Origin of the sequence: Viridibacillus sp. FSL H8-0110 (assembly GCF_038003565.1) — a bacterium.
GTDB lineage: Bacteria > Bacillota > Bacilli > Bacillales_A > Planococcaceae > Viridibacillus > Viridibacillus arenosi.
Genome location: NZ_JBBOPJ010000001.1, coordinates 3,748,645 through 3,806,315 on the forward strand (window position 1 = coordinate 3,748,645; position 57,671 = coordinate 3,806,315).

Genomic DNA, 57,671 nt, shown 5'->3' on the forward strand with positions numbered 1-57,671 from the left:
CAAGAAAATTTGGGTGATTAGCTTTGATAGGCTATAATATATAAATAATTTAATTGTTGGAGAGGTTTTACATGAAAAAATTTATATATGTCATTGTGTTCTTTTCGTTCTTCGATTTGTTTACACAACTACCTGTCATGAGTACATTTGCTGAATCGCTTGGAGCATCGGCCTTTATAACAGGTTTGGCGGTTGGTATGTATTCATTGTCTAATACATTTGGTAACATCATTTCAGGGTTTTTAACGGATCGCAGAGGTCCATATAAAATCTTGATAGCGGGATTATTCACTACTGGTCTAGCTTTGTTGCTTTATACGTTCGCTGATGCACCGATCATGCTCTTAGTTGTTCGCTTTATCCACGGCTTAGTTGCGGGTTTAATCGTTCCAGCAGCATTTACTTTTTTAGCAAATGAAACTGAACAAGAAAAACGTGGTAAGAGTAGTGCTATATCAGGAGCATTTGTAGGTATTGCTGCCATTACTGGCCCTGCATTTAGTGGTATTTTAGCTAGTCGGACAAGCGTGCCATTTGTTTTTAACATTACTGCTGCATGCATGCTAGTGCTCGCTTTTCTATCCATCTTTATCTTAAAATCAACTCAAGTAAAAAAAGATTCATCGACTAGTACCCACGTTCCTATTCGGGCGTTCTTCAAAAATGCAGGCACACTTAAAGCCTTTATAGGCGCATTTTTCCTTATGTTTTCTCAAGGAGCTATCGCTTATTTATTACCTTTAAAGGTACAAGAATTAGGTTTTGATTCACGTTTGAGCGGAACTTTAATGAGTACATTTGGCATTGTTGCTGTTCTTGTATTCTTACTACCGACTAATAGAATTTTCGATAGAGTCAAGCCGATCAAAACATTAGCACTTGGTATTAGCTTGATGGGATTAAGCCAACTATTAATTAGCCAGGCAGATTCAAATACATTACTTTATATTGCAATGGCTTGTTATGGCTTTGGGTTTGCCTTCTTATTCCCTTCATTAAATTCGTTACTGATTGATTCGACAACAGTTGAAGTTCGAGGCAAGGCTTATGGTTACTTCTATGCGTTCTTCTCATTAGGAGTAGTTGCGGGATCTTCCCTTTTAGGTTGGTTGTCACTTGGAATCACAGGCGGCTTTATTTTTACAGGAATCCTATTACTGTGCTTTGCTGGTGTTACATTATTAGATCGGAAAACTGCTTTAGCTTGAGATTCAGCCAGAGATTTAAATATCTCTGGCTTTTTTTGTGGAAATTATTGCTGAATTTCTTATTAATCTCAATATCAAAAAACTCCCCTTTGCCCAAAGACAAAGAGGAGTTTATTTTGATTAAGTCAAACTTTTAGAAATGGACTTGAATACTTCAACCGGTAAAATTTCTGTGTATTTTCATATAGCTTAGTAGAAACTTCTTCAAATGACAGCTGTTTAATCGAAGCAAGCTTCTCAATAGATGCTCTTATCATGATTGGGTGTGTCATCTTACCAGAGAAAGTCCCTTCAAACGGCCAGGGTCCATCTGTTTCAACCATCATTTGCTCTAATGGATAATGCTTTACGAGCTGCTGAATTTCCTTTTCATACAATACATCAGGTGTTATGGAGATAAAATATCCATTTTTAATCATCCGTTTGACTACTTGTGTATCCCCTTTAAACCAATGAAAATGTGCAGCAGTTACATTATATTTTTCTAATAAACCACAAACTATGTGCGCATCTTCATATACAGCATGCAAAATAATCGGCTTATCCATTTCTGCTGCAAGTGCTATGAACTTTTCTAGTAAGTCGATATATGGTTGATATAGGAGTTCTTTTTCTTGCTTTAAATAATAAGGAAGCCCTACTTCACCAATTGCAACCATTTCATCGTGATGCGCTCTTATCCATTCAAATAATTGAGCTTGCTCACTTTCTCCCAACATTACTTGTTCAGGGTGAAAGCCAAATGCAGGTAGAATGCGCTTATCATTTCGAGCTAATTTTAAATTGACCTTACTTGATGATAAGTCAGTAGATACTGCTATTAGGTGTGTCACATTAAATTGAGCCATTTCTTTTAAAATTATCTTTCGTTGTTCTTCATTGTATTGATCAAAATGGATATGAGCATCGATTATCAGCTTCACTCACCTACCTCAATTTCATCCTTCAACATATTAAAAAGTTTCTGTTTGAGTTGGAAGAATTCATTTGTATTTAAGAGACTTTCCTCTCTCGGTCTTGCAAAGGGAACTTTTATCTCTTCTTTTATAGTGGCTGGGCGCTTCGTTAGTATATAAATTCTATCTGCTAAAAAGATTGCCTCTTCAATGCTATGCGTGACGAATAGCACTGACTTTCGATTTTCTTCCCATACTGATAGAAGCCATTTTTGCATTTCAATTCTAGTAAATTCATCTAACGCTGAAAATGGCTCATCTAGGCATAATAAATTTTGTTTACTGAGTAACGCTCTTATAAAAGCTACGCGTTGCTTCATACCACCTGATAATTCAATTGGGTAGGATTTCTTAAATTCTCGTAACCCTACTTTTTCTAGCCATTCACTAGCTTCTTCATAATTTGGTTTACCTGATAATTCTTGCATCAGTACGACATTTTCAATGACGGTTCTCCATGGGAAAAGAGATGGTTGCTGAGGCATATAGCCGATTAAGCCTTTTTGTCCATGAATGATTTTGTCATTCAAAGAAATAGTTCCTTCATCTGGCGTAGCCATTCCACCTATTAAATTGAAAATGGTGCTCTTCCCACTCCCTGAAGGCCCCAGTAATGCAACAAATTCTCCTTCTTCTACATGTATAGAAATATCATGCAAAACCTGTGTTGTACCAAAAGACTTTTCGATATGATCCATTTTAAGTAACATTGTATTCACCTCTCCAGTTTGCCTTTAATTACTAATCTTTCAACCACACGTAGCAAACCAAATACGATGACACTTAATAGCATGATGGTGAAAATAGCTACAAACACACGATCTGTACGGAACGAGGATTGAGATAATGTCATGTATACGCCAATCCCTTTTTTTGCACCTAGCCATTCCGAAATGACTGCCCCCATGACACTATAAGTCGCAGAGATTTTCAATCCCGAAAATAAGGATGGAAGTGAATGTGGCAATTCTAGTTTCCAAAATAATTGGCTTTTCGATGCTCCCGCCATTTCCATATAGTACTTGAGCTCAGGAGCGGTATTTTTAAAGCCATCTAATGCAGCTACAACGATTGGGAAAAAGCAGACTAAACTTATAATGATTAGTTTTGGTAATAATCCAAAGCCAAACCAAATAATTAACAGCGGTGCTAAAACAATGATTGGAATATTTTGCGATAGAATTAGTAACGGATAAACAAGTTTCTGAACTTTCGGCATCATATGTAGGGAGACCGCTATGATAAACCCAACTAAGCTTCCAATTGTAAGTCCTAATATTGCTAACTGAGTTGTTGATAAAATATCGGTTGAAAAAGTAGGAATTGCTTTAATCGCTTCTGAAAAAATAGCTGTAGGTGCAGGTAATAACCAACCCGGTACTTCTTTTAATTGAACAATCAATTCCCAACTACATAAAATGAAAAGGAGCAAAAAAATCGCTCCTCCTTTTTCACGTATCCATTTCATTATCTGTATTTCTCCGTTAATGTACCTAGTTCGATACCAGATGGTTGGTAAAGCATTTTCACTTGAGTGATGACGTTAACGCTACCTAGTTCAATCATCTTTTCATTCATCACACGAATGATGTCTAGCAGTTCAGAAAGTTCACCTTCCATTGTTGTTTCAAGCGGATGCACTTCATAGTTCACACCAGCATCGTCGATAATTTTGATAGCTGCATCTACAAAAGGAATAACATCCTCGTATGTTTTTGTTTTTGGAATGATTTGTACACTGATTAATGAATTAGCCATTTATTTCTCCTCCTTATTGTGGTAAAAATTCGTTTGTGAACGCATTTTCAGGTTCGAATTTACCTTCTAATACGTTATTTTCACTCATCCAATTTGCATAGTTTTCCCAAACTTCAAGTTTCTGCTCTCCCCATTGTCTTGCATCATCTTGATATTTGTCAGCTAGCCATTGTTGGCTTTTCTTAACTAACTCTGCATCTAATTCTGGGGCAGCTTTTAGTAAAATATCTGCAGCAGTTTCTGGATCTTTTATAGCGAATTCATATCCTTGTGAAGTTGCTTTAGTAAATGCCTTCACTGTATCTGGATTACTTTGGATCATTTTTTCGTTAGTTGTAAGAACTGGAGTATAGTAATCTAGTTTGTCACTATAGTCTGTTAAATAGAGCATATTTATTTTTTCTCCACGCAGTTCCGCTTCGACACCTGTCCATGCATAGTAAATCCATGCAAAATCTACATCTTTTTTGACCATTGTAAAGAAGTCTGCATCTCCAGCGTTGATAATGTCTAGCTTCTTACTATCTGCATTCTCGATTTTCATAAGAGAATCAAGTACAGCTTTTTCGATTGGAGAACCCCAACCACCATAAGTCTTACCTTCGAAATCTTTTGGTGATTTAATATTTTTATCTATTGGGGAAGCAAAGCCCGATGTATTGTGTTGAATAATAGCTGCAATTGAGACTAGTGGAACTCCTTGGACTCTTGCTTGCGTAATCGATTCTTGCGCTGTAATACCGAATTCGGCTTTTCCTGAAGCGACTAGTTGATCTGCTCCTGTTTCACCTGGTTGAATGATTTCTACATCCAAGCCTTGATCTTTAAAAAAACCTTTTTCTTTTGCTACATACAAACCAGAATGATTTGTATTTGGTGTCCAATCTAAAACGACAGTTACTTTTGTTAATTCGTTTTTTGAGTCGTTGTCACTTCCTTTTGACTCATTTGATTGGCAACCTACTAAAGCGAATAATGCTACAAGGAGCAGCATACATTTTTTCATTTCCCTTGCCTCCATCTATATTATTTTGACAAGTTCCATGCAAAAAGAAAAACGCCCGGAACTATTCCGGACGTTAACATACACTCTAAAATTCAATGATACTCGAGATTTTAGCTGATGTTCCCTCCGCTGGTGTTAACCAGATCAGGTTCTAAGGGTCAGCATCTATCGGATACATTCTCAGCTGGCAACACCAGCCCCCCCACATTCTTGCACATATGAACTTTTCTCATCTATTATATCAAAAAAACAAAAGATTCCAATATTTATTTGGAAACGATTGTTTTTGGGTTTTGGAATTTGGTGGTTTCTCTTGGGATTGTTGTGTGTAGTTGGTGGTTTGTTGCTCTGTCTTGGGCGTTTATTGCGCTAACTCTGATGTTTGTTGCACTAACTCTGGTGTTTGTTGCGCTAACTCCAGTGTTTGTTATTTAGCAGAATATTCACGTCCTAAGTACTCTCTAATTGCTAACTACAATTTTATTAATAGATTATTTCGTTGGCAAATCTGCACCGAAAATCGAAACAGTTTGGCGATCTGGAACGAATCCATGTCCATTCCATTTTAATATTGTTTCTACATAACCCAAACCATCTGCATGGTATCTACCTGCGATTTTTTGGTACGCCAAAAATTCATAGTTGCCGTCCCTTGCGTAATCTATAGGATAGAATCCGCTAATTGGATCGACCCACCCTTGTATCGGTTCTTTAAGTGTACCGTCTGTATTATAAATTTCAGATAAGTATACTTTTCCTTTATATGTTAGATCTAAGATATATTTTTTCGCTGGATAGGAGCTAGTTACACTTGCTTTGTAATTATCGAGATAATTAACTTCATATTTTGAAAGTTCATTGTATGCTTCTGAGTCAAATACTTGGCGCATTTCCCCATTCACATATGTAAATATATATGCGAATATAATGCCGCCACTACCCCCTGAATCAATGACAACTAAAATGTCATCTACATGATTTCCTGTGTAATCCCCAAGCGATATAGTGGGGTTATAACCTGCATTTTCTTTTAACGGGATTTGTTCATAAAAATTCGTTCTTTCATTAAAAACAACTAAAGTAATGTTCTTTAAATACGGACTTCCTTCGGTTTTCTCACCAGTTAGAAGAATTGTATCAATTAAGCCATCTCCTGTGACATCACCTCTTTTTTTAACGATGACGGTTTGAGCGACCACTTGATGTTGCTTCAACTGATTTAAAATTTGTCTTCTTTTTTCTAGTAGGGTTTCTTTAGATGGATATGGTGAATTAAATGACAACGTTTTATCAATTGATGTAAGTGCCTGATCTAAATCTCCCGACTTCATCTGAGCATCTGATAAATAGTACCAATAAAAGGGATAATCATTATTCTTTAATAGATTCTTATAGTATGCTTCTACTTTTTTGAAATAATATGGGTAAACATCTTTTGCCTTTACAAATCCCTTACCATTAAAACGATAGACAGCTATTTTATAGGCCTCACCCGTATCATGAACCCAGAGAGCTAGCTCATATTTACCATCCGAACCTTCCGTACTTGGCATATCCTCTACTTGCAATTTACTATAGACCATATTATTAGTTGGTATATGGACAATACCTTTATTTGTCCATTGCAGTAGGTCTAACTTCGACCAAATACTACCTATTTGCCAACCCACAATTAAAGTATTAATACTATTATTTACTAATGGCACTGCTATTAAATTCGTTATTCCATATCCGCTTCCTTTAATGTCTGCTATCGGAACCCATTCATTATGTTGTTTCTTTAATATCTTAATATAATTTCGACCTTGATAATTGTAGGCTCCGATTAATTCTTCAATATGATCTCCATCTATATCTGCTAGCAGTATCGCCGGCTTTTTTTCAGGTTGATGCAATTCTAAAATGGTTGCCGTTGAAGGTAAAAACCTCATCAGTATATCTGCATATTCTTTCAATATCTCCCCACCTTTCAATCAATTATATGCATGCTTCTTTTAGATAATTTGCATCTTTATTGCACTTCTAAAGCGTTTTCACCTCTGAGGCATAATAATATCCCCTGACTCAATTGAATCAGGGGATGCTATATAGTCGTATTAATATATGTGAAATCTATGTGTGCATGACTATCCTCGTTCTATTTTTATTACCAGCGGTTTCCGCGTTGAATTGGATGCCATGGATGCCACGGGTTCCATGGATTCCATTGTTGCCACGGAAACCAAGGTTGCCATGGATTCCATTGTTGCCAATGATGTCCCGGATGCCAGTTTTGACCGTGGTGCCAGTCGTTTCCTTGGTGCCACATGTTACCTTGGTTCCATTGCTGCCCACGCCAAAAATTTGAACTTTCGTTTTGCCACTGTCCTCCTTGAAAAGGTTGAACCATTCAATTTCACTCCTTTTTCTTTTCATTCTTTGTAAGATATGTATAAGGACACAAAATGGTCCGAAATAGTGATTAAAAAAAAGAGTTTCCTCTTTATTTTTGACTTTTTTAAAATTTTCAAAAAGATGTTATCACTCCAGCAAGATCAATTTTCAGAAAGATGCTAAAAACCCCCTTCTCAAAAGAGATAGGGGGTTCAATACTCAATAGCGTTTATTTCTCAACATTGATATACAGTTTACCCTTCGCTTCTTGACGTGTTTCATTTTTGAAATTGTCAACAGCTTTTACTTCGATTACTGCTCCTTTAGCTACTGTTCCTGATGGTACTGTCCAATAGCCTACGTAATGACCGTTTGCTTGTTCTGACATAGGAAGCTCAGTCGCATTTTGAATTTGTCCATTAACATTTGTTAGCGGCATATGGATGACGAAAGTAGCTTTTAATCCTGCTGCACTATCAAATTCAATTTTAACACTTTTCCCTGTTTCCAAATTAAGGTCTTCTACTGGTGTTAAATTTTCAATGACTGGTGCATCGTAATTTGCTGTGATGCTAATTTTCTTTGTTACTTTATTGTTCGCTTTATCGCTAGCTACTACTTTAATTTCATTTACACCATTGTCGAGAAGAATACGTTTTGAATATTTTCCGTTGACCACAGGTGCGTCTTTTCCATTTACACGGACCCAATCTAGATTCGCATCATCGACAGTACCTTCAACTGTTACTGACTCACGATTTGTTTTATCCCCGTCAAGCGGACTTTCGATTTTCAGTTCAGGTTTCATCGTGTCTAATACAACAGTGACAGCTTCCGATTCCCCTATTACTCGCTCATCAAGAGTTGCTACTGCTACGAATTCATTTGAACCCTCTGATAATTTAGCATCGATTGAGAATTTACCATCTGCTCCAACGACTGCCGTTCCAACCTCTTGATCATTTTGTTTTAATTTAATCGTTGTTGTCGGTGAAGCTGTTCCTTCGATTTTTGTTGATGCTTCATTTGTCACTGATTTTGTTGCTGGTGAAGTTATAACTGGCCCCTGTACTTCATAACTTACACGAGCACGAATCATGTAGTTACCTTCTTCAGCAGGTGATGGTGACCAAGCATCGGAAACACCTTGGTAGCTACGTCCCGCATTTTCTCCGCTTTCATCTGTTGCAAGTCCAGGTGTATTCGGACTAGCAAACGTTTGACGATATACCATGTAGAAATCGCCTTTTACAATAATATTGTGATCACTTAAATCAACAACTGTCCAATCACCATTACGTAGAGCTGTTGCATCAATCGGCCCCGCAATTTTCTTACCAGGTGATCCATCAGCTCCAGTCGCGTCCCACACTTCAACTGCGAATGCAGTACCACCTGGAACTGGCCATTCAGTGTCCCAGAATCGGAATACGCCATCAGTTACAATGCCGTTTTCCTTTCCTTCAGGAAGAGACATTTTCACCGCCCAAGCGTTTCCAGCTGCATTAAATGCACGTGCATTTTCAGGAGTACCATCATCATAGCCAATTTCGCCACCCGGATAAGTGTAGAAAGGTTTTAACTCAATATCTTGAGTCGTAGCTTGTTGGCCAATTTTAATAGTTGTTTCTTGGCTATAGAAGCCACGAGCAACAACTTTTAATGTGTAGTCTCCTTCATATGCAGTCAATGAATAGTTACCTTTTGCGTCTGTAGTAACTGGCGTAATATTGGCATCTTCAACTAGTAAGATAGTTGCTCCTGCTACGCCTTCACCTGTTGATTTGTCAGTGATTTTACCACTCACTGTATTTTGTGCAACTTCATTCAATGTGAAGTTTGCAGTTGCCATGCCATCTGCTTCGATCGAAACAGATTGCTGTTTAGATGTGAACCCATAAGCTTCTGCTTTCGCAGTGAATGTTCCGGCACCATGTGTTAATGAATATGAACCATCAGCAGGATTTGAATACACTGAACGGCCAGATTCAAGAATACTTACTTGAGCACCTAAAGGTAAAAGCGTTGGATTCACAATAGCTTCTTCTACCGATGGTTTTTCTTTTGTAGGCAATACCGGACGAATAGTCTTAGGATCAACCCACTCTTTCATAGCTTCTTTATCTTTATCTTTTCCTACATTTCCTTTGTTACTGCTATTTTTATCGCTAGCGTTATTAGATTTATTGCCATTTACATTTTTGTTTTTGTCCTTATCTTTAGACACTTTACCTGTTTGTGAGACATCCACTAACCCGATATCATCAATATACCAACCTTCTTTATTAACACTTCCATCAGAGAAAGCATTAAAACCAATGTAGATGCGTTGACCTGCATAAGCTGATAAGTCAACTTCTGCATTTTTCCAACCGTTTGAAGCACCTTGAACCATCATTACTTGTGTCCACTCTTCTCTATCTGTTGAGACAAAGACATGTCCATAATCCCAAGCTCTTCCCGATGTAGATTCCTCGAAGTTATGCCATTGTTTGAACTGTAAATAAGAATGGCCTTGTGGTAAATCAACTGGAGGCATCACGAGTGTTGCGTTCATTTGGCTGTCATAGTTACCAGCTAAATTTGTAGCATACACTTTTTCACCAGATGCAGCTTTTCCTGGACCAGACGTTGGTGTTCCCCACTCCCAGCTGTTTTTATTGCCAAACGAAGTCCAGCCAGTAGGTTGTTTTTCTAGGTTTTCAAAGTACCCTACTGTGATACCAGGTTTTACTTGTACTACATATTCTTCACTATTCACTTCGTTATTACCGAAGTCATTGACTGTCCACTTGTACTTGAATGAATCTACTTTAATCGCTTCACCAGGAATCGTTACACCGAACTCCCCTGATTTATAATCGCCTGATTTATGAGTTGCAGTAATTGCTTTCCAAGCACCATTAACGTCTTTGTAATTTAAGATAACAGATGAAACACTAATGTTATCTGTTACTGAAGCTGTCAAATCTAAATCCATCCCTGCAAATGCTTCTACAGGACTTTTATGTTTTAGTACTGGCGCTTCATTGTCATCACCTTGTTTTGTCACTTGACCTTTTAACGTACCTAGACCAGTAATTATTGAAGAAACTGCTGCCTGAGCATCTACTAATCCATAACCATAGCCATGATTTGGTGTTTGTGGATATTCAGAGTCAGTTAATGGAATTGCTGTATCAAGTAGAATTTGTTCCATTTCATCAACTGTTAAGTTCGCATTTACTTGACGAAGAAGAGCTAATACCCCTGATACCGCTGGGCCAGCCATCGATGTTCCATTCCAGCCACCTTCATAGCCACTACCTGGAACAGTTGATCGAATGTTCACACCAGGTGCTGAAATGTCTGGCTTGATTTGATCATATGGCGATGGTCCACGAAGTGAGAAACTTCCTACTTTGTTATTAATATCAGTTGCCCCAGTTGCAAATGCCTCTGGGTAATTAGCTGGTGCAGCAACAGAACCCGGTCCACCTGGATTCGTTCTCGTTGTGTTACCTGCCGAGAATTCAGGGAAAATTTCTGCAGCACGCCAATTGAGCACTACATCTCGGTACCATTCATCAAGACCTGGACCACCACCCCAAGAGTTATTCACAATATCAGGAGCCATATCAACACGTGCATTTCCATTAGCATCAGTTGGCGCTAGAATCCATTGTGCCGCTGCCAATAGATCCGCATCTGTACCACCTTCTGATGTAAATGCTTTGACCGCAATGTATTTCGCACCAGGTGCAACCCCAACTTGGTTAGATCCATTTGGTTCACTACCAACCATTGTTCCTGTTACGTGTGTACCATGTCCAATATCATCATACGGAGTGGTGCGTCCAACAGTTGCATCAAACCAGTTGAAGTCATGTGAAACTTGTCCATTAGATGCATTAAAACCACGATATTTTTGCTTTAATGCCGGGTGATCCCATTGCACACCAGTATCAATACTTGCTACCACTGTTCCTGTTCCATCAATTCCTTTTGCCCAAACTTGAGGTGCTTTAACACGTTCAACGTTCCACTCAACATTTGCAGTTTTTGATTTAGGTGCAGGAGTCTCTTTTGTCTTTGTTGTAAATAATTGACGTTTTTCATTTGGTAATACTTTTTCTACTTCTGCAAATGTCGCCACTTTTTCAGCAATCTCTTTTGTTGCCGTAACAGCCATCCCATTAACGATATAGTAAGATGTGATATCTTTTGCATTCCCTTTTTTCTCTTCTTGTTCAAGGAATTCTTTGACTGTTTCTTGTGATTCAAGTGAAGTTGCCTTTAAATCAGATACAACTGCAGATCGTTGAGCGAGCTTAGCTTGATGGGCCGTCATTTTATCTGCCTTTGCGTTTTTCTTCGCTTCATTAGCTACTTTATTTGCAGTAGATTTTTCCTTGAATTTGATAAGGAATGTTACCTTGTCATCATCTTTAAAATTATTGAGTAATCGATCGCTTAACTTGTCTTTCACGAGAGTTGTGTTAGAACTTGAATCTCTGAAAGATTGATGAAGCTTATCAGTCGTTTTTGCACTAGCAACATTTGGAGCGACTAAAGAAAATGCCATGAGTACAGATGCAGCGATGCTAAATGCTTTGACAGAACTACTTTTTTTCCTCATTTTCATTCCTCCCCTAATTTTATAAAGATATTTGTTTTTTGTTAGAAGCTGATAGCCTTTTTAAGTCACCAAAAAAAGACCAAAGAAAAACACCTTTGCCTCCTTTCCCAAACAGACATTTAGGTAAACAGAATCAATGGTGCTAAATATCAATCTCTAGTTGTAACTACAACTATATAAGATTACAATTCAAATTTTTGTCATTTTTTATCGATTTTTTTCTCCATTTTTATAAATAATAGTAATTTACTATTAGATTACAGGTCTTAAGTCCTCGAAAAATCATTTCAATGCTTTGTAGCTATTTATAAAAAGTGCGTAGAAATGTTGATGTAACAATATTTCTACGCATTTAATATATTTATGTTAAATTTATTAGATTTTCAGATTAATTGTAAAATGCCTAAATACACCTATAAAATAAAAAAGAGGGCAATATGTCTGTTAAATTTCAAAATCAATGAATAGTACTAAATAATTATCTCTATTTTTAATTTCGTTGTCTTTTCACTGTATATTAATTCCACATAAACTCTTGATAATAAAGAGTTATCACTACATTTTCATCCAAATCCATAAGGTCTTTATTTGCTTATTTTCATATTCATTAAAATTTGAAACATCAATTTATGCATTGCATTTTCAAAGGACTAATATCCTAACCACAATAAAATGAAAGGATAGCCTTAAAAACAAGCAATCCTATTTTTTTATCTAGGAATGCTAAAAAAAGATATAAGAACTCATTCAAAATTTATGTACAGATAATTTATAGATGAGGTAAGAGTCGATATTTATTTAATGGATAAACTCTACATTTGAAAAGACTCTTTATTTATTAAATGGATCATTTATTAATGATTTTCATGATATTTTTAAAAAAGAATGGGGATAATGCAATAAAAAACCCCCTAATTTTTAGATTAGGAGATTGTTTTAATACTGATTTCTTTACAATAACTTTAATTTGTTGAAACCTTAATTAAGCATGTCTATTACTCTGTAATTTTATTCAAGTAAACATTTTTCAATTGGTTTAATACTGGTAAAAAATAACCTCTTTCAACGTTTTAAAAAATAAATTAAAATCGACAGAATTTTACGAAAATTAATGTTATTTGAACCTTAATAGGAATGGATATGTAGGTTTAATGCCTAAAAACAATGACTGTTGAGGAAAACATAAAAACCTTTATGCTAAAACCTTAAATTTTGTAATATTATGACTATTAATTATACTGAACATCTAAATTAATTATTAGCAGAATATTCACGTCTTACTATTAGTGAATTCTAGCGCTCAGCTAATTTGAGAACGTTTAATAACTCTATTTTCATGATTAAAAATTCCATTTAAGTTGTCAATTCAACTCGAAATACCAACGAAAAGCTGACAATTCAGAAAAATGTTTCGACAAATTTTAATTGTCTAGACAACTGTGGATAACTTTATGCACACTATACACACCGGCACTTCTATATTCCCCCAATATATCCATAAGTTAATCACAAATTATCCACCAAAACCTGTGGATAAAGGGGTGGTTGTTTTGAGCAAAGCAATTTGCTACATTATTTATAGCAAAGTTAACTATCAATATATTCCATCTTATTTTGATTTAGAACTAGACTCACAAAAATATGGAGGTGAACTAATTCGTGAGTAAATTATCAGACGATTTACTGATTAAAGCTTATGTTACGGCAACTACTAGCATGTTAAACCCAGAATTTATTTACTTATTAAAAATTGAAATTATGCGTCGCTCTCTAATTAAAAAAGTCCCGTGTTAAACTAATACAGCATTATAAAAATGTTGCGTTAGCTTTACTTATTCTTAATAGTCATTTCAATATAAGTAGCTATTTATTTCTTCGTTTGAACACCAAGTTAAATTAGAGATCCTTTTAAAGATCGTCATATATTTCAACTTTTAGATATACTTATAAAGTGACCTATTACCCTGTGTCCCATTATTGATAGTTTATCTGCTAATTATTCGGAAACTCATTAAAGATGGCACTATTTCCTTTGAAGATTCAAAAAAATAGTGTTATTAGTTGAAAATAGTGTTTCCAAGTAATAAACTTCATACAAAAGCGAAAATACGTAGAATGTATGGACTTGATAAAGATATCTGGACAATATTAGATTCAGCTACTATGTATACAAAATTGACAGAGTAACCTTGTCCTATTACCCTGTCAATTCTTCAAGAGCATTGTCTACTCATTTTAATACCTCAACATGAAACTGAATGACGAAAAACGTATGTATGTGCAGTTAGATTCAATCTACTCTTCTCTAATAATTTCAGATATAAACTAGCAAGATCTTCTTATAATTCCCCTTCCATAAATTATCCTTAAATAGTTTATACAAAAGCACTATTTCTTCTGTAACTCTTCTAATTTTTCTATTAATAAATTTTGACCTATTTATTTAAAAACATCCTTAATTCAACAGTCATATCAAATAAATCGTTATAGTCACGCTTATTTTTCTACTAATCCCCTACAAGTCATATCTATTGCAATTGGTTTCACGACCATACATAATTCAATACAATTTAACGGCTCACATTATTATATTAGTATCACATTATAAACTTATGTTTTCTGTAATGAATGAACTACTTTCTTTGATTTACTGAAAAATTTTCAAATTGTAGCAAATGTTTATTAATTTTATTGATTGCTAAGGTAGGTTTCAGATTCAAAAACTAACTAATATAAAAAAATGTATTAGTCTGTTTTGAAAAATCTTGTTTTTTACAAATTTATAATAGGGACTTACTTTATATATCTAATACTCTTATTTTATAACTATTTTTGATGAAATTTTTTATCTGAATTATCTCTTTTGTCAAAATTTATTTTAAAAGAAAACTCTTGCAATTTGAAATTTTATGATATAATCGCTTGGAATTTAGTTCACAAATGATGGGGAGAGATTTTTTATGATATTAAGAGACTTTTTTATGTATTTATCCGAAAATCGCACACTAAATGCAGCTGCTCAAAGATACGGTTTAAAGATGGGGGCACAAAGTGTAGTAGCCGGTACTAATATTAAAGAAACGATTGATAGTATTAAAGAATTAAATAATCATGGTATTGCATGTACAGTTGATAACTTGGGTGAATTTGTTTTTGAAAAATCAGAAGCTATCGCTGCTAAAAATCAAATTTTAGAATTAATTCAAGCAATTCATGATCATGGGGTAGATGCTCATATCTCTTTAAAACCTTCACAGTTAGGTTTAGACATTGATATTGACTTCTGTTATGAAAATTTAAAAGAAATTGTTGCTCTAGCTGATCAATACGGTATTTTCGTAAACTTTGATATGGAGAATTATGATCGCTTACATCCTTCTTTTGAGTTGATGGAGCAGCTAAATAATGAACATCAAAATATCGGTACCGTTATTCAAGCATACTTCCATGAATCTGATGAAAATATCGAAAAATATAAAAACTATCGTTTACGTATCGTAAAAGGTGCTTATAAAGAACCTGCAAATATTGCTTATCAAGATAAAGCTGAAATCGATGCAAAGTATATTAAATTGATTGAGTATCACTTACTGAATGGTAAATTCACTTCAATCGCAACACATGATCACCGTGTCATTAACCATGTAAAACAATTTGTTAAAACAAATAATATTCCAAATGATAAATTTGAGTTCCAAATGCTTTATGGTTTCCGTAAAGATATGCAACTTCAATTAGCAAAAGAAGGCTATAACTTCTGTACTTATGTTCCATTTGGTCGTGATTGGTATGGATACTTTATGCGCCGTTTAGCAGAGCGTCCTCAAAACTTAACACTTGTTACAAAACAAGTTTTCAATAAAAAAACAAATACTGCGATTGGCTTAGCTGCATCAGCATTCATCGTTGGTCGTCTATCAAAACGCAAATAAAAAAATCCCGCTCAAAAGGCGGGATTTTTTTATTTTTTCTCATCAGCATCTTTCATTCGCTTCATGCGATATTGTAAACTTTGTCTTTTCAAACCCAGCTCTTTTGCAGTTTTTGAGACATTACCACCAAAAAATTCAAGTGCCTTCACCACATAATAGTCCTCTACTTCACGGATATATTGGTCGAGTGGGCGGAGATCCTTAACTGTTTGAACGATAAACAATTCACTTTGCACATTATTTTCCTGACGATGAATATCTTGAACCTTCCATCGGAAATATGCTGGTAACATCTCATAAGTAATACTTTCCTCAGTAGTAATAAGAGATGCTATTTCGTCTAATAACACTTCTAGTTCCTTCAAGTTTCCTGGCCAGTCATATGACAAAAAGATTTCTTCCACTTCATCCGTTAGTCCCTGCACAAAAGAGCCAAAGTCTTGTCGATGTCTCGAAAAGTAATCATTCACAAATGGCATAATATCTTCTTTCCGTTCTCTGATTGAGGGAACACGGATTGTAAGTGATGAGAAGAAAAAGTATAAACTTTTCGATAGCTTACCATCACTAATAAGTTCAATAGGGTCTCCACCAATACTAGCTATAAAGACGTGATTCTTTGTTTCATGGATTTTCAATAATTCTACGATTCTTTCCTGTGCTGACATTGATAAATACTCAATCCGTTCACCGAAAAAAGTAATGTTATTATTTTCAGTTATATATTTTTCTAGTTGTGCAATTACTGCTTCTTCGTCTCTTCTGCAAATGAGTGTAATAAACTGCTCATTTGGCATTGAAAGTGAATGGTGTATTCCTTCAGCAATCATATCCTTACCCGTTCCTGATTCCCCTATGAGCATTACCGAAATACGGCTAGTCGCAGCTACTTTTGCTGTTGAAATTACGTTTTTCATTGATGCTGAAACAGCTGTAATTGTTTCAAATGTTAAAGGTTGACCATAACGTCGAAGTGGCTGATACATCATGAATTCTTGTGTAGAAATATCTCTAGCAAATTCTACTGCTCCAAGAATTCTCCCCTCTTTTTCAATTGGCAATATATTATTGATCGTCGTAATTTCCTGCCCTTTTCGATTCCAGAAAGTTTTTTTATGATTCCTAATCGGTTGACCTTTATGTAACACTTGTAGCAATAGACTCTCTTCAGCTTCAAAATTAATAATTTCCCTTGCAGAGCGTTTTTTAACCTCCACATCTGTTATACCCTCAAGCTCTTTCATTTTTTTATTATAAATTACCGGCATTCCATTGGCATCGATTGCACTAATACCGATATCACTCATTTCTGTAATAAATTCATACACTTGAAGCAGACCATTTAATTCCAATTTTATAGACCCCTTTAAGTTTTTTATAATTTTTCGAATATTTTTATTGTAATATGCCAAATGATATTGCATTATTATATATATACTTTTCAGAAAAGTGCAAACTCATTTTGCACCTTACAACTTAGGGGGAGAAAAAATAATGATTCCATACAAACATGAACCATTTACAGATTTCACTTCGAAAGAGCATGCAGATGCATATCAAATTGCATTACAACAAGTAAATGAACAACTAGGACAAGAATATCCTTTAATCATAAACGGTGAAAAAGTAACAACTGAGCAAAAAATCTCATCTTACAATCCTGCTAAGAAATCAGAATTAGTTGGTGTTGTATCAAAAGCTGACCAAGAATTAGCTGAAAAAGCAATGCAAGCTGCACATACTGCCTTTGGGGAATGGCAATATACTCCAGCTGAAGTAAGAGCTGATATTTTATTTAAAGCAGCTGCAATCATCCGCCGTCGTAAACACGAATTCTCTGCTTGGTTAACATTCGAGGCTGGTAAACCATGGAATGAGGCTGATGCTGATACTGCTGAAGCAATCGATTTCCTTGAGTATTATGGTCGCCAAATGTTAGCGATTAAAGATGGTCAACCAGTTGAAAGTCGCGTTGGAGAATTTAACCGCTATGACTACATTCCTTTAGGTGTTGGTGTCATCATCTCTCCTTGGAACTTCCCATTTGCAATCATGGCTGGTACTACGGTAGCAGCAGTTGTTACTGGTAACACTGTACTTTTAAAACCTGCTTCAACAACACCGGTTGTTGCTTACAAATTCATTGAAGTATTAGAAGAAGCTGGACTTCCAGCAGGTGTTGTTAACTACATCCCAGGTTCAGGTGCTGAAGTTGGCGATTATTTAGTAGATCACAAGCTTACTCGTTTCATCAGTTTCACTGGTTCTCGTGATGTTGGTCTTCGTATCAATCAACGTGCTTCTGTAGTAAATGAAGGGCAAATTTGGATTAAACGTGTTATCGCTGAAATGGGCGGTAAAGATACGATTGTAGTAGATAAAGAGGCTGATTTAGAATTAGCTGCTCAATCTATCGTTAAATCTGCATTCGGCTTTAGTGGTCAAAAATGTTCAGCATGTTCACGTGTAGTAATTGTGGATGAAGTTTATGATGAAGTAGTAGCACGTGTTGAGGAATTAACAAAAGCATTACAAGTCGGTAATCCTGTAGATCCTACTAACTATACTGGACCAGTTATTGATGAAGCTGCATTCAATAAAATTACTAGCTACATCGAAATTGGTAAAGAAGAAGGTCGCTTAATCGCTGGAGGTACTGCAGACCAATCAGAAGGCTATTTCGTTCAACCAACAGTATTTGCTGATGTATCTCCTGAAGCACGTATTATGAAAGAAGAAATCTTCGGACCAGTTGTAGCTATTTCTAAAGCTTCTAATTTCGAAGAAGCAATCGCAATTGCTAATGACACTGAATATGGTTTAACTGGAGCTGTCATTTCAAAAAATCGTGCTAACATCGAATACGCACGTCAACGCTTCCATGTTGGTAACTTGTACTTCAACCGTGGCTGTACTGGTGCTATCGTAGGATACCAACCATTCGGCGGTTTCAATATGTCAGGTACAGATTCAAAAGCTGGCGGTCCTGATTATTTACAACTTCATATGCAAGCAAAAACAACTTCAGAAACACTATAATTTTTTCTAAAATATAATAGAAGAAACTCTAGTTTTTTACGCTCGACGTGTGATAATTCATGCGTCGAGTTTTTGTTTTACATAGAATTATTAATGATTAGGATTGCCCGAAATTTTTGTGAAGCGGAAAAATTATTATGATATTTCCGTTGTAATTTGTATTTAAAAATAAAAATAACTTGAGTAATAGTAACATTTGTACCATCGTTCAAGTTATTTTAGAATTATCCATTATTTAGTGTTCAGGATACTAATGTAATCAATGAGATTTCAACATATTATTATTTTCATAAAAAAATCCAATTTATTACAAACATATTTTATTGCGTAGATTGGATTAATCAGTCTTGAGCTCCAGTTTCACATTCCTATTTTTCATATCTAAACTCATCTTGATTAGTTCATCTCTTTCAATCATCCGGACATGATTCTTTTTTGCGAGTATTAAGGCTTGTTTTGTATATGTACTATTCGTAATTACCCAAGCTACTGTTGCATTGTACATCTTAATAGCTGGGATTATCTCCTGTACTGCTTTAACACCGACTGTTTGCTTATATCGCTTTGCTTGTACAACAATAACTTGCTGTTCTTTTTTTAATATTAGATCTGCTCCATAGTCTCCAGTTGCAGATGTATAGGACACTTTGTAGCCTTGGCTCTTAAATATTGTACCAACATATTCCTCAAATTGCCTTCCAGTCATCTTATCGATTTCTTGTATCCCAGATTCCTTCATCTTCTTGTTAAACCTAATAGACCTCCAAATCGAGAATATTATAATAACAATAATACATAATCCAACTGCAACAAAAACACCCGTCAAAGTGTTAGTAGTAAACCAGCCGATTATCGCCGCTATAAGTACTAAGAGTCCCATTAATTCATCAATCATTTTTTGTTCCTTTTTCGTACGATTCCGCATTAAAACCCCTCCCATTAAATCTATTAACAACCCACTCTAATATACCTATTATACCTTAAAATGTAATTTTATTATATTTAATAGTTACTATTTAACTACTAATTATTCTACAAACCTATAAATTAGATACATCCGTGTGTAATAGTACCTTAGCAATTCTCTGAACTATCTAATTCTTCGTTTTATATTGACAATTAAATTTTAAGCTGATAAGCTATAAAACATATCCAAATTCGATGAAGAGAATAAGTACGAATGGACACTTAATCTATAGAGAGTCGACGTTTGCTGAAAGTCGATGTTTAAGTCCTTTTCTGAAATCATCTCCGAGAAGCAAAATTGAACCTGATGTAAATTTTGCCGGCAAATCCTCCGTTACCTTGGGATCACGTATGATAGTACGGTGGCTGAGTGCTGGATTTTTTGTGAACACAAAATTCCGGAATTAGGGTGGTATCGCGAGTAATCTCGTCCCTTTTTATAGGGGCGAGTTTTTTTTGTGCCTATTTTCACTGAATATGGATTACTATTTTGAAGGAGTGAATGAAATGAAAAAATCAACAACTTTATTTATTGGATTAATGTTATTCTCAATGTTCTTCGGAGCCGGTAATCTAATTTTCCCACCGTTTTTAGGCGCTAATGCAGGAACAAACTTTCCACTCGCAATTACTGGTTTTATCGTAACTGCTGTCGGTCTTCCTCTACTTGTATTAACAGCTCTATCTTTTGTTGAAGGAGGAGTACGTTCACTAGCAAGTCGCGTTCATCCTATTTTCGGAATCGTATTTACTATCATCGTATATTTATCAATCGGACCATTTCTTGCTATCCCACGTAATGCAACACTTGCATACGAAATGGGGTTAAAACCTTTTATATCTGATTCTCCTTTTGCGCTAATCGGCTTTACGGCTTTATTTTTCCTTTTAGTATTTTTAGTTAGCTTAAATCAAAGTAAAATGATGGATCTTATGGGCAAGATCATTACACCACTTCTTTTACTTAGCATGGTAATTTTAGTTGTAGTAGGTTTTGTTCGTTTACAAAATGGCGCATTAGCCCCTGCAACAACAGAGTATGCTCAATCTCCTTTCCTAAAAGGTTTTTTAGAAGGATATAACACAATGGATGCACTAGCTGCACTTGCGTTTGGTATTGTTATTTTGACTACATTAAAGCAACAAGGAGCTACTGAAGGTAAAATGCTTCGAAGAGAAATGCTGAAAGCGGGTCTTTTAGCCGGATCTTTACTTGCTGTTGTATATTGCTCACTAGGCTATATTGGTGTGAAAATGGCAGGAACAAGTACATTTGAAAACGGTAGCGACATTCTATCTTCTGCTTCCTATTTATTGTTCGGACAATGGGGCAACTTATTATTAGGTATTATTTTCGTTCTAGCTTGCTTTACTACATGTGTTGGATTGGTGTCTGCTTGTTCAAACTATTTCAATTCATTAGTTCCTAAATTTAGTTATAAGAAAATCTCTTTATTCTTTTCATTGATTGGTTTCGGGTTAGCTAATTTCGGACTTAGTACAATTTTATTGGTAAGCGTTCCTTTTTTAGTTGCTGCTTACTCATTAACAATTGTCTTGATCGTGATTTCTCTTTTCCATCCGTTATTCAAAGGTTCTTCGTATGTTTATATTTCAGCAATGGCACTTACTGGAATCGTTGCACTATATGACGGACTAAAAGCATTTGGCTTCACGTTTGGTGTAGTAGATAAATACATGAGCTATCTTCCATTTGCAGATCTTGGATTGGGATGGATTATTCCTGCTATTGTCGGGACTGCTATTGGATTTTGTCTATACCTGTTTAAGGGCAAATCTCCGGTGAATGTTTCAAGGCCTGTTGGAAAGTGATTCTTTATAGTAGCGACTACCCGCAGTTCGTTGGGTAGTCTTTTTATTTGTAGAATTAATGGATTTGGGATGCAGAAAGTAGGTTGAGTATTGATTGTTGCGCTATCTTTGTTGTTTGTTGCGCTAAGTGCGCTGTTTGTTGCACTATCTCAGTTTTTTGTTGCGCTAACTAGGCTGTTTGTTATTTAGCAGAATATTCACGGCTTTATGTTCAGTGTTTTTCTTGATTTTGTGCATGAAAAACCAGCTTTTGTTGGTTTTATTTTTTGAATAACGGTTGATTGTAATCATAGTGATTGACACGCGATTTTGTACTCCCTATTGAAGTTAAATTCATCTTTTTGAAGAGTCTTGATATTGTAAATTTATCTTCTATTTGTAGAAATTCTCTGCACTCTTTGTTTGTGATGGTAGGTTTAAACAGTTGAAACCAATCGAGCATAGTTTGCTCGAGGATGACTTGCTTCGGTGCTTTACAATTAGAGCAACACTGGCCTCTTCTAGATGAATACTCTACCAGTGCACCACATGGGCAGATCATGCCTGTGTTTAAACTTTCAGGTTGTAGGTTGTATTTGTGACATAGGGGAAAGGGATTGTAGGGCTTGATATGTGTCTTTAGTTGATTGCAAAGCAATCGGAATTCTTCAACGTTGAGTTTGTGTGGGAGAGAGTTAAGCTGTTCTAGAAAGATGGAGATTTCTTTGTTGAACAGTAATTGCACTTTTTTGGGGCGTTTTTTTATAAATGTGTTGGTATTTGGCATGACAATTTTATAGTAAATCGGGATTTCATATTTGTTATTTTGAAGCCAATATTTCAGGCTACATACTGCACGAATAATTTGACTTTGTGGACATTCGTATATTCGTTTTTCACCATTTACTATTTGGACTAACTGATAAGGATTTTCGTGGAATCGTAATACACCTCGCATGTTTTTCACTTCTAATATGCAAATGTAGCTTGGAGTGATAATGAGCGAGTCTATTTGTACAAAGCGAAATTTTGAAACTTGTAATTCAACATTAGGAAAGTAGACATATGGCAGTTTAAAGTGAGTTTCTTGAACGAAATGGTCAACGCGCAATTCACCTTTATAGCCTGCTAAAATACGCTCGGTGTCTTGCCGTATACTGTTGATGACTTGATGATGCGTGTTCGGGACTCGATAAAGGAGCCGATTGAGTGCTTGAATTTGTAGCGGAACAGGTCTTGTAATAATGATGAAGATTCACTCCCTCTCAACTATAGTTAGATAGAATCTATCATAATATGGAAAATATTTCAATAGAGAGTTGGGGATTATTGCGCTAATTCTGCTGTTTGTTGTGTTAAGTGCGTTGTTTGTTGTGCTAACTCATCTGTTTGTTGCGCTATCTCACCTCTTTGTTATTTAGCAGAATATTCACGTCCTACTTTGCCTCTTTTCTCCGTTTTGAGGTAGCTTATTAATGAGAAATTCTCTAGTTTCATCATGTTTTGGATAGTTGCCGATAATAGCTGTTATTTGAGGATTGGATCGCAGCCGATTTTGATCGCTGCTCGAATTTCTGGGATTGTTGTGCTAATTCGCCCCTTTGTTGCACTAACTCATCTATTTATTGCACTATCTTCATTGTTTGTTGCACTATTTCTTCCGTTTGTTGCACTAATTGCGCTGTTTGTTGCACTATCTCAGTTGTTTGTTGCGCTAACTCCGCTGTTTGTTATTTAGCAGAATATTCACGGCTTTAGAGGCTTTAATTTCCCCCTAAAGACATAATGATTTTACGTTTCTTTAACTGGAGGGTAAAGGTAGGCCTTTTTCATTTTGGAGTAGTGAGCGATTGGATAATTCTCTTTGTCATCATATTTTATATAGGAAGCGATTGAATTTTCATGGATGGTATATGCGGCTTTTTGCAAAGTCCATGGAGTGTGGTCATTATCTATTCTGAGTAACTGGTCGTCTATTTTTGTCCAGCTGTGATAACGTTCGCTAAGCCAACATTCGAGTTGACTTCGTTCGATGGGCCCAGAAATTGGTTCATATGAAGCTATTAGTGTTTCGTAATTCGTTTCTATATGTTTACTTCTACTATATAAAGTAATTGCATTTTCGTTCTTTTTCAAAGTAATATTTGCTTGTCTAAAAGGCATAAAGTTTTTATAATTCACTAGTTTTGCGATTAGTTGATTATTGGCATCTATGCTTAAGAAATATACGCCAGCCTTTTCTTTATAAGTGACATATGTGCGGACATTTAATTCTAAAAAAGAACTGATACCAGGTATTGATGGTATAAACCTTGGGCGATTCTCTTTTACTTGAAAAAACACTAAACTGATCCATGCTTTATTGTTAAAGAGCTCGAGTTCTAGTTCTGATGGGATGTATTGACGTAAATCTTCAGCTGGAACTGGCCAATGTAGAAATAATATATCGTGCCATTCTTGGGTTATGATCCATGATCTTTTGTTCATTTCATAACTCCTTTCAATAATTTCACAATGCTTATTATTCCCTTTGATGAATACATTCAAACGAGTAAAAAAAACCTAAACTCTGGAGAGCTGAGGTTTTTTTATGTGAAGCACATAGATTAAGTTTTAAGTCCTTGTTATTGTTGCATACTAATCGAAGTACCATCACTTTTAACATATACGGTTCCGTTTCTTGTGACAAAAACTTTCGTTCCTAATTTCTCCAAGGCGCTAACTGTTTTAGCTCTTTTCCTTCCACTGGTGATGACAGCGAATTTTGGATTCACCATGCTGTAAAATTCCAATGTATTATCTTCAAATTTCCCATGATGTGGGACTTTTAAAAATGTATGCTCAACTACGCTATGTTTCATTATTTCATCCATGCGTTCTTCTTCTGCATCTGCTGTTAATAAAAAGCTGTTGCTTCCATGCTGTACGCTTACTATAAGTGAATAATCATTTTCTATTTTGTATTTACTTTTTTGAGGTGGGTATACTGTGAATTCAGCGGTACCGGCTGTAAAGGAATACGTAGAGGTTAAAGCTTTAGGAGTGATGTGATTTGCTGTAATGGCATGTTTGTACTCTAGATACTGTATACTGCTACGCTTATAATTAGGCGTAATAATTTCTTGGACGTCTACACTATTGATGATTGTATCTGCCCCACCAACATGATCTTTATCAAAATGAGTCAAAATGAGGTAGTCAATTTTTTCTATATTATGCTTTTCTAAATACGCGACAATTTTTTTACCATGCTTGTCTTCTCCAGTATCAATCAATATCGTTTTGCCACCGGACATTAAAAGCATGCTGTCCGCTTTCCCAATTTGAAAAATCGTCATATCTAATAATGTTGTCTCACTACTTGCAGCAGTTTTCGTGTGGAAAGAGGAGCAACTTATTAAAGTCAGAATGATCAGCACTGCTATGTACTGAAACATCAATCTTTTGCTTTTGGACAAATACTGATTCATATCACCACTCCCCTTTTTTCTTCGAATTAATGTACGTGTAGTATCCTCTAAATGAGTTGAATTATGACGTGAAAAAATCCCCTTATCTAATGATGAGGAGATTTTCGTTATTACTATTGGGACTATTCGTACATTAAAGATTATTTAGCTGATTGGTATTAGAATTCAATACTTCCTGTACTCTTTGTACATATGGATTCTTATCATACGTAAAATATAACTGACTAGAGAGCCTAACGGGATCACCAAAGAACAGTCTTTCATATAGTGTTTGTCGTGTGCCGAAAGAGCTCATAGTCATATCCCAAGCTAGACGGAATATTTTAACGCGATTTTCTGCAGTGTCAGCCTTCGATTGCAAATATTGATCTAAATCTTTTCTTATACTTGATTGGAATGAATTTTCAGTTGGGATTGACATTAACCCGCTTGCTCCCAAGATTTGAATGATTTCAGCAAATCTCGGATAGACCTTAGGAAATACATTTATAGATATTTGTAACGTTGTACGATCTGGTCTCATAACGCCCGATTCATCCAACTTGGCTTCTGCTTCTGACTTCATGACCAGTGCTTTCATTGTTTCCAATGCAACAATAATTTCAGAAGCCTTTTCTTGAACATGTAGGTATTCACCGATATTAATGGTATCGATAATTGATTGTACTACTCCCAAAACAAATTCAGTTTTTATAATCTGTCTACATGCTACTTGATGCAATGCGAAAGGTTGGAAAGCACTAGCCATCATAAAGTTATTGGAAACATCCAAATTGTTATAATAAAAAACGCGCTCCCAAGGAACTAATACATTATCAAATACCACAATCGTATCCATTTCATCATAACGAGAACTTAATGGGTAATTAAATGTTGAATCTCCCCCAACAAAAGACTCTCTGCATAGAAATTTCAATCCTTTAGTGTTACTTGGTATCGAAAAGGCAAACCCCTTTTCCTCCTCCAATATTCCAGCAGCCGACATCACTAATAATTCTTCAGTAATGCCACCCTGTGTTGCTAGCAACCGTGCACCTTTTACAATAATACCTTCATCGTTACTATCTATTACTCTTGCAGCAATAGGCTCTGTTGTAGCCTCCAAATAATATTGCCCTCTATTTACCTGAGGGTCCACAAATGTATGTGTTATCGATATATCATTTTCTCGTGCATACTCATAGAACCCTCTTAAATTTTCAGGAAAGCAGTTTTCTTTCCCTTCTAAAAATTGAGCAGATGATGCAAACGCCATTAACGTTGTATTCATATAATCTGGACTTCTGCCCATCATTCCATTATTTGATTTTGCCCATTGTTGAATCATTTCTCGTCTTTTAGCTAAATCCGCTTTCGTTTTAGGTTGTAGATAAGACAGACCTACTGGGTTTCCAGTAGATGGTGATGGATATGTGAGGATACTTTTTAATAAATTATCATGTTGCATCTCATATAATGACGCCTGACTTTTCATGATTCCCTTGAAAGCAGGGTGCTCGGAAATATTACCTGTCACTTGCTTACCATCAACCCAAACATTTGTTTTCAGCTTGTTAATTCGGTCAATATATTGTTTGCCGGTTATTGCTGTCATACGCACACTCCTAAATTATACTCGCTAATGGTGAAATAGCTGTATGGTTATATACATTCAACTATTTCTTTAGTCATATTTTATGAATATGACCTAACTATTGTTACTGTCCGGTTAAGGAACTCCTAATTTCAATAACTTAATAAGGAAAAAACTATTCAAAGAAAAATTATCCTCAACAAAAAAGTCCCCTAAACCGAAATTATGGGGACCATTTGGATGTTGTGTCCAAATTAGTTATATTGTTGTCCAACACGTTCTACTTTATATCCATCTAAACCTTTTACTTCATAATCACCTAGGTATATCATTTTATCATCTGTATATACCGCTACTTCTTCCTCAAGTTTGTTTTAACTCTTGTTTTTTTATCATTATAAATTATCACGAACAAAAAACTATCAGATTTATAAATACCTATATATATCCCGAATACTGTATAAACAACTTTTATATACCACTTACCATATTCGATAAACATTCATTTAAAAAGCAAAAAACCCCCTAATAGAGTATGTGGAGGTTTACTTTTTAATGATTCTATTTTTTTTACATTCTTTTTCACTAATTACATAGCCTTATTATTCTTGCAGTCAGTTTATGTATTAGTAATCGTATAATTTTAATAATGGAAACTTATCATTTCCACACAAGTAGATTGAATGTTTGTCCTACTTTTCGCTTTTTCTTCGTCTTGTAATAAAATGATGGTGGGTTTTAAACCCTTTCCATTCTTTCATATGCATATGTAAGTCTTTTCGTTGAAGTCTCGTTTCAGTTGTTTCCATATCAAAAGTAGAATTGGTCTTCATAGTGTCATCAACAATAAATATTACCGGGAATTGAAATAATTTTCGAACTAAATATATCATTCTCTGCTCATTTCGATCTGCCTCAATTATATGGACTGTTATTTCACTAAAATCGATTATTTCTTCCCCTTGATAATAGTACTTCACTTCTCCCATCTCCTTTTTAGAAATTTTATCCCCTCTCTTAATTTATCATAAATAGTAAAAAATAACTATTCAATATATATATTTTTTTAGTTTCGCTATATAAAGTAGGCATAATGTTATTGTTCCGTTATGATTTTAATTGCCTGAAAATAAAACCCTCCAAACCTTAGTTTGAAGGGCTTGCTTGTAGTTGATTGATTATTTTAATTCATTGTATTTTACATTGAATTCTTTTTCTAAATCTGATTGATTAGCGTAGCCTGCTCCGGCTGGGCGCTTTTCTAGTACGAATTTTGCAACTGCAGTTCTATTCGTAACACTCAGTCTTGATAATTTCACATTTAAAGAATCCATTTCGTATAAAGCAGCAAGCATACCATCTATATCTGTTACACTATTGGCTCTTTCAAAAGCAGTTGCTAGATCTAAAACATTTAAAGTAGCCGTAGCAGGTACAATGAGACTATCCGAAGAAATCGCTTCGATATTCACCACATCTGCAAGATTTGATTTAAGCGTAAATGTGATGCTTCCGTTGTTCCCCATTGTTAATAATTGACTGTTATCTGCACTTCCAGGCGTAATAACTTTATTTATACCGTTTGATAGGATCACCGTAGCAAATGTTGACTTAAATTCAAACGTAACTGTACTGCCGACTTTAGGTGCATATGGTAGGCCGTTTTGATCTACAGTTTGATAATTTAGTGTCACTGGCATTTCCGCTGAAATTGAAGTTACATCCTCACCATTTGCATTGACGAATTTCATACTAGCTATGCTTACAATTGCTTCGTTAAAGTAAGTAAGTGGTGCTGTTTGTTGTAAATCACCATCATCTAGTTGGCCAGTTCCCGCATTTGAAGCATTATCGATAAATACTGTTGGAATAATATAAGAATCTACTTTTCTATTAATTACTGTAAATGCTACAGTACCTTTTTTATCCGTTACTAATGTGTAATTACCGTATCTATCTGGCGTTATTAGTTTATTGTCTTGGAAAATATAAGCTGTTTCTGCGTCGCCTTTTAATGCTACTTTAACAGGAATTTTAGCGGGTGCTTTATTGCCTGCTAAGTCCGTTATCGTTGCTACATATTGGCGGCCACCAAAGTTTGCCGCATATGTATTACCAACTACAACATTTTTGACTGTCGAAACGTTTGAAGCATTCTCTGTTCCAAGCGCTTCAACATTTAAGATCATCGAATGCTTAATGTCAAACTTAACTGTTGATCCTTTTGCTTGTAGTTCTGCCGCATCTAATCTTTCTAACGAATCATTACCATTCGCAAATACTATCGGTGTTACAGATGTACTAGCACCTGTAATTGTAAAAGTTCCTTCACCTTTAGCATTAACATACACTTTTGCTCCCGCTTGAGTCGTTGCAGTTTGATAAGGTGTTGTCTTATTACTCTCTACAATCTGTGCTTTGCGATTAATCTTATCTGATGTTACATTCAAGTTTTCGGCAAATGTAACATTGACGTATTTACCTTTTGTATCACTTGATACATCTACTGGATTGACGTTCACTTTATATACTTTTTTAGAATTATTGGCTACTGTAGATTCCTTTGTCACATCCGTAATTCTTAAACGTTCAGAGTCACCCCAATAGACTTTTGTTTCGGATGATTTCACGCCAGAGTTTACCGATGAATATGCATATACAGAATCTTGAGTAAAGACATGCTGTATGTAACTATATTTGGCTACACCATTTTCGTCTGTCAGAACTTCGACAGTTGTTTTTTTACTTGTATCCGCTGCATTTCCAATAGTAAAAGTTACTGGAATATAAGATTTTGACTGACCATTCTCTACGTCTACTTGTGCCTCAACTGTTACTTGAGCACCTAAAATTCCTTGAAGGGAAGCATTTTTTAGTGAAACCTTTGTTGGCATTACTGCAGAGACTCCTACAAATTCTGGTTGTTTAACGCCATCAAGTGCTACTGTATACTTTCTGCCAGCTTGTTGTGCGGATGTTGTTAATACAACCACTTTGTCATCAGTTGCTTTAATCGCAGCGTTTGTCACGATTAAACCTTCAATGACAAAACGTCCAGCAGTAATTTCGCTAACCTTTTGTGCATTTTCAAATGTGACTTCAATCGTTGTGTTATTAATCACTTTCACTGCATTAACTGTAGTTGAAACGACAAATCCGTTTTTATATAGTTTTTTAGTACCTTGATAAAGAACTACACCATTTGCCACAGTACCTTTTACATACAGTTTTCCAGAAGCGCTTTCAATGCCTGTGAATTCTTTACCATTTTGATATAATTTCTTTCCGAATAATCCATTCCCTTTTTTCCCTGCATTGTAATATACGTTTTTATAGAGACCTGTTCCTTTTATCCCTGCTTTGTAATACGTTTTTTTATAAAGTCCCGTAAATTTTTTACCGTCTTTGTATAATACACCTTTGAAAGATTTATAACCTTTAACAGCTTTACCTGTGTTCACTGAAACTAATTTACCTTTTGTAATTGTGACAGTCGCAGATTTAGCGAACGCTGTATTGGTATCTTCCGTTACTGCAAATGATCCTGTTAATATCGCGGCTCCGATAGCGAAAGAAGCTACAGGCTTAACGAACTTTAATCTAAATTTCCCCATTTCTAAAATCCTCCTTAATAGATATCACACACTACTTTCCATTAGGAATAGTATATCAAAATACCCAATAATAGTATAATAAAGGTATTTTTAAAAATTCATGGGTTTTAAATTCAGGATTGATGTTAGATTGTATAAAAATCATATAAATGTGATGCCAATTTTATCTTTCAAGCATTTTACTAATATTTATATCAATATACTATTGAAGACAAATTTAAAATCCCCTAACCAAAAAGATTAGGGGATGATTTGTTAAGTGAAATTGTTACTTCTCACTTTGGTATTCTTTTAATAATTCTTTTGCTTTGTTGTTATCTGCCTCTAGTTTTAAACCAGTTTCTACAAGAGGGCTCAACGTTGAAACAGCGTTCATTTTGTTGCCTTGGTAGAAGTTTTTAATTTCTTCTTGATTAATCGAATACAAGATTGATTGGCGTAATGCTACACTCTTAGACACATCACGGTCTTTCATATTAAAAGCAAGATATGCGACACCATTACTCTTGTTTTGTTGCAATGTAAGTTTGTCGTCTTTCTTCACGATATCGTATTTACTTTCTGGAACGCCATTTAAAATATGAATTTCACCGTTACGTAATGCAGACAATGCGCTTTCTGGATCTTGAATAAATTTCACTGTTATTGTTGAAATTTTAGGTTCATATTCTGTGCCTTTCATGTAAGCAGGGTTTTTCACAAATTTCGCTTCGTAATCATTTTTAGAAACTAAGATGTAAGGTCCGCTTGCATAAAGAGCATTATTGTAGTCTTTTCCTTCAGTGATTGTTTTTTGATCACCATACGCGATATCTTTGTTAACATCATATTTTGCTACATCATACGTGTTAATACTTTCAACTTGTTTCTTAGAAACGATACCAGCAGATTGATGTGCTAAGTAATTTAGTACTTGTGGGAATGGCTTTTCAGTCGTTACTTTAACAATTTGATATGCGCCAGAGCCGTTATTTGCTTTTGTTTTATCTCTTACTAATGTTGAAATCTTTTTATCTAAACCTTTTTCTAATTGTTCACGAACAGTCGATTGACCATCTGTTGTTTTTACATCTAATTCTTTTAAGTCGCTTACGATAGAAATGTCTTTCATGCTTTCATGAAGACTATACGTACGGTGGTCAGGTACTGAGTTTTTATCTTTAGCACGATCAAGTGAGAATTTTACATCCTCTGCTCCAACGCGCTCACCTGAGTCAACTGCTTTTTTGTCTTTAACTGATGCGAATTGAATGTCATCACGTAATAAGAAGTAATAATCTTTACTGCCATCTGCAATCGCGTGATTTAATGACAATGAGCCATCTGATACAACTTCATCATCATCCGTTAAATTCACCAAGCGTACATACATATTTGTATTTAATGTATTGATAGAACCGTCATTTCCTTTAATCGGATCTAACGAAGTTAATGCACTGATTCCTTGTTGAGCAAGTAAAGGTTGTGATGCGTTTTTAGCCTTATCTTTGAATGATATTGCTTCCCAAACTGCTGCTCTAGATTTTGGTAAGCGTAAAGTTTTTTCATCAATTACTTGGTTGTTAACGCCTTGTGCTTTATATGAAGTATAAAGTGGGGCAATATAAGCTTTATCGAACACTACTAACTGTTCTAATTCTTTATATGTTTGTGTGTATTCTTCTTTTAATTGCGTACTTGCTTTCTCTACTAATTTATCTGCTTCTTCATCGGCAAATAAAGTATTGTCACCGTCAGAGGTAAATAATGAACGAACAGCGTAATCAGGGTTACCTGTTACAGTTGTCCAGCCAGTTAACGCTAAATCGTAGTTGCCGGCATCTTTTTGCGCAGTGAAACTACCGTAATCAGGTTGAATGTTTAACTTCACATTAAATCCATTCTTTGTAAGTTGGTCACGCAAAATATTTAAATCATCTTCACCTGTGCTCATGCCTAAAATTTCAATAGACGTATTTTTTGTCTCTGAAGATGGTTTTGATTCATCTTTTTTAACATCGGATTTTGTATTAACACATCCTGCTAAAACGAGTACTACTGCCGCTAAAAAAAGTACTAATTTCTTTTTCATTTAAATTCCTCCATACATAATATTTATCAATCCAATTTTGGATCTAAAGCATCTCTTAACCCGTCCCCTAAGAAGTTAAAGGAAAGTACTAATAAAATAATGGCTATCCCTGGGAAAATCGCTAAATAGGGGTTGGTTTCAAGATACATGCTTCCTACTTTTAAAATATTGCCCCACTCTGGAATATGTGGTTCCACGCCTAAACCTAAAAAGCTTAGACTGCTTGTAGCAATCACTGCTCCCCCTATAGTTAGGGTTGCTTTGACAATCATCGGTGCAAATGAATTGGGTACTACTTGTTTAAAGATGATTTTCCAATCTTCTTCCCCTAATGCCTTTGCAGCCTCTACAAACTCTAAATTGGATACCATCATGACATTTGCACGCATTGTTCTTGCATAGGTAGGAATGGATCCTACACTTAAGGCGATGATTAAATTGACTGTATTTGCACCAAATGCGGCAATAATAGCAATCGCTAGTAAGATACCAGGAACCGCATACAGAACGTCTAAAATACGCATGATGACGTTATCAATTGACTTGTTGTAATAGCCAGCAACAGCACCTAGGAATCCACCAATAACTAATGGAATAAGTGTTGATACTACACCAACAATTAATGAAATACGTGCGCCATAAATAATTCGGGAAAATACATCTCGCCCGAAATTATCCGTGCCAAATGGATTAGCTAAACTTGGCTCTAATAACATAGATTCATAATTGTTTTCTACAGCAAATTCATAAACAAATGTACCGTAGCTAGCAATTGAAATAGCAAATGTGAAAATTACAAATAGTAAGCCTAGCATTGCTGTAAAATTCTTTGTGATTTTAGACCAGATCTTATTCCACTTATCAATCGTGGACATATCTCGATTTGTACTTTTTAATAACACGCTATACCCTAAAATAAACCCAAATATATTTCCAGAAAACCCTGTAATGATTAAAGCAATACCTAACCATTTAAATGCAGGTTTAATATGACGGTCCGTATCCAGCTTGCCGAAGATCACTACAGCTACGACATCAAAGATGATTAATAAAATAAATACAGCCATTGAAAGTAAAAACATATCTGAGACATATGGTTTAAATAGATTTAATAATGACACAGAAACAATTAACAATTGAGTCAGCAACATATAGTAAGAAAGCGTATATTCAATAGAAGCTTTGCGACGTAACATTCGGAAGGCGAAGGTTGTCGTAAAAACGTTTCCCACTAAAATAGTTAGTAAGTTTACTGCACTCATTAACCTTGTTCTTTTTTGAATATCCCCCGTATTTAGTAAATCTCTTTTCATACAAACTAGAATAATAGTTTGCCAACATGCTATTACTAAATAAGCAATTGTCAAAGAGCCCCAAACTTTGTTCCATGTTCCCTCTGTAACATCAAAGGCATTCACTAGAAAAACAAGTACTAGTGCAATTGAAATAACTAAAACAAAGAGTGCATGTTTATACTCTTGCGATCGTTTTAAAGCAAAATCCTGTTGTATTGTCATTTCATACACCTCGTTAAGTATTTTTCATTTGCGATCGAATTCTTGGATTTAAGAAAGCATATAGAATATCAACTGCTAAATTTACAATCGAAATCGTGATAGCAATGTAGACAACTCCCCCTAATATAGAAGGAATATCTGGAACGAATTGTTTATCTACGATATAACTGCCTAAACCACTAATATTAAATACTTTCTCTGTTACTGCTGCTCCGCCTAGCATGCCACCAAATTGCAGTCCGATAATTGTAATAATAGGAATGATTGCATTACGTAAAGCATGGTTGATAAATACTCGACTTGGCTTTAAGCCCTTCGCCTTCGCAGTCACAATATACTCTTCGTTCACTACTTCTAAAATGGAGGATCTAGTCATTCTCGCAATAGACGCTGTTAACCCTGTCCCTAATACAATTACAGGCATTATGATTGATAACCAATCACCTGGAGAATACGTAGCTGGTAATATGTGCCACTTTATAGAAAAGTTCAAAATGAACACAAGTCCTTGCCAAAAGTTAGGAATAGATAAGCCAATTAAGGCGATAAACATAAAGCTATAATCCCAAAATGAATTGGGCTTTGCTGCCGATATCATCCCAACTGGAATCGCTATTACTATAGCCATTAATAATGACCAAAACGCGATCGTTAGTGTGACAGGGAATTTGTTTGCAATGCTTGCCATTACATCTTCATTGCCTGTATAGGAATAGCCTAAATCTAACGTCAGAATCCCTTTTGTCGCATCCCATAACTGCACCCAGTACGATTGATCTAACCCATATCTATGATCAAACTCTGCTCGCTGCTCAGCTGTTGCTGATTCTCCTAAAATATTTGCTGCTGGATCAGCAGGAGAAAAATGCAAAATAGAGAATACAAAGATGGTAACCGATATAATTACAAAAATAGTCATCACTAATCGTTCGAAAATATAGCGAACGAGCGGCCTAGCATAAATCATTAAGAACAAATACATAAGAATACCTGGTATAAAACTCACAATAACAAAGTTTCTATTTTGTAAGCATTTTGCAAAGAAATGCTGATAATTTGTATTGCTTTGATCAGTTGTTTCTAATTCAGCTTGCGCCATTTTCAACACACTTTCATTTGCAAGCTTTGTCGCTTCCTCCTGCATTTCTTGTTGATGGATGGGTTCATCGAAATATAGCTTTTTACTTCGATATTGTTCCTCATATCGATGAATCAGTTCACTATATGTAGAAGATTTTTTTATCTTTTCCATATGCTCAAATAGCATTTGCTGATATTGCGTGCTCTTATATTTTGTTTTATAAAGGCACCACATGACGATATGAACTGGTAAACCTAACAAAAATATTATGTACTTATAAAAAAGGAGAGAGCTTAGATTGCTATAAACATTCTCTAAACTGCCTTTTATCCGTTCATTTTTTATTTTCAGAAAAATCACTCCTTTAATCTTGATTATTCCTAGTAATTTAGTATACTATTAGAAACAAAGTATAAATTTTATCGTATTAGAAGTCAACATAATTATTTTAAATTTTCAGTAAATGAGGAATTATTATATGGATAGTATTTTAAAGGTTGATAACTTACATATTTCATTTGTCTCAAATCACGAAGTTTTTGAAGCGGTTAAAGGAGTTTCTTTTGAATTACATAAAGGAGAGACTTTAGGAATTGTCGGTGAATCTGGTTCTGGAAAAAGTGTTACTGCACGATCCATTATGCGTTTACTTCCATCTCCACCCGCTTTAATGACTGACGGCTCTATTGAATTCTCAGGAGAAACGATTTCTAATTTTACTGATCACGAAATGGAAGCAGTTCGCGGAAAAGAGATTAGCATGATCTTCCAAGATCCAATGACATCTCTGAATCCAACGATTAAAGTTGGCAAGCAAATAGATGAAATCCTCACAAAGCATCAGCAACTTACTTCTAAAGAAGCGAAAAACAGATCAATTGAAATGCTGCAACTTGTAGGAATAAAAAATGCTGAAGAACGTTACAATCAATATCCACATGAATTTTCTGGGGGAATGCGTCAACGTGCCATGATCGCTATGGCTCTCGCTTGCCAACCAAAACTACTCATTGCTGATGAGCCAACTACTGCGCTAGATGTAACTATACAAGCTCAAATACTGCGCTTAATGAAAAAAATGCAACAGCAATTTGGTACTTCAATTATTTTAATCACACATGATTTAGGTGTTGTTGCCGGTATGTGTGACCGTGTCGTCGTTATGAAAGAAGGCCAAATTGTTGAATCAAATACGACTGAGGAGCTTTTCGCTTCTCCTCAACATCCATATACCAAGAAGTTATTGAATGCACTTCCCCGTATGGATGAAAAGAAAAAACCTAAAGAGAAGCTACATTTACCAGCAGATATTAACCCTGATAAACCACTGATTGAAGTACAAGATTTGAATCAGGTATTTCCACTTGGAAGTGGTCGTACTTTAAAAGCTGTAGATTCCATTAGCTTTTCAATCCAACCTGGAGAAACATTAGGTCTTGTTGGTGAATCTGGTTCCGGAAAATCGACTACTGGGCGATTGTTATTACAGCTACAAAAAGCTACACATGGGGAAATTTTATACAAAGGTATGGCTATTAATCGATTAAATAAGAAGGAAATGAAACAGCTGCGCAAAGAGATTCAGATTATTTTCCAAGACCCTTATGCCTCTTTGAACCCGCGCATGAAGGTGTTGGATATTATAGGTCAGTCTTTGGATATTCATCAATTATGTAAAACAAAAGCTGAACGACTTGCACGTGTAGAGGAATTGTTAGAACTAGTTGGCTTACAAAAAGAACATGCGATGCGCTATCCACATGAATTCTCTGGCGGGCAACGTCAAAGAATTGGTATTGCGCGAGCTTTAGCTGTTAATCCAAAATTTATCGTTTGTGATGAGCCACTATCTGCACTCGATGTTTCTATTCAGGCTCAGGTTGTCGATTTACTTAAGGATTTGCAAGCAAAGCTTGGCTTAACGTATTTGTTTATCGCACATGATTTGTCGATGGTAAAGCATATTAGTGACCGCGTTGCCGTGATGAATGCAGGGAAAATTATTGAACTCGCAGACAGTGAAGAGCTTTATAGCAACCCGATTCATCCGTATACGAAATCATTATTAGCTGCTGTACCCGTTCCTGACCCTTCTATTGAATCAAAGAAATTAAAAAAAGAAGCAGTAGAAGTACAAAATTATGATTTCAGCCAAAGTACTTTGCAGGAGGTTAATCCTGGTCATTGGGTACTTTCAAGTAACTAACACTTTATAAAAATACGTGGCCATATAAATGTATGGCTACGTTTTTTATTGTGCTTTCTTGCTAAAGGGAAAATATTTAAAAATGAATCATCTTACTATTAGAGTTTAAATACTCTTGGAATAATAAATTTATAAAGTACATTATTTGTTGTATAGAAATAGATAAGACCGTTGATTTCCGCTACGGTGGACGCTTTCCGCGGTCGGGCGCCAAGTCGCTTCGTCGCTACGCTCCTGCAGGGTCTTGGACTGTCCCGCTTTTCCCGCAGGAGTCGCCACCTTCGCTCCAATCAACTACACATGTAATATAAATAAATCTTTAATGTTATAGAAAATAATAACAAATATTAAAAGAGATTAAATTGAAATGATTGCTTTGTATCCGCTAGTACTTTAAGAACATCTTACGGGGAAAATTGAGGATACTCTGGATAACCTTAAAGGTCTAAAAAAGTGTCCATGCAGGAGATGCTTACTTTTGTTGCTATGAATTTAAAGAAATTCGCCAATCGGACTTGGCAAAGTCTAAAAACGGTATAAAAGTTAATACTCTAACAGTATTTTATCTATAATAGAGAATTTTAAATAACCAAAATATATAAAATAAAAAAAGACATTTAGGATGTGAGCATTTTGAATGCCTTTTGTCGACAACCTGAAATCCCTAACCTCTAAACAGATTAGGGATTTCAGTGTACCTATTGTTTAATCTATCATGGTTTCACAATTAATTTGGAAACTGGTTTTGATTTTTGCTTTTTACTTCCTCACTATTCGTATCACTATACTTTGCCGTACCTAATCCGCCAGTTTTTGCAAGCACTGCTTTTATTTCATTGTAAGACAAACCGAACTCTGCATTTTTTCTTTTTACTTCATCAATATCTGTTCCAGCAGACGTAAAATTGCCCCCGTTGTTATTATCCATAAAGACACCTCCATTTTGGTATGCCTTTATGTTCCCTCAAGGACAGATTATTATGAGTGAAATGTATGGATCGCTGAAGTCAGTTTACCGTTTTTTTACTCTTGTCGATTCTGTGATATTCGGAAATTTGAATTACCCGAACATTACTTGTATGTAACTCATGATAGATACCTCTACTATCCGTAAACGTTACATACTGTTCTCTCTCACTTTGAATTAGTGCTTCCGCTTTTTCTTGAGATTCCACATGGATAAACCTTCTAATGTAATGCTCTTCATCAAAGAAGTACGTTATTTTGAATTCTTTCATAATTGTTCTTCTCCTCAAGTGTTTTTCCTTATTATTAAATTTTTATTTTTTACTTCTTCTCTAGGTTATCCAGAATGAAACACTTAACTCCATTTTCTGTTGTTTTATTGGCTATTTTTCTATTTTAACAACATCTATCAGTCTTTTTGATTGGAAAAACAGTTAAAAAGTTAAGGTTAGCAAATACTAATTTTCTTTTCGAATGGTTCAATCTATTTTTGCATATCCTTCATCTATTTTTTTCTTTATTATATCTAAACGTTTTTGTAATTCTTTTTTTACTACTACATCTTTTATCTTATCTATGAAGAACTCTGCATCCTTAACTTCTGTTGAACATTGATCTAATACATCTTTATCGGCATTTTCCCAATTAATATTTTCTAATGTTGTAATTATTTTTCCTGCGTTTACTTGTGCTTTATTCTCAGTTGCTCTTAATTCCTCTATTTTTTTGTCTAATTCATCAAGTCGTTTTTTTTCATTAGATAGTTTCGCTTGCGCTTCTTGTGATAACTTTCCATATGCTTCTAACGCAGCTTTCACTTCAGCTTCATTTTCAATCCCAACATTTTCTACAGTTAATGCTAGTGCTTTTGCATGTGCTTCATGAAAAACTTTTACAGCTGCTGTCACTTCAGATTCTGCTTTATAGCGATTTATTTCGTTTTTTTGCGCTGCTAAATTTGCAAGATTTGCAAAATCAGCTTCTGTCGCACCTTTTGCTATTGCTGCTTTTACTGCTGTGTCTGCTGCATTATATTGTGTTTCTGCTTTTTCTAACTTTGTTGCATCATCAATTGAGTTGTTTGTCAAGAATGTGAGAGCTCCTAATTTTGTTGTTGCATCTTTAATCGCTGCTTTTTTCACTTCTTCGTAGCGATTAATTTCTTTTCCTTGCGCTTCTAAATTTGAATAGTTCGAACCGAAATCTGATACTGTTGCACCTTTCGCTCTTGCGGCATCTACTGCTGTTTTTGCTGCATCATATTGTAATTTAGCCGTTGTTAAATTGCTTGCAGAATGAATTGAATTAACAGCCGTATATTCAAGTCTTGCTAATTCATATGTTGCTTTTGTAATTGCCGCTTCTTTTGCTTCATAGCGGTCAATCTCCACTTTTTGATCTGCTAATTTCCAATAATTCGTTCCAAAATCTGAAGTTGCTGCACCTTTCGCTCTTGCGGCATCTACTGCTGTTTTTGCTGCATCATATTGTAATTTAGCCGTTGTTAAATTGCTTGCAGAACGAATTGAATTAACAGCCGTATATTCAAGTCTTGCTAATTCATATGTTGCTTTTGTAATTGCCGCTTCTTTTGCTTCATAGCGGTCAATCTCCACTTTTTGATCTGCTAATTTCCAATAATTCGTTCCAAAATCTGAAGTTGCTGCACCTTTCGCTCTTGCGGCATCTACTGCTGTTTTTGCTGCATCATATTGTAATTTAGCCGTTGTTAAATTGCTTGCAGAACGAATTGAATTAACAGCCGTATATTCAAGTCTTGCTAATTCATATGTTGCTTTATTAATCGCTACTTCTTTCGTATCTCTTCCTTCATAACGGTCAATTTCTCTCCACTGCGCTGCTAATTTCCAATAATTTACACCAAATTCTGACGTTACTGCTCCTCTCGCTACTGCGACATCAACTGCAACTTTTGCTTCGTTATATTGCCTTCTAGCATCTACTAAATTTGTTACATGATTAATTGTGTACACTTCATAAAATTTTAAAGCTTCTAATTTAGCTATCGCTTCGTTTATGACAGCATAATAACTACCTGGACCTGAATTTATAGTACCCGTTTGTCTTCCGTTATCTACTATAATTATTTGTCCACCTGGTATTGTAATCGTACCGTTTGCCACTCTTTTTCCGGCGTACCATAAACCATTGTATTGGATCACACCTTCATTTAATCTTGCACCATTGTACAAATCGCCCTCGAATATTCTAAGTACTGTATTCAATGCACCATTAATGTATAAATATCCAGTGTTCGGGTGAAGTCCTGTAAATGCCGTCCCATTTAAGTAAAATACGCCTTCATACGTACCATTTGCTTTTTTGCCATTTGAATAATATATGTCTACTACTAAACCTGTATAGGCTTTACCCTTTAAGTAGTAAGTCCCTTTATATGTGCCCGTTGCCTTTTTTCCATTTTTATAGTAAATCCCGCTTGCTATACCTGAATAAATTTTACCTTTTAAATAATATCTTTCTTTATATATACCAGTTGCCTTTTTTCCTTTTTTGTAATAAGTATTGCCTTTTGTACCAGTGAATAACTCTCCGTTTTTATATACTTTTCCTTTATAAGTAACCGTGCCTTTTACTACTTTTTTAGTAGCTTTAAAAACTAATATTCCATTAGAAATTTTGTAATTTGTTGCCGCTGAGGCATCTTCAGCTCCACCTACTACTGCACCTGTAATAATTGCCGCTCCTAACGATAATGATAGTAACGGTTTAATAAATCTCAAATTATACTTTCCCATTCTAATATCCCCCACTTTTCAACTACACATTATTTGAAAGCATACAACCAATCAACATTGACCAAATACGGTATTTTATGAATTGGCGAATGCAAAAATGCCTAATGTGTATATAATCATGTTCAAGGTTTAAATTAGATTGGAATTTAATCAGAATAGAATAATATTTGTTTATCCAGATTTTCAAAGTTACCCTGTTAGGCTTTAATGTTGTTTATTAGTTAGTAACAATAGTCCATATGAACTTTCAATAGTATTATGTATAGTTTGTTACAACAAAAAAACGTAGTCAGAGAAGACTGGCCATATTTAGCACATGTCTTTTCGACTACATATTTTAAAATGGTTAAGGTTGGCTTAGTTTGCAACCTTCATCTCGGCAAAGGCACCTGGAGATTTTTTTGTTTTGCTTTTTAAGACAACATAATATCTCGTGCCAGGTTTTAGCTTATCATTAGGTATTAGCTTCAATTGTTTGTTTGATGTTTTTTTAACTTTAATAGATTGTTGTTTCCCACCAATTTGCAGTAAAGATACTTTAGCATTTTCCATTGTGCTCCATTTCATCTTCGTACTACTTTTGATGGTGATTGTTTTCTGAGTTGCTTTTTGGCTAATGCTTGAGAGCTTGTTATAATCTTTCATTTGTTGTTTTAAGAAATCGCGATGGCTGTATTCTATTTCTTTACCAACTGGTGTTTTAACATTTGGGGTGATACCTTTTTTCTGTATTTTGGTGTAGTTTGGGCCCATGAATTCTCCGATGGTTAGTTTTAACTGGCTACCATCCTTTAAAGAAAATACTTGCTGCATAACACCTTTACCATATGTTGTTTGTCCGTATAATTTGGCTGCTTTTTGATCTTTTAGTGATGCTACTGTCATTTCAGAAGCGCTCGCAGAGTTGGCATCCATAGTAATTGATACGGGTGCATTCCATCTAATCTTTTGCTTTATCGGCTCTGTGTAGTAAGTTTCACTATCCTTATATTTAAACAAATAAGCTACTTGTGCTTTTGGAAATAAACCAATTACTTCTTCAGCTGCAGTAATGTAACCACCGCCATTACTTCTTAAGTCAAAAATCCAGCCTTTCATACCAGGCATTGATTTAATAGCCTTTTGAATTTCTTTGCTACTATTCTCCGCATAACTATTAAGACGTATGTACCCAATGTTACCCGCTAGTTTTTCGGTCTCAACATTAGGTATGTTGATGACTTTACGGATTAACGTTTTCGTAAATGTACTGTTTGTTTTTGAGCGATATATGGTTAAAGTTACTTTGGTATTTTCTTTTCCCGTAATAAGCCCAATAGTTGTTTGAACTGCTTCTCCCGCCAAATTCTTACCATCGACTGCCTTGATAATATCTCCTGCAAGTATGCCCCCGTTAGCTGCGGGCCCCCCTTTAATAGCCGAGATAATTTTCAATCCATTAGTATGTTCTTCAATCGTTACACCGATTCCGACTAACTTCATATCAATCGAATTTGTAAAATCCTTATATTCCTCTTTGGTCATATAAACGGAATACGGATCAAGCTGTTTTGTTAAATCTCCGATTGAAGTACTATTTAACACTGATTCCGATACATTTGGATAATAGTATTTCTTCACTAACTGCTTCACTTCATCCAGTGGTTCTGCTGCATAAGCAACCGATGTCGTAAAGAAAACGCATAAGGCAATAAGGCTCAATACATAAATCCGTAGTTTCTTCATGGTATCCCTCTTATACTAGTAAGTTTATTATTTATTTTACCATTATATTGAAACTGATGATAGTTATGTAATATTAATATTCTACGACATTTCACAATACACTATGTTAATGTGGATTTGCTTGAGTAATGGAACTAAACACTAACAGAAAACAAACTGTTATGATGATACGGAAATCGATAGCTTTATTTAAATACAAAGACCAATAAATACCTTTTTTGACGTTCGAAGTCCAATATTATAAAATAAAAAAATACATATATTTCACAATAAAGGGAGTGATAACTATGAAATTTCTTACGCGTTTTCTATGTGCTTTTGTACTGCTCTTTTCAATAATTGCAGTTGTAGTACCAACTAATTCCCATGCGCAGAGCATTAAAGTAAACAAGTCATTTAAAAGTGCTGCAAAAAAAGGCAAACTTCTTGGTAATAAAGGCTATGTCGGTATGACTTATAAAGAATTGAAGAAAACGGTACCTGGTAAAGCTATTATTGCCGAATCTGTAAATGTCTATAATGCTAAAAGAGGCGGTACTATGTATGGATTTGAACAATATAATCCACATACTGGTTCAATCTCGTTTAAAGTTAAAAATACTGATGATGTCGAGTACATTTCTAACAGTTATTCTGGTAAATTAACGCACAAACAAATGATAAAGTATTTTGGTCATCCTGTTGGTAATCGTACATATGGTACCAAAAACAAGCTTTATAAATCAGGTGTCTATTATATTGGCTTCCGTAGCTATAAATCGGGTAAAGGTTATATAACAGATATCGCGATTGGTACACGCGATATGATGGATTTAGCTGCATATTTTAATGGATACTAGTATCAAATAAAAATAGTTGAATATAAAGTGAGTTTTAAAAAAAGTGAAAGAATACTTAAAGAGCCAGCGATTTACACATAGATCGCTGGCTCTTTAGATTTACTAGCAGAAGGACTAAAACTTAAGAAAGAAGGTATTTAATCGTTCAATAAAAAACGTAGCTATAAAAGACTAGGTAACTTCACCCTTTGCCTTTATAGCTACGTATTTAAAAGGTACTGAATACTAAACAAAAACTCAATTATTTTTGATTATTGAGATTAAAGGATTTATCTTAGCAAATCTTCACTTAAGAATTCACTTCACATGATATTCCTCTTCATTTCAAATCACTATATTTCATTCTTCTTATTTTTTTACAGTAATCACTTTTGCTTTGCCTACATTACCTGACTTGTCTTTTGAATAAATTGATAACTTCGTATTCACTTTCTGTTTTTTAATAGCGACTGAGAAAGTACCTTTCTTTGATACTGTCGCTGATCCAATAATCTTATTGCCAGCTTTCACATAGACTTTTGAACCAGCTTCAGCTTTCCCAGTTACCTTAGTAGATGTTGTTCTCAATGAATTTACTGAAGGTGTTTTTGGTGCAGTCTTGTCTATTACTGTCATTTTCTGAGAGGCACTTGTATTTCCTACATCATCTGTTGCATTAAGTGTTAGGATAGTACCTGCTTTTTGAGAATTGATATTGATAGAAAATACACCGTTTTTATCCGAATAACCTGTACCGATATATTTCCCTCCAGCTTTGATAGTTACTTTCACTTCAGCTTCTGTCGTTCCTTTTACTTTACGGTCTTTGTCAGTGACTGTCTTGACAATTGGTTTCTTTGGGGGTGTTTTATCCTCGACTATAATCGTTGTTTCCGAGCTAACTTTATCAGAAGCGCTTGCCGTTACATAAAGAACTGTTCCTGCTTTAATCTTCACATTCAATGAAATAGCAAAAGTGCCATCGGCTTTAGTAACAGCTTGCGCAAAGAAATTATTTTTATCCGTTACTGTTACCTTTGTACCTGCATCCGCTGTACCTCTAATTTCCATACTTTCAGATGTTACTACATTGACTTCTGGGGCATGTGGAGTCACTGTTGGGTCAGGAACAGGTGTTGGATCCAACGGAATCGTCGGAACTGGATCTGGTTTTGGTGTTGGTACTACAGGTGGTGTTGGATTTGGATCTGGTTTTGGTGTTGGATCTGGTGTAGTTTTTGATGAAACCAGTTCAAAAGCATTTGTTTTTGCAGTAATACTTTTATCTGCCAGGCTAACTGAAGCTGTGTACATGCCTACTTTAGATTTTGAAGAGTCAAAACTAAAGCTATATGTCCCATCTTTAGTTGTTTTGACCGTACTCTCTGTATTTACTTTTACGCCTTCTCTTTCAATAATAATATCAACAGTCTCATTGCTGACAGGTTTATTATCAAGCGTCACTTTTCCAGTTAGTTGGACCTTATCGCCAATTTCATATTTAGATTTATTACTTTGCACACTTATGCTCTTTTTTGAAACTGGATTTGTATTTGTTAATTCAAAATTTGAATAAGCAGGCGTTGCATTCTTTGCAGTAATTTGAATCGTATAAGATCCACTCTCGTATTTCTTAGGAGATATAGTTTTAAATATGTTGCCGTTTCCGTCCATTTCAGAATCTTTCCATTGGTAGGTTTCAACGACTGTACTCCCTTTCTTTACTTGCATAAGGGGAGCCGTACCCGTTCCTGCTTTTCCGTCCTTTAATACCACTCCCGATATATTTATCTTATCTCCCGAAGTATATTGTGAAGCATCAGTATTTACTGTAATCGTTACACTACTAGCTGCTAAGGCGGGAAAAACTGCATTTAAAAATAAGAAAGTAGCAATTAAGCTTGTGATTAGGCTTTTTTTCAAAACATTCACTCCCATATTCGTAGATAAGAAGTAGGGAGGCAGTTTCTGCCTCCCTATTATTCTTTTTTTTAGTTAACTGTAAATGATTCGAGGTTGCTTGAATCTGCTAGTGGAATTGGATTTTCATCGTTATCCCATACAAACACTTCTACTGTATATTTACCTTTATCAAATGATTCTAACGGGATATCTACTCCAAAACTATTTCTTGATTTGCTATTAATCTCTTTCGATTTCACTTCTTTAAAGTAAACAACTGCACCATCTTCATCTTTGACTTGGAAGGCTACTGTAGGATTCAACTTGTTTTTCCCCTGGTTTTTAATGTTTGTTTTGATGCTTACACTGCTTTCTGTTGTGAAGGATGTAGCCTTTTCACCGTTTGAATCACGTGTTGAAAGGGATTCAACATTTACAAAATAATTTGAAACGGTGAAATTAGTTTCTAGCTTTTCACTTTCAGCACTACCAGCTGCACCTATTAATAATTTGTAACTACCACTCTCAGCCAAAATATCCGGTGTAAATGTAGCTTCATATTTTTCGCCTTCAGCAGTATCTAAATCTATTACATTTCCTTTTGGATCAATTACTTTTGCCTCCCACGTAATTGATTCCGTAGCTTCTGCAACAATATTAGCTGGATTTTCAACTGTTACATCGCCACCGCCATTTGAAATCTCTACTGATTTTACAAATGGTGCATTTAGAGCTGCCCCTTTATAAATAGCTATCGTTTTCTTAGTCACATGACCCGCAAGATCTGAAACTTCGAAGACAATATCATTTCTACCTTCGTCTAATACTAACTGAACTTGTTGCTCGTGAGTTAGTGCTCTCATTTCATATGGCTCATTGAATTCATTTGTATATTCTTCACTGCCATTTACTAATAAGCGTAATTCATCAAAGTTATCTGTAACAGTTACTGTAACAATAGGATCTCCATCTTTTGTTGTTTCAGCAGGTTTTTCACTTTCAGTAGTATCATTAAGATCCTTACTTTCAGTTCCTTCATTAGTAATTTCACCTTCTGAAGCGGTAATAGGATCTTTACTTTCAGTTCCTTCATTCGGTTCTTTGCCATCATTAGGGTCTTTACTTTCTGGCTCTTCAGTAGAATCTTTACCACCAGTAGATACGAAATTATTAGCTGGTAGGTTACTTACAGAAAGACTAGGTGCCTGCGTATCAACAATTACTTGTCTTCTAAATTCAATTTTATTACCAACTTTATCGGCACCTGCAATGAAAATGTCATGCACACCATCTTCTGTGAATGTAATATGTGTTGCAAATTCATGTTTTTTTGTGACTTCATTGTATTTTAAAACTACATCTTGTTCTGTAGGGTTTAATTTATCGCCCTTGATTTTCAAATACTCTACTTGTGATGCATCTGTTACATAGCCAGTAAAAGGTACTTCGCGTGTATCATAAACGCCCAGGGCTTCCGGTGTGTCAGATACGATATAAGGAATTGTATTGTCTCCTGGGCTTGACGTCTCTTGTCCACTATTATTAAACGCATAATCATATGCAACAACCTTAACGTTATCTTTAACATCAAATTTCTGTAAGTCTAATTTAAACGCATTGCTTGTACCAGGATTTACCGAACCTAAGAGTTCATTATCTAAATAGATTTCAAGATATTGTAATCCACTTCCTTTATTATCAGTAGCATTGAATGAAAGGATGCCCGTTTTGTTACTGAAGGCAATGTTTGATACAACCGGTGCTGTGTTATCAACAATAACAGGGATTTTAGTTACTTGTTGTTCTTTACCTGCAAAATCAACTAGTGTTTTTACTTGATAATAATATGTTCCGTCTGCTGCTATTTTATTATTCAGTTTCCCATCCCATTTTGTATAAGATGGTTTATATGAATAAATAGAATTGTTGCTCTTCCCATTATGATAATTTTTGCGTTGCTCTTTATCAGTTCGAAGCTTGCGCAAAACTTTGCCGCTTGTATCGGTAATCGTATATTCCACTGTTTTACTGTTTCGCAAGAATGAAAGCACAGGCGCTACTGATTCATTTTCACCATCTCCATTTGGAGAAATAGCAATTAAATCTTTGCTGTATTTTTTAGTGAATGGATTGTATCCAAGATAACTCCCTTGATCATCTACTGTTCCTGAAACGTCATAATAGGAGCCTGTGTCATAAATCATTTGATCTAAAACTGGCGGCTTATTCCAATCTCCTTTAAAGCCTAGGTATGGAATTGATAAATCTGGAAAGACGACATCTTGTGATTCATTTGTAAGCGTTATAAACCCTTCAACAAAGTAGCCATTCTTTTGGATGCTTTCTAATTCTGTTTTTGCATTTGAAAGGTCTATTTCAACAGTAATATCTTTAGATTCCCCTGCAAATAAGGTAATCTTTGGCGTACCTATTTTTACTACTGCGCCTTTAATAACTTGTTCCTTCAAAGCATTTGTTGCTGAAGTTCCTGAACCTTGCGTTGCATCAGTTAAAACAGATGCGCCTACATTATAAGTTGCATCTTCTTTGCTGAAGTTGGTAGCTGTAACAGTCATTTTGAACTTGTCAGTACCGATTTCCTTCAACTCAACTTTACCTTCACTTGTACCCTTTGCTTCTACAAACACTGGCGTTGTGACTGCAGCATTCAATTGCATTAATCCTGCACCTTGAAGTCTTGGTGAGTAAGGAATATTGTCATTTGATGATTCCGTAACAATTTTCGCTGTATTCATAAGCAATGTTTTTGCGCGTTTCACTTTTTCTACACCTTTTAAACCTGGGAATAATTCTTGAACTTTTTCCAAGACAAGTGCTGCACCACCTGATACATGCGGGGCTGCCATTGATGTCCCACTCATGACACCATACTTATCATCATTAAAAGTAGAATAGATTTGTCCGCCTGGAGCAGTAATCTCTGGTTTCATTTCAAGACTCGGAGTGACACCCCAAGAACTAGTAGCTGCCATTTGCCCCTTAGAACCATTAACAACCGTAGTCATTTTTCCATTAAAGTTTACTTTTCCTGTGCCGCCTGCTGCTTTGATTTTTGTTTCTAAAGTGGTACCATCTGCTACACTTAAAGAAACAAGTGGAATTGTTGGGCTATTTAGTGCCATGTTTACGTAATCGCCATGTGCTGCAGTTCCTCTAATAATGACACCTACTGCACCTGCTTTTTCAGCTTGAGCTTGAATTTCTCCATAGTTTGGATTCGCTGCTGTTCTGACTGCGAATACTACTTTCCCTTTTACTTCTTTACCTTTATATTGTGCTGCACTTCCATCGCCAACATAGACAACATCTTTTTCAGGCGATTTTCCAAATACTTCTAGAGGTATTGGGGACGCCTGCGTTTTATAAGCGATTGGCAACGTTTCTTCCCCTATTTTCAATGTCATTTGATCTAATGTGATTTTATCATTCTCAATGGAAGCTACTGATATTGAATTGGCGGTAAGCCCAGGAGCACCGACTAAACCAATATCAGGATTTGAAGCTAACGGATTTTCCCCGTAATTATAGCTAAACTGACTAGAGTTACCAGCCGAAATAGACATTAATACTCCATTTTCAACAGCTCTTTCTACGGCTTTTTGCTCTAAACTATTTGAATCAACAAAGCCTGCCGTTGAGCCTAAACTCATATTCAGTACATCTGCACCAAGTATAATTCCATCATCAATTGCTTTAATATAAATATCCCCAAAAGTCGATGGCATTGCTTGGTCATTACCAAACACTTTGAGTGCTAGTAATTGAGCTTGTGGAGCTACACCTTTTAGTCCGTTACCTGTTTCGTCACCATTTGCTCCTACTGTGCCTGCTACGTGCATTCCATGCATTGTAGCGTCAGGGCCAAGATCACGAATTTCTTTGTTTTTATCAGCGTAGTTGTAACCATAAGGAACCTTCAAAGAGTAATATTCACCAGGAAGATTATTATTTTTTACAAAATCAGCTACTTTTCCTGATGTCAATTTATGTTTGGCATCTTCTTTTAAAACCATATCATCATGGGTATTATCAATTCCTGTATCAATGATTCCTACAACCATGCCTTTTCCATCATAACCAGCATTCCATGTTTGAATGGCTTCCACCATGTCTTTACTAGATAGCATTGTAGGTTTTACAGTTGGTCTTTCGTACTCATTAACAATGCTCACCGATTCAACATTCGGCAATTTTTCAAGATCCTCTATTTGACCAAATTCTATTTCTCCACTGACTCCATTGACAACAGTAGTGAAGGTATTTTCCACATCAAAATCAATCTTTTTTGTTTCCACATCTGTCATGAATTCTGATTGTTCATCTTTCACAGTGTTTTGTAATTCTGTTTTCTTTTCTTTTGCTAAATCTTTATATCTTATACCTCTTTTAGTAGAGTAAGAGATGGCTGGGGCTCCTTCCAACTCAACTATTACCCTAACAGTGTCACTATCCTTATACTCATTCGTGGCTTCTTTAATTTTTTTGTTCGATTTTTCAATCTTCACAAGTTTGTCGAGATCACTTGTTTCAGCTTTTGCAAAAGATGTGCTAAACGCAGCATTTGAAACAGTTAATAAAGAAACTAAACCAATAATCGCACTCTTTCTCAGTTTTTGAATTTTCTTCACTCGTTTCTCCCCTTTTTCAATTAGTGAAATAATAAACCCCCGCTCCTCTCTACTTAGAATAAAACCTAGTAAATTAAACTATTTTACTAGGTATCCAAAATGTATCATTCGAAATTTAGCTAGTAAATAGCGAAGCTTGTAGTATTTTGAATATTCTAAAATATATTTTAATGCATTAAAATATCTCTTTTTTATTTATTTTCTGTTTAAATTCATATAGTTAAGTAATGTTTTAGATTGAATACTTTAAAAGGAAAATATCAGAAAGTTATCACAGAAAATATACAACTATTAGAGGGTTTTCTCCCATCATCGCTGTTTTTCAACATTATAATTAGTTCTGTATTATTCGACATGACTATTGTTTCTTAATAACTATTTGATTGACTTAGACACTTCCTCTTTTTGATTTCTGTTACATAGATAGCTACTATTACCGCATGTCATCTATAGTTGTAATTAGTGGCCATTATCTACATGGTTTGTGAGATACATCACGCTTTTCTTTCATAGTTCCTTTCTCAAATATAAAAAGCCTTTACTCCTGTTAGAAGGAATAAAGGCTCTTAATTTATTGGTATAAGATGAACTATTTGAAGGTTAGGTTATTAAAGTTGATCTTTTTAGTAATTCTATATCCTCTGGTGACGGATTGACATGTCCAGAGGGATGATTATGATATATATTTGAAATCTCACTTATTACGGCAAACAAAAAACCCCTTACCCTCCGAAGAGACCAGGGGATAATTTGTTTCAATTGTTTCAACTAACATGAAATTCATGATTGGTTGGTTGGCACTGATTGATAATTATAATTATTCGAGAATAACTGTACTATCTATTCAAAGAAATCGGCTTTATTTACACCATCAATAATAATGTTCCCTGTACTTGATGTTGAGGTGATTTTAAATTGTGCTGCACTTACTTTTTCAGCTTGAGCTTTTACTCCAGTGTTCATTAAACGATTATTTATATGATTCACCAGATCATCGATTGTCACAAAATTGGATGTTAGTTGAATATTTGCCGTAGTTGTGCCGTCACTAATTGTAAATGTTCGATTTTTTGAGGTATCCGTATCTGTTCCTAGCCCAGAGGATTGCTCAAAGAAGTACGACCAATCTGCACCTTCTAATGTAAATGATGAAGCGGAACCCGGTTGGAATGCGCTAATTTGGAACGTATCTTCAAATCCAAAGGCAGCAATTGGACGATTCAATATACCATTTTCTCCGTCTTTTTTATAATAGAAATCTTGAATGTGACTCTCTACAACACTGCCCATTGATACTCCTTTAGAAAAATCTGTCGAAAGTGCCCATGAAACATAAATTGGTATACGATCTGATCCAATGACAATAGTAAAGTCTTTTCTATTACCAGTAAAATCACTTAATGTAACAGGTTTACTAACGAGTTTTGCTTGAGTTCCTTTTACAGTTGAATAGTCAAAATTCGTGATCATTTTACTTGTGATAGCCATTGGAACTACAGTTACGGTGAATGTACCTGCTTTAATTACTTGTCCATCTTTTTTCACTTGAACAGTAATTGTAATTGGCCCCCCCAACGCAACACCTGTTACTATAGCGGTTCCACTAGAGTCATTAGATACAGTAGCTGCAACTTTCGTTGAATCACTAGATGTGAGGACGAGCGTTTCATCATTTTCAAGGTTGATATGATTACTTCTATCAACCCCAGCGCTAGTTACTGTTACATTTAGCAATCCTGTTAATGCTGTCACTTTACTATTTTCAAAGGCAACTACCGCTAAATCTAATGCAGCTTTTGCATCAGCTAATTGTTGGTTTGTTTTGTTTGCAGAATTTGTTACAACTAATTCTGCCACATCAATGGCTTCTTTTAATGTCGCTTTTGAGCCTTTTACATTTTGACCGATTTCTACTCCTTCTTCCGTATTCTTGTAAAGATTTGTTGCTTCTGTAATGGCTGTAGTTAGTGCAGTTGTATCTCCTGCTTTAATGATTTTGCCCTCAAAATTTGTTAAGGCACTATCTAATTCTGTGGTCGCTACATCTAATTGCACTTGAGTTTTATTAGCTCTGTCATCATAGACACTTTGAGCTATCGTTATAGCTGTAACTAAAGTATCTTTATCTACTTGGGCTACCTGACCTACTTCTATTCCTACAGTCGTTCCTTTTAAAACTGCAGTTGCCCTACTTATTTTTTCATTCAGAGCAGTTGTATTTGTACTATTCTCGTCTTATACCACATTTATCGTAGCTTTCGAATCGAGCCTTCACCATGCAGGCGGCTTTCACCGCACATGGCGATCTATCAATGGTCATTTTCATTCATGAAAAATATAGATGTGATTGAAAACTACCATAGACTGGGTTCCTTCGCTCCTACATGTTTTATCCTCCTCATATGTTGCCATACAAGTACTAGTGGCATGTGATCGACACTACTATGAACCCGCAGCCATTCTCTTTGCTTCGTCGATGCTGATTCACCTCTTCAAAGAGAACTTCAAACGTTCCGTTATTTCCATCCCTGATTTTGACAGCCTTAGGTTTCCACTATTCAGGTGTGAGAATGGTTAGTTTAACAGTCAATTATGCTAACCACCAATACATCATTTCTTATATAAGGATGAATATCGAACTCCTAGCATTTCGCGCTATTCACTACCTCACCCTGCCTACATGGATTCGTCCGCCTAACCATAGCTGTCTTTTAAAGAGCCCCGCCTCAATTCTTCGAGTACGACTTCACCTGACTTAACCCCTTTTGCGTATCAGCGCATCACTGGATCCAGGAGGATTAGGCACTTGCATAAAAGACTGTTTCGCAAGGATAGGGATTTCACCTATCAATTAGAAAGTAACAGTTAGAAATAATCAATCATTCCCACTTTTTTCACTAGTTTATTAGCTTATAAAGTAACGTTTCGTTTAATTTTTTTGAGGAGTCGTATATTTTGTAATTGTACCAATAGTAATCGAACCATTTGCATTTACTGCCACTTCAATTGTTGCTTTCTTATCATCAGTTGCAATTGTGATGATTGAAGTCCCAACTGAAATAGATGTCATGGCAATTTTACCATCTGTAATTTTTACTGTTGCTACTTTTTCATTACTTGAAGAAACTGAAGTTCCTACCAATCCTAATTTATCTACATTATTAGCAATGTCACTATTTATCGTAGATGTAAATGTTATTTCTCCAGTACCACCTGAAGATGATCCACCACCTGTAGAACCAGAACCTGGTGTAGTATCAATACCATTAGTAACTGTGATTGTTTTTCCATTTGGTAATGTAATAGTACCGTTTGCAATGCTAGCATCTTTGTACCATTTACCATCTACTTGGACAACGCCTTCATTTAACTTGCTTCCATTATAAAGTTGGCCTTTAAATACAATTAGGTCTGTGTTTAATAATCCATCGATGTAAAGATTATTTGAAGTTGACTGAATGCCTGTAAACACTTTACCCGCTTCATAATATTTTCCTCCATATGTGCCAGTCCCCTTTTTACCACGGTTATAGTAAACACCGGCTTTTAGACCTGTAAATACTTTACCTTTTGAATAGTACATTCCTTTGTAAATACCCGTTGCTTTTGCTCCTGCTTTGAAGTAGATGTTATTCTTCACGCCAGTATACACTTTACCATTTGAATAGTATTTTCCTTTGTATGTACCTGTCGCTTTTTTACCGCTTTTGTAGAAAACACCGGCTTTTAGGCCCGTTAGAGTTTTACCATCTTTATAAACTTTACCTTTGAATGTTTTTGTACCCTTTACTACTTTACCGGTTAGTTTTGAGATTAACCTTCCTTTTGAAACTTTGTAGTTTGAAGAACTTGCTGCCTCCACACTATTAATAGGTACTGCAATGGTACTTGTTAATAAAACTGCCCCTAACGCTACTGACGTTAACGCTTTAACCTGCTTTAAATTGTTTTTCTGCATTATCCCACCCTTTCAAACATTTTATAGGATTAACTACTCATTAAAATTCCAAATAGTTTTACCATTCTCAATTATCTAACAATTAATCCATTTAATCTATACAATAATCTGTAATTCAAAAAATTTTGTTATTCGTATACTCAACTATTAACGTCCTAACTGCGTGAGTTTTACTTATTCATTATTTTTAGATAGACAAATGATAAAATGAAAAAACCTAACCTCCAATGAGATTAGGTTCATTCAATAAGCGCACACTTCAATCAATCTTTGTAACGTTGAATTAATTGATATTTGATTTTTCCATTTTCCGTTTCAAGCACTTTTCCGTAACCTTCAACGAAATAGTCGTAATGTTTGGCACTTGCTTTGCCAATTTGTACTTTGATTGCATTCGGAAATGTTTTATAAGGTGTTTTCGCATTTGCTTTAGTAGATACAATTTTACGTGTTTCTTTTTCATCATAGCTATTTATAGTTGTCCATTGTTTGTTTTTCTTTACAGGTAGGGCTAACAATTTACTTTTAGTCGTTTGCCATTCATAATATCCGGTTGCCGTCTGCTTTTCATAAGAAAAGCTACCTCCCATTGCAGAAGATATCATCCACATTGTTCCTTCTTTTGTGTTTTCAGCATACTCATACCTAAAATTAGATTTCTTTTCAGACGTATCCATGTCTAGATCTAGATAATAGCTATACGAATATTTCGCGTTATGTATGTAACTCGTTTTAGCACTTGCCTCCGTTGTGCATATGCATAAGAGTACAAATACTCCTAAAACTGCTGATACAAATTGCATCCATCTTTTCATATACTCACTCCTCTTCTACTCCCACAACACATTAATAGGTATTATTATATAATTTTATCATAAAAATTGTTAAAATATTAGACGTTTATACTCACTGATTATTCATATATGCTTGTCATTGACCTAATGAACCTAAAGCTGTGATAACTGCCACTGCAATGGATACGACTATTTTTTCAATCATCTAATTACACTTCTTGTCTTCACTCGAGACAGTTATATAATAACGTCGTCAGTTTTTAGGCACGCCAAATAAGCACATACTATGTAACGCATGCACTTTCCTGTTTCTATGCCGTTGTCATTTACTTATGTCGTCAGTTTCACGTTAGAAATGTCGTGAGTTTCCCTGACCAAATCATTGAGTCGGTACTTCAATTACTTCTCCATTTTTCATCCAAATAGCACTTAATAGTTCAGAATTTTCATACAATGTAATATCAATCATTAAGTATTCATCGCCTTTTTCATCTATAAAATTAGCTGATGATACGAGAACCTCATCTGGTAAATTCTTTATTACATCTTCTGATATTAAATTTGTATCCAATTCATTCGATACATTTCTACTGTTTCATAACCAACGTCCTTCAACTCAATCTTTTCTTTCATCATCTTTTCTAGAGCTTGCAAAAAGCGTCCTAGAGTCGTCATCTTATCCACCTTTCCTTTCTAACATATTTTGATTTTGAAACACGTTTCTAGCTATTTCTAATGCCTATTACATGTATCCTCTCTCTCTAAAAGATAGATAACTATCTTCACCCAAAATGATGTGATTCAATAATTCTATTCCTACAATCTCACCTACCTCCTGCAACCTTTTGGTTACTTCTATGTCCTCTGACGATGGTTCTACATTGCCGCTTGGATGATTATGACAAACCATTATACTAGCCGCATTCGACAATATAGCTGGCTTTATTACCTCTCTTGGATGTACAATACTAGCGTTTAGACTACCGATGTGAACAGTATTTAAATGAGTTGGCTCATTCTTTGTATTCAGACACATCACTAGAAAATGCTCACGATCTACCTCTCCTAGAAACTCTCGAAACAATTCCGCACCATTTTGTGGGCTTCTTACTTTGCGATTACTGTACAATAACGATGTTTCTTTCACTAGCTGAACATGTACAATATCTACTCTTTTAGATGCCTTTTTACCTTCAACCATGTTTCATTCCTCCTCCATTAAAAATAGCCCTAATACCAGTGGTATTAAGGCTTCTGATTCAATCATGATTATGATATATATTTGAAATCTCACTTATTACGGCAAACAGAAAACCCCTAACCTCCGAAGAGATTAGGGGCTAGTCACTAAGACTTATTCTGTATCAATTGTTCAAACTAACGTGAGTATCACGATTGTTTGGGTGACTGGCACCTTAAACTAAGAATTATAGTGCGTCTAATTTTGCTGCTGCAAGTGATAATTTAGTAGTATCGATATCGTTTGTAGGTGATACTACTCCATCTGCTGCAGTTGCACCTAGTGATTTTGCATCTGCTACTAAACCTTTAGCTACTTTCACTTTAGCCGCTACTTCGACTTTGTTATTTATATTGATTTCAGTTGCTAATGGAAGAGCATCAATTGCTGTTTGTGCTTTAGAAATAGCTTGTGCTTTTTTATAAGCATCGATAGCTGATTTTTGTGTAGCAAGGTTTGCATAGTTAGCTGCATTGAAATCTGCTGCTACTGCTCCAACTTTAATAGCCGCATCCACTGCATCTTTCGCTGCTTTATTTTGACCTTCTGCTTTAGCTAATTCTGTATCATTTGTTACTGTTAATTGTGTGATTTTTGCTAGCTCTGCATCTGCATTTGCAATAGGTGCTACTTTTTTATGACCTTCGATAGCTGATTTTTGAGTAGCAAGGTTTGCATAGTTAGCTGCATTGAAATCTGCTGCTACTGCTCCAACTTTAATAGCCGCATCCACTGCATCTTTCGCTGCTTTATTTTGAGCTTCTGCTTTAGCTAATTCTGTATCATTTGTTACTGTTAATTGTGTGATTTTTGCTAGCTCTGCATCTGCTTTCGCAATTGCAGCAGCTTTATTTGCTGCTGGTGCTTTTGCTGGTGCATCATTTATTGTATCAGATACAAAGATAGAGCTTACAGTAGCATTACCTTTACGTTTATCAAAGATAGTGTTTACAACATATGCTTGTTCACTATCTGATAAAGTTCTGTAGTTATCTACTTCCTCAAGTGCTGCTTCGATTCCATCTTTATCAGTTGCAGCATTGATTTTAGCTAATACTTCTGCACTTACATAAGCACCGTCATCTAAGCCTTTGATAAATTGGATAGATTCTGAAGCGTTAAAGATACTTACTTGTGAAGCAGATGCATTAACTGATACGTCTGCTGATAATTGACTCTTAGATGTTACACTAATTTTAGCTTCTCCAGTCGAATTTGCTTTCACTGTAACTGATTCAGTATTACCTTGTGCTACAGTTTTTGTAGTTCCATTATAAGCAACTACTACATCAGCATATCTTGCTGAAACTTCAAATGTTACGTCGAATTGACCAATTAAATTGTTATATTTAACTGCAAATGGGAAACCATTTTGATCAACTGATTGGAAAGTAAATTCTGCAGCTTTGTTTGCAGCTACTTTTTTATCTTCATCGTTAACTTTAAGTGTAGCTTTTGAAACAGTTGCATCTACGAAGTAAGTAGTTTCACCAACTTTTTGTAAATCAGATGTATCTAATACTCCAAATTTCTCGCCATTATCAACGTATACAGTTGGTGTTGCATATCCATCACGAACACCTGTAAGTTTGAATGTAGCTTGACCTTTATCACCAGTTACTTTAATTGGGAATGAATAGCC

At 35.3% G+C, this 57,671-nt stretch carries 40 protein-coding genes, 1 riboswitch and 1 other annotated feature (1 of these 42 running past the window's edge); of the genes, 9 read left to right on the top strand and 31 right to left on the bottom strand.

The window, feature by feature from the left end:
- Positions 1 to 71 precede the first annotated feature (71 nt).
- Entirely contained in the window at positions 72 to 1,208 is a 1,137-nt protein-coding gene (locus MHH98_RS18740; protein WP_038179797.1) for an MFS transporter, read from the top strand.
- A 125-nt stretch (positions 1,209 to 1,333) separates the two neighbouring features.
- On the opposite strand, the gene MHH98_RS18745 is transcribed toward MHH98_RS18740, so the two are convergent.
- The 6 genes from MHH98_RS18745 to MHH98_RS18770 form a co-directional block, all read right to left on the bottom strand.
- Positions 1,334 to 2,125 carry a TatD family hydrolase gene (locus MHH98_RS18745; protein WP_340713557.1) on the bottom strand — a complete coding sequence of 264 codons (792 nt, stop codon included), beginning with the start codon at positions 2,123 to 2,125 and terminating at the stop codon, positions 1,334 to 1,336.
- 2 nt (positions 2,126 to 2,127) lie between these two features.
- Positions 2,128 to 2,874, bottom strand: coding sequence for an ABC transporter ATP-binding protein (locus MHH98_RS18750; protein WP_076034138.1), 747 nt, complete (start codon positions 2,872 to 2,874; stop codon positions 2,128 to 2,130).
- A 5-nt stretch (positions 2,875 to 2,879) separates the two neighbouring features.
- The gene (locus tag MHH98_RS18755) at positions 2,880 to 3,632 is read right to left on the bottom strand and encodes an ABC transporter permease (protein ID WP_340713385.1); all 753 of its coding nucleotides are present in this window, start codon (positions 3,630 to 3,632) and stop codon (positions 2,880 to 2,882) included.
- Positions 3,632 to 3,922 carry a thiamine-binding protein gene (locus MHH98_RS18760; RefSeq protein ID WP_038179803.1) on the bottom strand — a complete coding sequence of 97 codons (291 nt, stop codon included), beginning with the start codon at positions 3,920 to 3,922 and terminating at the stop codon, positions 3,632 to 3,634. The genes MHH98_RS18755 and MHH98_RS18760 overlap by 1 nt, the downstream gene beginning before the upstream one ends.
- Positions 3,923 to 3,935: 13 nt before the next feature.
- The gene (locus MHH98_RS18765) at positions 3,936 to 4,928 is read right to left on the bottom strand and encodes an ABC transporter substrate-binding protein (RefSeq protein WP_340713387.1); all 993 of its coding nucleotides are present in this window, start codon (positions 4,926 to 4,928) and stop codon (positions 3,936 to 3,938) included.
- A 104-nt stretch (positions 4,929 to 5,032) separates the two neighbouring features.
- A riboswitch (TPP riboswitch) is annotated at positions 5,033 to 5,142 on the bottom strand.
- A gap of 277 nt (positions 5,143 to 5,419) precedes the next feature.
- Positions 5,420 to 6,883: a hypothetical protein gene (locus MHH98_RS18770; protein WP_235175675.1), complete on the bottom strand. Its 1,464-nt coding sequence runs from the start codon at positions 6,881 to 6,883 to the stop codon at positions 5,420 to 5,422.
- Positions 6,884 to 7,046: 163 nt separating this feature from the next.
- On the opposite strand from MHH98_RS18770, the gene MHH98_RS18775 reads away from it, so the two are divergent.
- The gene (locus MHH98_RS18775) at positions 7,047 to 7,352 is read left to right on the top strand and encodes a hypothetical protein (RefSeq protein WP_143691099.1); all 306 of its coding nucleotides are present in this window, start codon (positions 7,047 to 7,049) and stop codon (positions 7,350 to 7,352) included.
- A 178-nt stretch (positions 7,353 to 7,530) separates the two neighbouring features.
- Here the strand turns inward: MHH98_RS18775 and MHH98_RS18780 are convergent, their stop codons facing one another.
- A complete protein-coding gene (locus MHH98_RS18780; protein ID WP_340713389.1) occupies positions 7,531 to 11,919 on the bottom strand; it encodes a S8 family serine peptidase in 4,389 nt (1,462 codons plus the stop codon).
- A 1,716-nt stretch (positions 11,920 to 13,635) separates the two neighbouring features.
- Here MHH98_RS18780 and sda point away from each other — a divergent pair.
- A complete protein-coding gene (gene sda / locus MHH98_RS22175; RefSeq protein ID WP_412104674.1) occupies positions 13,636 to 13,713 on the top strand; it encodes a sporulation histidine kinase inhibitor Sda in 78 nt (25 codons plus the stop codon).
- Between the two features lie 1,166 nt (positions 13,714 to 14,879).
- Positions 14,880 to 15,851 (top strand): proline dehydrogenase family protein, encoded by a 972-nt coding sequence (locus MHH98_RS18790; RefSeq protein WP_038179812.1) that lies wholly within the window; start codon positions 14,880 to 14,882, stop codon positions 15,849 to 15,851.
- 29 nt (positions 15,852 to 15,880) lie between these two features.
- Here MHH98_RS18790 and MHH98_RS18795 read toward each other — a convergent pair whose 3' ends face one another.
- Positions 15,881 to 17,203, bottom strand: coding sequence for a helix-turn-helix domain-containing protein (locus tag MHH98_RS18795; protein ID WP_038179815.1), 1,323 nt, complete (start codon positions 17,201 to 17,203; stop codon positions 15,881 to 15,883).
- 139 nt (positions 17,204 to 17,342) lie between these two features.
- On the opposite strand from MHH98_RS18795, the gene pruA reads away from it, so the two are divergent.
- A complete protein-coding gene (pruA, locus tag MHH98_RS18800; RefSeq protein WP_038179896.1) occupies positions 17,343 to 18,890 on the top strand; it encodes an L-glutamate gamma-semialdehyde dehydrogenase in 1,548 nt (515 codons plus the stop codon).
- A gap of 337 nt (positions 18,891 to 19,227) precedes the next feature.
- Here pruA and MHH98_RS18805 read toward each other — a convergent pair whose 3' ends face one another.
- Positions 19,228 to 19,815: a restriction endonuclease gene (locus MHH98_RS18805; RefSeq protein WP_038179818.1), complete on the bottom strand. Its 588-nt coding sequence runs from the start codon at positions 19,813 to 19,815 to the stop codon at positions 19,228 to 19,230.
- 227 nt (positions 19,816 to 20,042) lie between these two features.
- Positions 20,043 to 20,294, top strand: a binding site (T-box leader).
- Between the two features lie 69 nt (positions 20,295 to 20,363).
- Between MHH98_RS18805 and brnQ the strand changes: the two genes are divergently transcribed.
- Positions 20,364 to 21,689: a branched-chain amino acid transport system II carrier protein gene (gene brnQ / locus MHH98_RS18810; RefSeq protein ID WP_340709314.1), complete on the top strand. Its 1,326-nt coding sequence runs from the start codon at positions 20,364 to 20,366 to the stop codon at positions 21,687 to 21,689.
- Positions 21,690 to 21,948: 259 nt separating this feature from the next.
- On the opposite strand, the gene MHH98_RS18815 is transcribed toward brnQ, so the two are convergent.
- Positions 21,949 to 22,923, bottom strand: coding sequence for an NERD domain-containing protein (locus MHH98_RS18815; protein WP_083671623.1), 975 nt, complete (start codon positions 22,921 to 22,923; stop codon positions 21,949 to 21,951).
- 276 nt (positions 22,924 to 23,199) lie between these two features.
- On the opposite strand from MHH98_RS18815, the gene MHH98_RS18820 reads away from it, so the two are divergent.
- Positions 23,200 to 23,406 (top strand): hypothetical protein, encoded by a 207-nt coding sequence (locus MHH98_RS18820; RefSeq protein WP_340713390.1) that lies wholly within the window; start codon positions 23,200 to 23,202, stop codon positions 23,404 to 23,406.
- A 53-nt stretch (positions 23,407 to 23,459) separates the two neighbouring features.
- On the opposite strand, the gene MHH98_RS18825 is transcribed toward MHH98_RS18820, so the two are convergent.
- From MHH98_RS18825 to MHH98_RS18860, 8 genes are all read right to left on the bottom strand, one after another.
- Positions 23,460 to 24,155 (bottom strand): YqjF family protein, encoded by a 696-nt coding sequence (locus MHH98_RS18825; protein WP_038179824.1) that lies wholly within the window; start codon positions 24,153 to 24,155, stop codon positions 23,460 to 23,462.
- Between the two features lie 137 nt (positions 24,156 to 24,292).
- Complete coding sequence (locus MHH98_RS18830; RefSeq protein WP_051448567.1) at positions 24,293 to 25,138, bottom strand: ComEC/Rec2 family competence protein; 846 nt, start codon at positions 25,136 to 25,138, stop codon at positions 24,293 to 24,295.
- Positions 25,139 to 25,271: 133 nt separating this feature from the next.
- On the bottom strand, positions 25,272 to 26,732 hold the full coding sequence (gene hpaB, locus MHH98_RS18835; RefSeq protein WP_038179826.1) for a 4-hydroxyphenylacetate 3-monooxygenase, oxygenase component: 1,461 nt from the start codon (positions 26,730 to 26,732) through the stop codon (positions 25,272 to 25,274).
- Positions 26,733 to 27,403: 671 nt separating this feature from the next.
- Entirely contained in the window at positions 27,404 to 27,691 is a 288-nt protein-coding gene (locus tag MHH98_RS18840; RefSeq protein WP_038179828.1) for a hypothetical protein, read from the bottom strand.
- A gap of 198 nt (positions 27,692 to 27,889) precedes the next feature.
- A complete protein-coding gene (locus MHH98_RS18845) occupies positions 27,890 to 30,325 on the bottom strand; it encodes a hypothetical protein (protein WP_076034145.1) in 2,436 nt (811 codons plus the stop codon).
- A 268-nt stretch (positions 30,326 to 30,593) separates the two neighbouring features.
- Entirely contained in the window at positions 30,594 to 32,396 is a 1,803-nt protein-coding gene (locus MHH98_RS18850) for an ABC transporter substrate-binding protein (protein ID WP_038179838.1), read from the bottom strand.
- Positions 32,397 to 32,422: 26 nt separating this feature from the next.
- Positions 32,423 to 33,913 (bottom strand): ABC transporter permease, encoded by a 1,491-nt coding sequence (locus tag MHH98_RS18855; protein ID WP_340711607.1) that lies wholly within the window; start codon positions 33,911 to 33,913, stop codon positions 32,423 to 32,425.
- 13 nt (positions 33,914 to 33,926) lie between these two features.
- Positions 33,927 to 35,165, bottom strand: coding sequence for an ABC transporter permease (locus MHH98_RS18860; protein ID WP_235175676.1), 1,239 nt, complete (start codon positions 35,163 to 35,165; stop codon positions 33,927 to 33,929).
- A 307-nt stretch (positions 35,166 to 35,472) separates the two neighbouring features.
- Here MHH98_RS18860 and MHH98_RS18865 point away from each other — a divergent pair, with 307 nt between their 5' ends.
- On the top strand, positions 35,473 to 37,200 hold the full coding sequence (locus MHH98_RS18865; RefSeq protein ID WP_076065597.1) for an ABC transporter ATP-binding protein: 1,728 nt from the start codon (positions 35,473 to 35,475) through the stop codon (positions 37,198 to 37,200).
- A gap of 727 nt (positions 37,201 to 37,927) precedes the next feature.
- Here the strand turns inward: MHH98_RS18865 and MHH98_RS18870 are convergent.
- From MHH98_RS18870 to MHH98_RS18885, 4 genes are all read right to left on the bottom strand, one after another.
- The gene (locus MHH98_RS18870; protein ID WP_038179848.1) at positions 37,928 to 38,128 is read right to left on the bottom strand and encodes a hypothetical protein; all 201 of its coding nucleotides are present in this window, start codon (positions 38,126 to 38,128) and stop codon (positions 37,928 to 37,930) included.
- Positions 38,129 to 38,207: 79 nt separating this feature from the next.
- A complete protein-coding gene (locus tag MHH98_RS18875; RefSeq protein WP_038179850.1) occupies positions 38,208 to 38,438 on the bottom strand; it encodes a hypothetical protein in 231 nt (76 codons plus the stop codon).
- A 207-nt stretch (positions 38,439 to 38,645) separates the two neighbouring features.
- Positions 38,646 to 40,943: a hypothetical protein gene (locus MHH98_RS18880; RefSeq protein ID WP_340713393.1), complete on the bottom strand. Its 2,298-nt coding sequence runs from the start codon at positions 40,941 to 40,943 to the stop codon at positions 38,646 to 38,648.
- A gap of 357 nt (positions 40,944 to 41,300) precedes the next feature.
- Positions 41,301 to 42,668: a S41 family peptidase gene (locus MHH98_RS18885; RefSeq protein WP_340709318.1), complete on the bottom strand. Its 1,368-nt coding sequence runs from the start codon at positions 42,666 to 42,668 to the stop codon at positions 41,301 to 41,303.
- Between the two features lie 287 nt (positions 42,669 to 42,955).
- Here MHH98_RS18885 and MHH98_RS18890 point away from each other — a divergent pair, with 287 nt between their 5' ends.
- Positions 42,956 to 43,507, top strand: a complete 552-nt coding sequence (locus MHH98_RS18890; RefSeq protein ID WP_076034153.1) for a hypothetical protein — start codon at positions 42,956 to 42,958, stop codon at positions 43,505 to 43,507.
- A gap of 348 nt (positions 43,508 to 43,855) precedes the next feature.
- On the opposite strand, the gene MHH98_RS18895 is transcribed toward MHH98_RS18890, so the two are convergent.
- From MHH98_RS18895 to MHH98_RS18930, 9 genes are all read right to left on the bottom strand, one after another.
- Positions 43,856 to 45,409, bottom strand: a complete 1,554-nt coding sequence (locus tag MHH98_RS18895) for an Ig-like domain-containing protein (RefSeq protein ID WP_340711609.1) — start codon at positions 45,407 to 45,409, stop codon at positions 43,856 to 43,858.
- 68 nt (positions 45,410 to 45,477) lie between these two features.
- Positions 45,478 to 50,037, bottom strand: a complete 4,560-nt coding sequence (locus MHH98_RS18900) for a S8 family serine peptidase (protein WP_340713394.1) — start codon at positions 50,035 to 50,037, stop codon at positions 45,478 to 45,480.
- A 600-nt stretch (positions 50,038 to 50,637) separates the two neighbouring features.
- Positions 50,638 to 50,805, bottom strand: coding sequence for a JAB domain-containing protein (locus MHH98_RS22180; RefSeq protein ID WP_445329616.1), 168 nt, complete (start codon positions 50,803 to 50,805; stop codon positions 50,638 to 50,640).
- A 72-nt stretch (positions 50,806 to 50,877) separates the two neighbouring features.
- A complete protein-coding gene (locus tag MHH98_RS18905) occupies positions 50,878 to 52,092 on the bottom strand; it encodes a hypothetical protein (protein ID WP_340711610.1) in 1,215 nt (404 codons plus the stop codon).
- A gap of 874 nt (positions 52,093 to 52,966) precedes the next feature.
- Complete coding sequence (locus tag MHH98_RS18910) at positions 52,967 to 53,995, bottom strand: hypothetical protein (RefSeq protein ID WP_340713395.1); 1,029 nt, start codon at positions 53,993 to 53,995, stop codon at positions 52,967 to 52,969.
- Between the two features lie 263 nt (positions 53,996 to 54,258).
- Positions 54,259 to 54,810 (bottom strand): hypothetical protein, encoded by a 552-nt coding sequence (locus MHH98_RS18915; RefSeq protein WP_340709323.1) that lies wholly within the window; start codon positions 54,808 to 54,810, stop codon positions 54,259 to 54,261.
- A gap of 358 nt (positions 54,811 to 55,168) precedes the next feature.
- A complete protein-coding gene (locus MHH98_RS18920) occupies positions 55,169 to 55,360 on the bottom strand; it encodes a hypothetical protein (protein ID WP_340709324.1) in 192 nt (63 codons plus the stop codon).
- Positions 55,361 to 55,531: 171 nt separating this feature from the next.
- Entirely contained in the window at positions 55,532 to 55,990 is a 459-nt protein-coding gene (locus MHH98_RS18925; protein ID WP_340709325.1) for a JAB domain-containing protein, read from the bottom strand.
- A gap of 226 nt (positions 55,991 to 56,216) precedes the next feature.
- Positions 56,217 to 57,671 carry the final stretch of an S-layer homology domain-containing protein gene (locus MHH98_RS18930; RefSeq protein WP_340709326.1) on the bottom strand. Its footprint extends 1,719 nt past the window's final position, so only the last 1,455 of its 3,174 coding nucleotides appear in the window; its start codon lies beyond the right edge, outside the window; the stop codon is at positions 56,217 to 56,219.

Excerpts from the sequence above, each read along its gene's own strand:
- MHH98_RS18870 (WP_038179848.1), bottom strand. The coding sequence starts at position 38,128 with ATGGATAATAACAACGGGGGCAATTTTACGTCTGCTGGAACAGATATT.
- brnQ (WP_340709314.1), top strand. The coding sequence starts at position 20,364 with ATGAAAAAATCAACAACTTTATTTATTGGATTAATGTTATTCTCAATG.
- MHH98_RS18875 (WP_038179850.1), bottom strand. The coding sequence starts at position 38,438 with ATGAAAGAATTCAAAATAACGTACTTCTTTGATGAAGAGCATTACATT.
- MHH98_RS18885 (WP_340709318.1), bottom strand. The coding sequence starts at position 42,668 with ATGAAGAAACTACGGATTTATGTATTGAGCCTTATTGCCTTATGCGTT.
- MHH98_RS18890 (WP_076034153.1), top strand. The coding sequence starts at position 42,956 with ATGAAATTTCTTACGCGTTTTCTATGTGCTTTTGTACTGCTCTTTTCA.
- MHH98_RS18790 (WP_038179812.1), top strand. The coding sequence starts at position 14,880 with ATGATATTAAGAGACTTTTTTATGTATTTATCCGAAAATCGCACACTA.
- MHH98_RS18915 (WP_340709323.1), bottom strand. The coding sequence starts at position 54,810 with ATGAAAAGATGGATGCAATTTGTATCAGCAGTTTTAGGAGTATTTGTA.
- MHH98_RS18910 (WP_340713395.1), bottom strand. The coding sequence starts at position 53,995 with ATGCAGAAAAACAATTTAAAGCAGGTTAAAGCGTTAACGTCAGTAGCG.
- MHH98_RS18780 (WP_340713389.1), bottom strand. The coding sequence starts at position 11,919 with ATGAGGAAAAAAAGTAGTTCTGTCAAAGCATTTAGCATCGCTGCATCT.
- sda (WP_412104674.1), top strand. The coding sequence starts at position 13,636 with ATGTTAAACCCAGAATTTATTTACTTATTAAAAATTGAAATTATGCGT.
- MHH98_RS18925 (WP_340709325.1), bottom strand. The coding sequence starts at position 55,990 with ATGGTTGAAGGTAAAAAGGCATCTAAAAGAGTAGATATTGTACATGTT.
- MHH98_RS18740 (WP_038179797.1), top strand. The coding sequence starts at position 72 with ATGAAAAAATTTATATATGTCATTGTGTTCTTTTCGTTCTTCGATTTG.
- MHH98_RS18830 (WP_051448567.1), bottom strand. The coding sequence starts at position 25,138 with ATGAATCAGTATTTGTCCAAAAGCAAAAGATTGATGTTTCAGTACATA.
- MHH98_RS18760 (WP_038179803.1), bottom strand. The coding sequence starts at position 3,922 with ATGGCTAATTCATTAATCAGTGTACAAATCATTCCAAAAACAAAAACA.
- MHH98_RS18850 (WP_038179838.1), bottom strand. The coding sequence starts at position 32,396 with ATGAAAAAGAAATTAGTACTTTTTTTAGCGGCAGTAGTACTCGTTTTA.
- MHH98_RS18805 (WP_038179818.1), bottom strand. The coding sequence starts at position 19,815 with ATGCGGAATCGTACGAAAAAGGAACAAAAAATGATTGATGAATTAATG.
- MHH98_RS18765 (WP_340713387.1), bottom strand. The coding sequence starts at position 4,928 with ATGAAAAAATGTATGCTGCTCCTTGTAGCATTATTCGCTTTAGTAGGT.
- hpaB (WP_038179826.1), bottom strand. The coding sequence starts at position 26,732 with ATGACAGCAATAACCGGCAAACAATATATTGACCGAATTAACAAGCTG.
- MHH98_RS18825 (WP_038179824.1), bottom strand. The coding sequence starts at position 24,155 with ATGAACAAAAGATCATGGATCATAACCCAAGAATGGCACGATATATTA.
- MHH98_RS18865 (WP_076065597.1), top strand. The coding sequence starts at position 35,473 with ATGGATAGTATTTTAAAGGTTGATAACTTACATATTTCATTTGTCTCA.
- MHH98_RS18845 (WP_076034145.1), bottom strand. The coding sequence starts at position 30,325 with ATGGGGAAATTTAGATTAAAGTTCGTTAAGCCTGTAGCTTCTTTCGCT.
- MHH98_RS18855 (WP_340711607.1), bottom strand. The coding sequence starts at position 33,913 with ATGACAATACAACAGGATTTTGCTTTAAAACGATCGCAAGAGTATAAA.
- MHH98_RS18880 (WP_340713393.1), bottom strand. The coding sequence starts at position 40,943 with ATGGGAAAGTATAATTTGAGATTTATTAAACCGTTACTATCATTATCG.
- MHH98_RS18860 (WP_235175676.1), bottom strand. The coding sequence starts at position 35,165 with ATGGAAAAGATAAAAAAATCTTCTACATATAGTGAACTGATTCATCGA.
- MHH98_RS18750 (WP_076034138.1), bottom strand. The coding sequence starts at position 2,874 with ATGTTACTTAAAATGGATCATATCGAAAAGTCTTTTGGTACAACACAG.
- MHH98_RS18755 (WP_340713385.1), bottom strand. The coding sequence starts at position 3,632 with ATGAAATGGATACGTGAAAAAGGAGGAGCGATTTTTTTGCTCCTTTTC.